Here is a 56,704-nt window from a genome sequence, read left to right as displayed (position 1 = left end):
CAACTTCACGTGGGTGGGCAACCAGCTGATGTTGGAGCGGTTCTCAAACGGCATAAACCAAACCGGTGCCATCCTCTCTCCGGCACCGCCACCGTTGGCGCTTCCCGGGGAAGCATCCTGGGATTCGTCCTTTGGTGCCGCGCGTGATACCGGTCTGGAGGTATTTGACTGGTTCAAGACCGGCGATTGGGAGCATAGCTATGCGCTGATGATCGGTAATGGCGCCGGCCTCGAGCCGTACACCTCGGAAACTGTAGAGGGGCAGCACGATATCTATGCCTACTGGTCTTCGGAGTGGGTATTTGGCGGCCATGGGCCGTTCCAGCAGGGATGGAAAACCTTCGTCTGGAGTCAGACCGGCAAGCGTCAGCTCGACAACACCGATGATGGCGTGGCGAATCCCACGGTCCACGATCGCAACCGTTACGGTATCGGTACCCGCTATCGCCGGGGCGACTGGCGTGTGACCGCGGAGTATATGGCCGGCAAGGGCATGATCTTCCAGGGGCCCGAGAAACCGAACTTCGCTATCGGTGGTGGTTCGGGCCTGGACGGCAAAGCCAATGGTTACTATGCCGATGTCGGCTACTACATCCCGGGCTCCAACTGGGAAGCCGATCTGCGCTATGACGTGTACAACCGGTCCACGGAGAGTGCAGCCATCGCGGCGCAATTCAAGCGCACGACAATCGGTGCGCAGTACCACCTGAACAAGAAGTCGCGGATTATCCTGAACTATGAAATCCGGTCGGCCGAGACCACCGGTTCCGCACCGCTGGGACCCCTGGTAGCTGGATTGGCTCAGATCGGGAACCGCTACGGCATCCAGATCACCACGATCTTCTAGCCGCAAGATTCGCTGCAACGTTCGCGTTGCACGACGCTATCTCGACCCCGGTTCGCCGGGGTCTTTTTTTGCCAGTGAAGACTAGGGGGCCACCGGGAGGACCGGCGCGGGTCTAGCGGGTGCGGAAGACGATGCGGCCCTTGCTCAGGTCGTAGGGGGTGAGCTGCACGGTGACCTTGTCACCGGTGAGAATACGGATGTAGTGCTTGCGCATCTTTCCGGAGATGTGGGCCGTGACTACATGGCCGTTCTCCAGTTCGACGCGAAACAGGGTGTTGGGCAGGGTCTCGACTACGACCCCTTCCATCTCGATATGGTCTTCTTTTGCCACGCTTCTCCTCTTGGATTTCTCTAAATTCCGGCCAAAATACGCTTCCGCGGCCGATTGCGCGCGTATGATGCCGGATGCGTCAGGAGAGGTAAAGCGCCGATTCCCGGGAAATCCGGGGCGATGGTGGTGAAACCCGGTGTGGCGGGGCTCAGGCGCTGTCGCGTTCCGCGACCGCGCTCCACGACACATGCGGGTGGATGCTGTCGGAGCTGAGAACCACGCGCATGCCCAGAAAGCGGGTCAGTTCCAGGTAGCGGGTATAGGCTGGAAGGCTGTCGCGTAGTTCGGAATAGTGGCGGGGGTGGATGGTGAGGATGTTGGGGCGATAGCCGTGTCTGGTTTCGAAAGCGCGGATGAGCCGGTACAGATGGCTGAGCATTGCGCGACTCCTTTTCCCGGGGACCGGGTTTTGGGCGTACCCAAAGTATAGATCACGGTTTGTTACGGATTTGCGTCAAACGAAAAATCCCGCCATTCGCCATGCAAAAGGGCCTGCAAGGGATGGTAGTTGGTCTTGTAGCTCATCTTGGGTGATTCCCCAATCCAGTAGCCGAGATAGAGATAGGGCAGGCCAAGGCGGCGCACCTCGTCAATTTCCCACAGGATCCCGTACACCCCGGGACCCCGGTGCTGTTCGTCCGGGTCGAAAAACGTGTATACCGCCGAGAGCCCGTCGTCGAGCCGATCGGCGATGGCCACGGCGATCAGTCGGTCGGGGTCTTCGCGGGGACGAAATTCAAACACCTGGGTCTCAAAATCACTGCTGAAAAGAAAGTCCCGATATTGCAGTGGATCGCCGACGTCCATGCTGCCGCCACGGTGCCGGGAACTCTGGTAACGGCAGTACAGGTCAAAGTGAGACTCCCGATATCCGCCTTCCACCGTCTGGACAATCAGGTCGGAATTGCGTTTCCGGTTTCGGCGCTGTGCCCGTGACGGGGCAAAGCGATGGACCGGGATGCGTACCGGGACACAGGCGTTGCATCCCTGGCAGTGAGGCCGGTACACGAGGCCGCCGCTGCGGCGAAAGCCCGTCTTCACCAACTCCGTGTACTGCCGGCGGGAAAGGGGGACGTGGGGATCGACGAAGAGCGTGGTGGCGATACGATCGTCCAGGTATCCACACTCGTGGGGCATGGACAGATAGAGATCCGGGATCTTCTGCGAGACCGTCATTGCTTGCCCCTGGTGCGGTCCATGAGTCTCTCATCCAGGGTCCAGGGGCCGATCCGCGTCGGCGACTCCAGGGCCCGGGCCAACAACTCCATGAACCGGGTTCGTCGAATCTCCACCGCGCCCAGGCGAAGAATGTGGTCCGAGCTGACCTGGGCATCGATGAACAGAAATCCCCACGCCTGCGCCTGCCGTGACAGTGCCACGAGCGCGACCTTGGAGGCATCGGTGCGCCGATGAAACATGGATTCGCCGAAAAAGGCCCGGCCCAGTGACAGGCCGTACAGGCCGCCTGCCAGTTCACCGTTTTCCCAGACTTCAACCGAGTGTGCATATCCCTTGCGGTGCAGATCGATATAGGCCTGCTGCATTTCCGTTGTAATCCACGTGCCCTTTGCACCGCGACGCAGCCCGGTTTCGGCACAGGCCGAAATCACGTCTTTGAAAGATGTATCCATGGTGATGGTAAAACGCCCGCGGCGCAGGGTCTTGCGCAGGCTGCGGGAGATGTGAATCCGGTCCGGGAAGAACACGGCCCGCGGATCGGGGGACCACCAGAGAATGGGCTGGTCGTCGCTGTACCAGGGAAAGATGCCGTGGCGATACGCAGTCAACAGGCGCTCGCTGCGCAGGTCCCCGCCGACGGCCAGCAAACCCTCCGGAGAAGCCAGGTCAACCGGCGGGAAGCGGAGCTCGTCGTTATCAAGCGATAAAAGAAACACGCCAGGACTCCGCGTAGCTAGCCACGATAGGGCGAGTGTTCGTTGAGATCATCCATATAATGTTCCATGCCGATGCGTTCCCGGGCGAGATAATCGGAAACGGCCCGCTCGAACTCGGGATGCGCCAGCCAGTGCACGGACCACGTTGGCGTGGGCAGGAAGCCGCGGCTGAGTTTGTGTTCGCCCTGTGCGCCCGCTTCGAAGCGTTGGATGCCTTGTTCGATGCAGTAGGCTATGGGGTCATAATAGCAGGTCTCAAAGTGCAGACTGTGAAACTCCTCACTGGAACCCCAGTAGCGCCCGTACAGGGTATCGCTTCCACGCAGGAACAAGGCACCCGCCACATGCCGATCCTCGTAGCGGGCAAGAATCAACAGCACCTGATCCGGCATGGTGCGGCCAAGTTCGCGAAAGAACTCCAGATTGAGATAGGGCATGGCGCCACGGGAGCGTATTGTGTTCAGGTAGAAACGATGGAATCGCTCCCAATGCGCATCGGTGGCCTCGTTCCCGGAGATCCGTTCCAGCACGATGCCGGCCTCGCGTACATAGCGCCGTTCGCGTTTCACCTTCTTGCGTTTGGCGGCGGAGAAACCGGAAAGGAAATCGTCGAAGTCCCGGTAGTCACGATTGTGCCAGTGAAACTGCATGCCGGTGCGCCGCAACAGGCCCTTGCCTTCCAACAGGCCCGTATCCCTTTCGTTCGTGAACAGCCAGTGCAATGAGGAAGCGCCGGTTTCCTGCGCGACGGTCAATGCGCCGTCCACCAGGGCCGATCCGATCCGCGCATGGTCCTGGTCCGGGGCAACCAGAATCCTGGGCCCCGTCGCTGGTGTGAAAGGCACGGCCACGACCAGTTTCGGGTAGTAGTGAAGTCCCGAGCGCTCATAGGCGTCGGCCCAGGCCCAGTCAAATACGTATTCGCCGTAGGAATGTGTCTTTAGATACATGGGCACCGCGCCCAGCAGTCTGCGGTCGCCGTTGTCGTCGGACAGCAGCACCAGGTGGCGTGGCTCCCAGCCACTGCCGGCTCCGACACATCCGCTGTGTTCCAGGGCGGACAGGAATTCATGGCGCAGGAAAGAATTGCCCCCGGTGCAGGCATTCCACTGTGCGGAATCGACGGAATCCAGGCTGGAGGTGACAGTCAGCTGCATGGTGAACCTTCTCGTCGATGGGTAATACGCGACCAGACGGGTTTATGATAACGGATTCCCGTCAGCACGTTCCCGCAAACTGTTCGCGGAATTGCGCCCGGGATGGGGCGGTCGACGACGGACGTGTTTTGCACGAAAATAGCGTCCGTTTCGCGAAAACAAGCACAAAGGTTTCTTTTCGATGAATTTACATGAGTACCAGTCCAAGTCCCTGCTGGCTACTGCCGGGATTCCGGTGCCGGCGGGGAAGGCGGCCTTTTCCGTGCGCGAGGCCCTGGCCGTGGCCGAGGAGCTGGGTGGCAACGACTGGATCGTGAAGGCGCAGGTGCACGCCGGCGGTCGCGGCAAGGCGGGCGGCGTGCGTCCGGTTCAGGGACGGGCTGAGCTGGAGAAGGCGGCGGACCAGCTTCTGGGGACGAGGCTGGTGACGGCCCAGACCGGTTCCGAGGGGCAACCGGTGGAGCGCATCCTGGTGGAGGCCCCGGTCGCGGTTGATCATGAATACTATGTCGCCTGTCTGGTGGATCGCAGCCGCGCACGGGTGGTGTTCGTCGCCTCGGCCGAGGGCGGAATGGACATCGAGCAGGTGGCGGCCACTGCACCGGAGAAGATCCTGCGTGCCGTGGTTAATCCCGTCACGGGTCTGCAGGCCTATCAGTGCCGCGAGCTAGCCTTTGCCCTGGGTCTGCGCGACAAGCAAGTCGGCGCCCTGACGCGGATCATGTTGGCCATGTACCGCCTGTTCCTCGAACGGGACCTGAGCCTGGTGGAAATCAACCCGCTCGCCCGCACGACCGCAGGTGAACTGCTGGCGCTGGATGCCAAAATCAATGTCGATGACAACGCGCTCTTCCGCCAGAAGCAGATTGAGGAGTGGCGCGACCCGACGCAGGAAGACCCGAAAGAACACAAGGCGCATCAGTTCGGTCTGAACTATGTCGCGCTGGACGGCGAGATCGGTTGCATGGTGAACGGTGCTGGCCTGGCCATGGCGACCATGGATCTGATCCAGTTGCACGGCGGCCGTCCGGCGAACTTTCTCGATGTCGGCGGCGGCACCACCTCGGACAAGGTCGCGGAAGCGCTGAAGATTATTCTTTCCGACGAAAAGGTACGCGCCATCCTGGTCAATATCTTTGGCGGTATCGTGCGCTGCGACCTCATTGCCGACGGGATCATCGCCGCGGTGCGTGAGGTAGGCCTGGCCTTGCCGGTGGTGGTGCGCCTGGAAGGCACGAACGCCGATCGTGGACGCGAATTGCTGGAGAGCAGCGGTTTGGACATCATCACCGCCGCCACGCTTGCCGATGCCGCGGCCAAGGTGGTTGCGGCGAGCAGTGGCGCGGCCGTGGAGGCGGACGCATGAGTATTCTGGTGGACAAGAATACGAAGGTGATTTGCCAGGGTTTCACCGGCAAGCAGGGCAGCTTTCATTCCGAGCAGGCGCTCGCCTATGGAACCAATCTTGTCGGCGGCGTAACCCCGGGTAAGGGCGGACAGACCCACCTGGACCGGCCCGTGTTCGATACGGTTCGCGATGCGGTGGCGGAAACCGGCGCCGACGCCAGCATGATCTATGTGCCGGCGGCCTTTGCTGCCGATTCCATCCTTGAGGCAGCCGATGCGGGAATTCGCGTGATCGTGTGCATCACCGAAGGGATTCCGGTGCTCGACATGCTCAAGGTGAAAGAGGCCCTCAACCGATATGACGCCAGGCTCATCGGACCCAATTGCCCGGGAGTGATCACACCGGGCGCGTGCAAGATCGGCATCATGCCTGGCGCGATCCACCAGCCGGGTCGCATCGGTATCGTTTCCCGTTCCGGCACGCTGACCTACGAGGCAGTTCATCAAACCAGTCAGTCCGGTCTGGGGCAGAGCACCTGTGTCGGTATCGGCGGTGATCCCATTCATGGTATGGGCTTCATCGATTGCCTGCGTGCCTTCGAAGAAGACCCGCAGACCGAAGGTATTATCATGGTCGGTGAGATTGGCGGCGAAGCGGAAGAAGCCGCCGCGGCCTATATCCAGGAGCACGTAAGCAAGCCGGTGGTGGCCTATATTGCCGGTGTGACCGCGCCGCCCGGAAAGCGCATGGGACATGCGGGCGCCGTGATCGCCGGCGGCACCGGAACGGCGGAAGAAAAGTATCGCGCCCTGGAGGCGGCGGGCGTGCACACGGTCCGTTCGCCTGCGGAGATGGGCGAACGACTGCGCGAGGTCCTGGCCTAAATGCCGCAACAGCTGCGCGTAGTCATGGCGCAGATCAATCTGCTGGTGGGCGATGTGCATGGCAATACATCGCTGATCCTGGATGCCGCGCGGCGGGCGCAGGACGAGTTCCGGGCCGACGCAGTCGTCTTCCCCGAGTTGGCGCTTACCGGCTATCCGCCGGAGGATCTGCTGTTGCGTCCGGAGCTGTACGAACGGGTCGTCCGGGCCCTGGAGCGGATTCGCGAGGCAAAACTCGGGATCGACATCGTCGTTGGCTACCCGACGCTGGACGGCGGGCGGCACTACAACGCGGCATCGGTCATCCGCAACGGTTCCGTCATCGCCACGTACTACAAACAGTGCCTGCCCAACTACGCGGTCTTCGATGAAAAGCGCTACTTCACTCCCGGCACCGAATCGATTGTGTTCGACCTGAAAGGAATCCCGACCGGGCTCACCATTTGTGAAGACATCTGGGAGCCCGGCCCGGCCGCAGAAGCGGTCAAACAGGGTGCCCGTTTGCTGTTGAACCTGAACGCATCGCCGTACCACATGACCAAATGGCGGCAGCGGGAAGAGGCTGTGATCCACCGCTCGCGCGAGACCGGTGTGCCCGTGATCTATGTGAACCTGGTCGGCGGGCAGGACGAGCTTGTGTTTGACGGCGACTCGTTTGTGGTCAACGGTGAAGGGGTCGTGACCCAGCGGGCGCCGGCATTCGAAGCGGGCCTCGTTGCCGTGGACTTGCACGACGGCGTGCCAGTAGCCGCGGAGCGTGCTCCCGAACTGGCGGATGATGAAAGCGTGTATCGCGCCATCGTCCTGGGAGTCCGGGACTACGTGGACAAGAACGGCTTTCCGGGTGTGGTGCTGGGCCTGTCCGGTGGCATCGATTCGGCCTTGACGCTGGCGATCGCCGTCGACGCCCTGGGGCCGGAGCGGGTGGAGGCGGTGATGATGCCGTCCGCCTATACGCGCGATATCAGTGTCGAGGATGCCAAAGTCGAGGCGGGAAAACTCGGCGTTCACTACACGGTGATTCCCATCGCGCCTGTGTTCGAGGCCTTTTTGGGCGCGCTGGAGGACAGGTTCCGGGGATTGCCGGTGGATGTTACCGAAGAGAATCTGCAGGCGCGTATCCGGGGCACCTTGCTGATGGCGATCTCCAACAAATCCGGGGCCATGGTGCTGACCACGGGCAACAAGAGCGAGATGGCCGTCGGCTACGCGACCCTGTACGGGGACATGGTCGGTGGCTTCGGTGCGATCAAGGATGTCCCCAAGACCCTGGTCTATCGCCTGGCGCGATACCGAAACGCGATCGGTGAAGTGATCCCGACCCGGGTGCTGACCCGGGCCCCGTCGGCGGAACTGGCCCCTGACCAGGAGGACACGGACAGCCTTCCCCCGTACGAGATCCTGGACCCGATCCTGGAGCGCTACGTCGAGCATGACGCTTCGGTCGAGGACATCGTTGCCGCTGGTTTCGACGAGGCGATCGTGCGGCGGGTGGTGCGCATGGTTGATCGCAATGAGTACAAGCGTCGCCAGGCGGCGCCGGGGGTGCGCGTGACGCCGCGGGCGTTTGGTCGGGACCGCCGCTATCCCATTACCTCAGGGATGGGCAGGGAGGAAAGCAGGTAGAGTTATGTTAAGGTATAAGAAACGGGAGAAAGCCGGAGAGCATCGGCTCCCCCGGACAACAGGACAGGAATCGAGGGCATAAAATGAAAAAGATCGAGGCCATCATCAAACCATTCAAGCTGGACGACGTGCGTGAAGCACTGTCCGAAGCCGGCATCACGGGCCTGACGACTACCGAGGTGAAGGGCTTCGGGCGGCAGAAGGGCCACACCGAGCTCTACCGCGGGGCGGAGTATGTCGTGGATTTTCTCCCCAAGGTCAAGATCGAACTGGTTGTGGACGACAAGATCGTCGATGCCTGTATCGACGCCATCATGAACGCGGCGCGGACGGGAAAGATCGGCGATGGCAAGATCTTCGTCACCAATGTCGAAGATGTGATTCGCATCCGTACCGGCGAGAAAGGCCCGGACGCGATCTAGGCCGGAAATCAGCCCTTGGCGTCGCTGTGCGGTTTCTTTGACGCCGGGAGCATTGCCTGAACCTGCTTCAGGTACTTGCTTTTCGGAAAGTTGAGTTTCAGGACCCGGGCAGAGTCCTCTGCCAGCTTTGGCATCCCCATTTGAAGATAGGCCATGGACTGCAGTCCGAGCGCATCTTCGGCGGCCGGGGTGGCCTGGTAGTGATCGAGCACGTACTTGCAGCGATTCACCGTCGCCACGTACGCCTTGCGTGCATAGTAGTGGCGCGCCACATTGATCTCTGATTTGGCCATCAGGTTGTGCAGGTACGTAATGCGCAGGCTTGCATCGGGGGCATCGCGCATGGATTGCGGATCCCGGTCGGAGTAGTCTTTTTCACCGATCAACGAGTCCAGGCTGCCGTGCTTGATATTGAAACTCACCAATCCCTTGAGATAGTAGGCGTAATCCACGAACGGGTGGGTCGGGTGCAGTCGAATAAACCGCTCGGCGGCAGCAATGGCCAGGGTCGGTTCGCCGGCTCGATAGTAGGCGTAGGCAGACTCCAGCTGTGCTTGCGCCGCATATTTGCCAAATGGATAGCGCGCCTCCAGCTTTTCGAGATAGCCGGCTGCGATTTCGAAATCGTTTTGATGCAGAGAGTTTGTAGCTTCCTGGTACAGCTTTTCGGCCGACCACTTGGCGGTTTCGTCCTTTGGTTTGGTCACGGAGGCACAGCCACCCAGGGTGGTTGCCACGACAATGGTAACGAAAAGAAACAGAGCAGGGCGCATGCCGTTCGCGGGGTCGACGTGGTGAAAATTCGGCGCAAAGCTTACCCTGATTTCGCGGTGCAGTGAAGCCGGATCCGGAAACATGAGCGGAACCCCGTCGGAGCGTATTGATTTCTGTTTTTGTGACCAACCGGAGGTCATGCGGCTGGACCAGTGCCTGGCGCAGGTGCTCCCGCACGTCTCCCGTGCCCGAATCCAGCAATGGATCCGCGAGGGCCGGGTGCGGGTGAACGAGGCTACACCGCGCCCGCGGGATCCCGTGCTTGGGGGAGAGACCGTGGTGGTGGACGTACCACCGGCGGAGTCGGGTGAGTGGCAGGCCCAGGAGATACCACTCGAAATCTGTTTTGAAGACCAGGACCTCCTGGTACTCAACAAGCCTCCGGACATTGTTGTTCACCCCGGGGCGGGCAACCCGGATCAAACCCTGTTGAATGCGCTGTTGCATCATTCGCCCGAGCTCGCTGTCTTGCCCCGCGCGGGGATTGTGCATCGGCTGGACAAGGAGACATCCGGCCTGATGGTGGTCGCGCGCAATGAGGCCGCGCGGCTCGACCTGATCGAGCAGTTGTCGCAACGCAGTCTGAAGCGCGAGTACCTGGCGGTCGTGACCGGCCGCCTGATTTCCGGCGGGACCGTGGAGGAACCCATTGGCAGGAACCCGAGGGACCGAACCCGCATGGCCGTAGTCCCGGGTGGCAAGCCGGCGATTACTCATTATCGTATTGAACGGCGATTCCGCCAGCATACCCTGGTACGAGTGCGGCTTGAGACCGGGCGCACCCACCAGATCCGCGTGCATATGGCCTACGTGGGGTTTGCGGTCTTCGGTGACCCCGTCTATGGCGGGCGCCTTCGAATTCCGCCGGACAGCAGCCTCGATTTCGCGCAGACCCTCAGGGGCTTTCATCGACAGGCCCTGCATGCAACGCGCCTTGGCCTGATTCATCCGCGTACCGGACAGGAGATGGAATGGGAAGCGGGCCCGCCCGATGATATGCGCCAATTGATTGAAGCCCTGGAGGAAGACGCGCGCGCACACCCGAATGCGGACGGAGGAGCGGCGGAATGAAGAGCATGACTCAACCGGAATACATTCTGCCAGACTGGCCCGCGCCGGCGAACGTGCACGCGTACACGACTACCCGGGTCGGGGGTGTGAGTCTTCCGCCGTGGGATCGCTTTAACCTTGCCGATCACGTCGGCGACGATCCCGAACACGTAGCGAGCAATCGCGCGCGCTTGCGCGAAACCCTTTCCTTGCCTGGCGAGCCGGTGTGGTTGCGCCAGGTTCACGGGCGGAACGTGCGCCAGGCTGTCGACGGTCCGGGGGAGGCTGACGCTTCGTACGCGGATCGTCCAGGCGTGGTGTGTGCGGTTCTGACCGCGGATTGTCTTCCCGTGCTGCTGTGCGACCGCGAAGGCGGCGCAGTTGCCGCCGTTCATGCGGGCTGGCGTGGCCTGGTTGCGGGAGTTGTGGAAGCGGCGGTCGCCTGTTTCGCGGCCGGGCCCGATTCGCTGCTGGTCTGGCTGGGACCTGCCATCGGACCGGCCGCATTCGAAGTCGGTCCCGAGGTGCGAAACCGGTTCCTGCAAGCCGACGAGGGTGCGTCCGGGGCCTTCGTGGAGGGGGAAGGGGACCGCTGGTATGCCGATCTCTATGTACTTGCCCGGCGAAGGCTGGCACGTGCCGGGGTGCAGGCGGTCTACGGTGGCGGTCATTGCACGTTTACCGAGCAGGAGCGGTTCTATTCGTTCCGGCGCGATGGGGAGACCGGGCGCATGGCATCACTGATCTGGATCGATGAGACGGGCTCGAATTGAGGTATGATGCCGCAGCCCTGAAACTGCGGATGCACCAATGAATACGCTACTGTTGTGGATTCTCGCCTTCTCCCTGCTCGGAGGTCTTCTGAGCGTAGTGGCGGCGTCCGCATGTCTGGTGGTTTCCGAGACCGTGCGCGAACGCACCTTGCCCGCATTGGTGAGTATCGCCATCGGGGCCTTGTTGGGGGCGGCGTTCCTGGGCCTGATCCCGCACGCAATCGAGACCATCGGGACCCAGAATGCCCACAGGTTTGGCGCGACACTGCTGGGCGGGATTCTGGTTTTCTTCGTTCTGGAAAAACTGGTTTTGTGGCGGCACTGCCACGCCGATGATTGTGAGGCCCATGTTCCGGACATCGGTCACGCGCGCAATGTCGCCGCCGCGAATCTGATTTTGATCGGTGACGCTGTTCATAACACCATGGATGGGGTGCTGATCGCTGCCGCATTCATGACAGACATCCATCTTGGTATCGTCACGGCTCTTGCGGTGACGGCCCATGAGATTCCCCAGGAAGTCGGCGACTTTGCGTTGCTGTTGAACGGTGGATACTCGCGCGCCCGGGCATTCCTGTTTAATGGTTTGTCGTCGGTGACGACCCTGATCGGCGCCCTGGCGGCCTATTACTTCCTTGCGGTCACCACGAGCCTGATCCCGTACGTGCTGGCGATTGCGGCTTCCAGTTTCATCTATATCGCTGTCGCCGACCTGATTCCCGGCCTGCATCACCGGACCGAATTCCGGGTTTCAGTTCAACAGCTATTGCTGATTCTCGTCGGCGGTTACTCACCGGCTGCTGCACTAGTTCCGCGTCCCGGCGCGCCCTCTGTTGCTCGCGAATACGGTTGTTGGCCGAGCCACGAAGGTTGTGGAGCAGAAAGGCCGCAGGGAGAATACCGAGGACCACGAATGTGCCGACCATCGCCAATACATTGGGCCACAGGCCGATGGCCAGCAGTAGGGAAAAGTAGAGCCAGACGATTGCAATGACGAACATGGCGGAATCATAACGGGTCCGGTCCCGGATACACAGGGGACCCAACAAGGTAAGGAGCGGAATCCATGGCAGATTGGTACATGCTTGCGGTGGTCGGAAAGGACCGGCCGGGGATCGTCGCGCGGCTGAGCCGCGCCCTGGCGGATGCGGACTGGAATCTGGGTGAGGCCTCCATGGCCCGGCTCAGTGGCAACTTCACCATCATGATGATGGTGCAGGGAGAATCTGGCGAGACCGGCCTGAAGGCAGTCGTGGAGCCCGTAGCCGAATCCCTGGATCTCCACCTGCATATCGACCGCATCGAATCGGTACCCCATTCCCACCCCGAACCCAATGTCCAGGTTCGCGTCTACAGCGCGGATCGTACGGGCATCGTGGCGGATGTAACCGGGGCGCTCGCGGAAGCGGGATTTCACATTCTTGATCTCGACTCGGATGTGGGCGGGACGGATACGGAGCCCGTCTACATCATGATTCTGGACGGCTTTGTGGAAGGCGGTGCGGAAACCCTGGAGCCGGCGGTTGCGAGCCTCCGCGCCAGCGGAATCACGCTCGGCATGGAATCCACCGACACCTTGCTTGGCTGAGTACCGTGGCTGTATTACAGGTTCTGGTGTACCCGGATGAGCGCCTGTTACAGGTATCCAAACCTGTGGATACCTTTGATGCGACGCTCGCTGACTTCCTTGGAGACCTCGAAGAGACCATGGACGCGGGTCCGCCGAGCGTGGGAATTGCCGCGCCCCAGGTTGCATACTTTCAGCGCATCGTGCTCGTCGATGTCTCATCCATGCTGCAGGCGCGGCCGAAGCTGAAGAGTTCGAATCACGGACGTATGGTACTCATCAATCCGGAAATCGTGGAGCGTTCCGGTGAAGTCATCGGACGGGAAGGGTGCCTGTCGGTACCGGACTACACCGGGAATGTGGCCCGGGCGCAGAGCATTCGGCTGCAGGCTCGTGGACCCGATGGTTCGCAGATCGAGCTGTCGTGCGAGGGATTCGAGGCACGCGCGATACAGCATGAAATCGATCATCTGGACGGAAAGCTGTTTCTGGATCGCGTCATGAGTTCGCGAGAACTGTTCCGCCGCAAGACCTACAAGTAGGTGTAGCCCAGACCCTCAAGACGTTTTTCCTCATCGGGACCATAGGGCACGATGTCGATCCAGGATGGCACGTCCTGGTCACGCATGTGCAACTCTCTCATCTTGGTCCGACAAAGCTTGATGGCAATGATGTGCTCCGCGTTTAGGCGTTTGGCCTTGTCGACAATGTGACGATACTTGCCGTAGTTCTTCTTGTTGAAGATCTCGATCTCTGGTCCATGCAGAACCAGAGCGATGCCGCTCTGGCTCTTGTCGATATCGATCCTGTGTGAAAGGGTTTCCGCGCGCGTAAGCATGGAATCGATTTCCTTCGCGCTGTGCAGGGTAACCCGGAACATGAAATGGTGTCCGTGTTGCGGCGCGGGCCGTTCGGGGCCTGCCGACTCGTCTACGGTTGGAAGTGGTGCGGGTTCGGCGGCCAGGCCGATGGAATCGAATGTCCCTGCGAGCAGGAACAAGACAAGCCCGAAGACGGGAAACCCGGCTTTGTATACGGTTCTCATGGTGCCATTATTTTAACACAGCAGGAGCAACGGCCATGCGCCTAGTCAAAGCGCATGGACAGATCGATCGCGTGCACGTGCTTGGTCAGTTCGCCGACGGAAATGTAGTCCACACCGGTCTCGGCGATTTGGCGGACGTTGTCGAGGGAGACGCCACCAGATGCCTCCAGTTCCGCACGCCCGCCGTTCTGCTTTACCGCCTGCCGCAACTCGGCCACGCTGAAGTTGTCCAGCAACACACGACGTGCCCCGGCATCCAGAGCCTCCTGGAGCTGTTCCAGGTTTTCCACTTCGATCTCGATCAGTGTTCCTTTGGGGCCAATGCCTTGCGCCTGTTCCAGTGCCGCGGTCACTGACCCGGCGGCACGGATGTGATTGTCCTTGATGAGGATGGCGTCGAACAAACCGATGCGATGATTCCGGGCGCCACCGCTACGAACGGCATACTTCTGCGCCTGACGCAGTCCGGGCAGTGTCTTGCGCGTATCCAGAACCGCGGCACCGGTTCCGGCTACGGCAGAACTGTAGCGGTGGGAGATGGTGGCGGTTCCGGAAAGCAGTTGCAGAAAGTTCAGTGCGGCGCGCTCGCCGGTTAGCAGCGCCCGCGCATTTCCCTCGAGCGTGCATAGCACGGTGCCCGCGGCAAGCAGGTCTCCATCGTCGACCTTCCACTCAATGCGGAGCCCGGAGTCCAGTTGGTGAAAGCATTCATCGAACCAGGCGCGGCCGCAAACCACCATGTCCTCGCGCGTGACCACGTGGGCCACCGCATTTTCGGAGGCGGGAATCAGTTCGGCGGTCAGATCTCCCGAACCCACGTCCTCCTCCAGTGCGCGGCGCACATCGTCGGTGACGGTTTGGAGAGGTGCCGGTTTCTGTCCCATGAATTGTGTCCTTCCTGCGCGCGCCGATGTTGCCTGAAACATGAAACCCTGAAGCTTACACCAGGGCTAGTAATCCCATGTATCCGCGTTCAGGCGCTGGATGACGCGCGATGGGCGCTGAAGTACTGGTCATGCAGCCGTTTTACCAGACCCGCAAGAAGAATCAGGCTGAGAAGATTGGGGAGTGCCATGAGGATATTGGTGATGTCGGCGATATTCCAGACCAGCTTCAGTGGAACGGCGGCACCCACTGCGACCAGGATCATATAGACGATTCGGTAGCGTAACACCGCTTTCTCGCCGAACAGGAAATGGGCCGAGCGATCCCCATAGTAGGACCAGGAGATCATGGTCGAAAAGGCAAACAGCATCAGGCCGATGCCGACGACGATGGATCCGGTATGGTCCAGCGTTTTCCCAAAGGCGTATGCGGTCAGCGCCGCGCCCTCAAGCCCTGCGGGTCGGCCGGCGCCCCAGGCGCCGCTGACAACGATCACAAGCCCGGTCATGGAGCAGATCAACAGGGTGTCGATGAAGGGTTCCATCATTGCCACCAGACCCTCGCGCACGGGTTCGTTCGTTCGTGCGGCCGCGTGGGCCATGGGTGAGGAACCGAGGCCTGCCTCGTTCGAAAACAGACCGCGCGCCACGCCCCAGCGCATTGCCTCGCCAACCACCGCGCCGCCCACGGACCAGGGGTTGAGCGCGTAGTTGAAGATCGTGGCAACGGCCGCCGGAATCTCGCTCACATGGTTCCCAAGCACGATCAGCGCGCTTGCGATATAGAGAATGGCCATGAATGGAACCAGTGCGCTGGCGACGCGGGCGATTCGCTTCACGCCACCAATGATGACCAGGCCCACGAGTACGGCCATGCCCGAGCCCACGAGCCAGCCATACTGGGCATTGAACGCCTCCCGGGCCTGCTGCAGGGTCCCGGCATCGGTCTTCAGTAGTGGTGCGAAGACATAACCCAGGCCGTCGACTACGGAATTGGCCTGCACCATATTGCCGATGCCAAATGAGGCGATCAGTGCGAAGCTCGCAAACGCGATCGCGGTGCGCCGCATTTTCAGGCCATGCAGCAGGGTGTACATGGGCCCACCGGCGACGTGGCCGTCCGGATCCACTTCGCGGAACTTCAGGGAAAGGGTGCATTCCGTGAACTTGGTTGCCATGCCCAGAGCCGCGGTCACCCACATCCAGAACAGGGCTCCCGGTCCGCCCAGGGTGATCGCCGTGGCAACACCGGCGATGTTGCCGGTGCCAACGGTTGCCGACAGGGCAGTGGCCAGGGCCTGAAAATGGGAAACCTCGCCCACGTCCTCGGGGCGGCTGTAGCGCCCCTGGATCAGGTGAATCGAGTGGCGGAAACCACGCAGCTGTATGCCGCGCATGCGCCAGGTGAGATACAGACCGGTTCCCAAAAGGGCACCGAGAGTGACGTAGTTGCCCCACAGGAAATCGTCAACCTGCCCAAGGAGGGCGGTCAGGGAATGTATCGCATCGTTCATGCTTCCTCCCGGTTGTGATTCGATGCGTCGCGACGGTCTCTGTCTAGGGTACCGTGTGCAGGACCGTAGTATTGATCATGAAGTGTATCCAGATACTGCCCGCGTAGCCCAGCGCCACGGCCCAGCTCCAGCGCAGATGGGCGAAGAAGGTGTATACGCCACGGGCTTGGCCCATCAGCGCAACGCCCGCGGCAGACCCGATGGAGAGCAGGGAACCGCCCACCCCGGCGGTAAGCGTCACAAGCAGCCACTGGCCTACCGACATGTCCGGGTGCATGGTCAGGACGGCGAACATCACCGGAATATTGTCAACGATGGACGAGAGAATGCCGACGAGGATATTGGCCTCGGTGGCGCCGAGACCGACATACATGAAGTGGGACAGGTGCGCGAGATAGCCGATCAGACCCAGACCGCCGACGGAGAGTACAACCCCGTAGAAGAACATCAGCGTATCCCATTCGGCCCGTTTCATGCTGATGAATATGTCGAACGGCTTCACCGCCGGCTTGACCGGGAAGCGTTCCTGCAGCGCATCGAACTCGGGCCCCATGGCGAACGACATGGTGCGAAGTTCGTCACGACGAATGAAATAGCCGTAGACCTTCAAGAGACCCAGACCCGTCATCATTCCGATAAAGGGAGGCATGTCCAGGTAGTTGTGCATGGTGACGGTCATCGCAATCGTGAACAGGAATAGGCCGACGATCGTCATGCCGCCGCGTTTGATCCGGATTTCTTCCGCTACCGCCTCGGGTTTTCCCGATTGCACGGCGAAGGACATGATCAGTGCCGGGACGAACCAGTTCACGAAGGAGGGGATGAACAGGTCAAAGAACTGCCAGAAATGCACCACGCCTTTCTGCCAGACCATCAGGGTCGTGATATCGCCGAAGGGGCTGAACGCACCGCCGGCGTTGGCACCCACAACAATATTGATACAGGAAAGGGTTACGAAACGTTTGTTGTTACCGCCCACGGCCAGGGCAACGGCTCCCATAAGCAGGGCCGTAGTGAGGTTGTCGGCCACTGGTGAAATCAGGAATGCCATCAATCCGGTCAGCCAGAAGATGGTTCGCAAAGAGAATCCGCTGGACACCAGCCACGCGCGCAGGGCGCGGAAGACGCGCCGCTCTTCCATGGTGTTGATATAGGTCATGGCTGCAAGCAGGAACAGCAGCAGCTCGGCGTATTCCAGGAGGTTATGGCGCAGGGCTTCAGCCGCCTCCGCACTGCGACCTTCCAGGGTGTAGGCAATGGATACCAGCAACCAGATGAAGCCTGCCGCGACGATGACGGTTTTCGATTTTCGAAGATCCAGGAACTCCTCGTTGATAACGAAACCATAGGACACGACAAAGGCAATCAGGGAGAAAATGCCGAAGGGGCTTGCGGTCAGGTCCAGGCGTGAGCCGCCACCCATGACCACATCGGAGGCCATGGCAAGAATGGGTGACAGCAGAAGGACGACGATTGCCGCCTTGATCGCGGCGTGAAGGGATAGCCAGGGGCGCATTTGAGTTCTCATTTATTGTACGTGTTGTCGGGGCGGTGACGTCGCGTCGAATCCCGGTAACGCGTCTGGCCGAATTCAGCTCCCGGGCGGCCGAATCCTAACGCAGGCAAGAGCGCTTCGCTAGCGATCGTAGGCGAGACGCGCGCCCGCGAAAACATGACGCTTGTCGGGCAGGTAAAAATTACGGAAAGTCGCGCGCCGCAGTTTCGCGCCGGTGAACCGGCTTGCGCCGCGCAGGGAGCGATGTTTCCCGTCGAACCACGGCTGGGAATAGCCGTCGTAGGGGAAGGGCTGGAAGCCGGGGTAGGGATAGAAGGCATTCGCGCACCATTCCCATGCCCGACCGCTGCTGGCGAGGAAATCGGGAATCCGCTGGGCGGCGGTTTCCCATTCCACCTCGCACGGCAGGCGGGCATCGGCGTATCGCGCATAGGCTTCGGCCTCGTAGAACGCCAGGCCAGTCACCGAATCCGTGCCCTGTACGGGCTCCGGCCCGGAGGGCGCCATGCAACAGATGTCTTCAGGTCCGGTGCGGCACCAGGAATCCGGAAGCGTGCGTGCCGACTCGGTGCGCCAGTTCCAGCCTTCCACACTCCAGAACCGGCGGTCGGCGTAGCCTCCGTCAAGGATAAAGGCGAGATACTGTGCATTACTGACGGGTGCTGCCGCGATGGCGAATGCATCGACCTTTTGTCGATGTCGCGGTCGTTCGTTGTCGTACGCCAACGCGGAATCGTCACTGCCCAGCCAGATCTCCTGTGCAGAAAGCTCATGTACCCTTGTCGGTTCGCGATCGGGTGAGGGCATGGGAAACCCTTGCGGGTCATTTTGCTCCTTTGCACGCTGCTGAAGTACCTGGGATACGGTTTCTGCATGTTGCTGGTTGTGCTGCGCCAGAAACTGCACCAGGTAGTCATTCTGCAGCAGCGCATGAGCACTCCTTTGCGCCTGCAGCTCGGCGAGAAGATCCAGATGCTCCCTGTATAACCGGGATGCGAAGCACAGCACCTGTTCCGGATCACCGGCCCGGACCCCGCGTCGGGTCTTCGGACTCAGTTCCGGCCGATAAAGCGATTCCAGCGGTTCAGTGATTCGCCTGTCTCCCATCACGGTCTTGCGGATCCAGAATGCCTCCATGAAGGCCGTGTGGCCGAGATGCCACACCAGGGGACTCAGATCCGGGTGATACTGGCGGCTAAGATCGGTCGCAGGGATTCCGGAAACGAGGTCGAGAAGGCGAGACTGGCTGTCTTCCAGTTCTTTCAATGCAGAGCCGGTCATAGCGCTCGCACGACGATTCCCTTGTCACGATCCAGAAGCACCAGGCTGTGTTCCGGTACGGACTCCCATTGGTCCCGATCCGTGAGGGGTTCAGAGGCAACACACAAGGCACCTTCGAGATCGGCGACGCGATCACTGTAATACAGTGATGGACATTCCCCGTTAATGGCATGTCGCGTTGCAACGATGCGCGTGCCGTCAGTGATGATGAAATTGAGAAGCAGCCGTACATCAGCGGCCCACTGCGTTAGCAGATCGAAGAGTTGCATCATTCCCGATTCCAGGGATCGACCGTCAAGCAGTTGCTGGCGCAGCAGTGCGAACAGATATTCGGAGTCCGTGTTTCCGTGAATGGTCCGTTCGCATTCCGTGCAAAGTGCGTGGCGGATATGGTGACGCAGCGTTTCGCCGAACAGATCAATGTATCCGTTGTGCATGAAGAGCAGCGATGCACCGGCAAAGGGCTGGGTGTTGGCATGGGATACGTCGGTTCTACGGGTGGCGCTCCGGACATAGGCCAGCCACAAGCCAGATTCCAGGGCGCGTCCAAGGCCTGCGAGGTTTGGATCGGTCCAGATGGGCATGGGGTTGGTGTAGACCGACGGCGGATCTTCTGGTCCGGTAAACCAGCCGAATCCGAATCCGTCCGCGTTCAATCTCGCCTCCCGCATTTCCCGCGGCGCCCAGGATTGTTCCACCAGGCTGTGGGGCGGTTCGAGCAGGAATCTGTTGAGGGGCACCGAGGGCCCGAGATAGGCGGCGAGGCGGCACATGCTGCGACTATCGCGCAAATATTCCAGGCAGACAAGCAGGGCGGGTATCCGAAAAAACGACCGACAATCGGGAGAACCTGGGGTGTGCGCCGCGGTCCTACAATTGAATTACAGCACTGTGACAAGGGATACCGGGGATGTTCTTTCGTATTGTTTTGCCGTACGAGCGAATATTCGTTTTAATCCTTGCGCAAGAACAAACAGGGAATTGCACCCGAACGGAGAATTCGATGAAGACAGGAGCGAGCGAAGTCGCTGTGAGCCAGCGATTTCGGGTATCAAGATTCGGCGACGATGTTCCAGCCGCAAGTCTCGCCACAGACGTGAGAACGGGTTTGCGTGCAAACCCGAAGCGGATCCCGCCCAAGTACTTCTATGATGAGCGGGGTTCATACCTGTACGACCTCATTTGTGAAGTGCCCGAGTACTACCCCGCGAGAACGGAAACGGCACTGCTCGAGACATCGGCGCGCGCGATTGTCGAGGCGGCCCGCCCGGATACCATTATCGAACTGGGCAGCGGGACTTCGCGCAAGACCGAACATCTGCTGCAGGCCTGTTCCGAACTTGGACACCCCGTGCGGTACCAGCCGCTGGACGTGTGCGAAGAAGTGGTGCGGGAGGCGGGGGCGCGACTTCTGGACAACTTCGCGTGGTTGACCATCGACGGCCTGGTTGGCGATTACGGTCACGGGCTGGAGGTGTTGTCCTATGTCGCGGGCAAGCGTCTATTCGTATTCCTTGGCGGAACTCTGGGGAACCTGACGGACCTGGAGGCGCAAAGTTTTCTGCGGCAGGTGCGGCGGGCCATGGGACCGTCGGATCTGCTCCTGCTCGGCGTCGATCGAGTAAAGAATCACGAGGTTTTGAACGCGGCATACAACGACAAGCAGGGAGTGACCGCCGAGTTCAATCTGAATGTTCTGCAGGTCATCAATCGCGAGCTGGATGCGCGTTTCGACCCGGCGGCGTTTTGTCATCGCGCATGGTTCAATGAGGCCGAGTCCCAGATCGAGATGCATCTGGAGTCGCGGCGTGCACAATCGGTCCGCATCGACGGGCTGGACCTTGAGGTGGAGTTTGAACAGGGCGAGACCATTCGCACGGAGATCAGCCGAAAATTCACGGTGACCGCGCTGGAGCGACTGCTGGGGCTCGCGGGACTGGAAATACGGGAGCACTACGAACCGGACAATCGCTATTTTTCGCTGGTCCTGCTGGGACCCAGCAAAACATCCGCCGGGAAACTGGGCAAAATAAGTAAAGTATAAAATTCAAATATATTGACATTCAGGTCGACTCGGATAGGATGGGGGCTGTCGGTAGTACTGGAGCGGAGCTGTTTTGGTCCGTCGTTCGCTTCCATGAACAAGAATTTCGTCGAACATCTGTCGCCACAATGGGAGCGCAACACCGCGGTATTTTCGGCCCTCGGCGACGCGACCCGTCAGAAGATCCTGCTTCTGTTTGATCCCCACGAGGAGATTTGCGTAACCGACATTGCTGCTGTCTTTCGTCTCAGTCGTCCCGCCATTTCCCACCACCTCAAGGTGCTGCGCAACACGGGACTGCTCGTTTGCGAGAAGCGCGGCAAAGAGGTGTATTATCGGATCAACGAAAACGAGAACTCCGATATCCTGAATGTGGTCCTCAAAATCGCCGAGCGCGAGTCGCCCGCGCCGCACGAGAACAGCGAGGCGGTCTCCGGCTGAACCGGTGCCTACCGGGCACATCAACTTGTTGTCTTTCCATTCGCAGCCCCTCTCGTGACGTCCAAAGACACGCAGGGAGCCAGCATTGCCGGGGCGACGCAACTCGCGCCCCGCATCGAGATCTTCGCCTGGGCGATGTATGACTTCGCCAATTCCGGCTACACGACCATCGTCCTGACGGCAATTTTCAATGCCTACTTTGTCTCGGTAGTGGCCGCCGGTGTCGGCAACCACGGCCTGGCGACTCTGTACTGGACGCTGGCCATGGGTGTTGCCAACGGCATCGTCCTGTTGAGCGCCCCCGTCGTGGGAGCGATTGCGGATTTCGGCGCGCACAAGAAACGTTTTCTGGCCGCGACCACGATTGGCTGTGTCAGTTTTACCGCCTTGCTTGCACTGATTGGGCCGGGGGACGTGGCAAGCGGAATGATCTGTGTCATTCTGGCCACGATCATGTTTTCCGCGGGAGAGAATCTGATCGCCGCCTTCCTGCCGGAGATTGCGCCGCAGGAAGACATGGGTCGAATCTCCGGCTATGGCTGGTCTCTCGGGTACTTCGGCGGTCTGCTGGCCCTGGGTCTTTGCGTTGCCTATGTGCACTGGGCCGAGGGCCATGGCCAGGGGGCCGCACAGTATGTCCCGGTGACCATGCTCATTACTGCCGGCACCTTTGCGCTGGCATCTTTGCCTACCTTTATCTGGCTGCGCGAGCGCGCCGTTGGTCAAACCCTGCCCCGGGGGTATGGCTATATCGGCATCGGCTTTCATCGGGTGGCCTCCACCTGGCATCACGTGCGCCGGTACCGGGACCTGTTCCGGTTTCTGCTTACCGTCACGGTTTTCCATTGTGGAATCTATACGGTCATCGTGCTGGCGGCCGTCTATGCGCGCGAAGTGATGGGCTTCAGTACCCAGGAATCGTTGGTCATGATCATGGTGGTGAATGTCACCTCGGCCGTCGGCGCATTTCTGTTTGGCCGGGTTCAGGACCGGATCGGTTCGATTCGTACACTCATTCTGACCCTGCTGTTGTGGACCAGTGCGCTGGTGCTGGCCTACCTGAGCAGCGATCGTACCGGTTTCTGGGTCAGCGCCAATCTCATCGGCCTGGCGATGGGCTCCAGCCAGTCGGCCAGCCGGGCGCTGGTGGGGCAATTCTCGCCGCCGGACCGCTCGGGCGAATTCTTCGGTATGTGGGGCCTGGCGGTGAAGCTTGCGGCCATTGTCGGACCTGTATCCTACGGCGCAGTCACGGTGCTGTCCCGGGGAAACCATCGCCTGGCGATTCTCGTCACCGCCGCCTATTTCGTCATCGGCGCGGCGATGCTGACAACGGTCAATGAACGACGTGGCCGGGAGGCGGCACGGGAGCCGGCGGGCGATTGACCGAATAGTTGAAGGGAACCGAATAGCGATTTGTCCGTCTACAGAAACTATATAAAAAGACAAACGCAGGAAGATCATGGAAGTCAGCTCTCTCATCACGACCATCCATTGGGTAATCGTGATTCTCGGTTGGGTGGCCGGGGCGATCCTTGCCATCCTGTTTGTGATGTTCATTCGGGACGTAACCCAGACCGAGGACGCGGTTCGGCGCAATTTCCCGGTCATTGGACGCCTGCGCTATTTCATGGAAAGTCTGGGCGTGAACCTGCGCCAGTATCTGTTCGCCAATGATCGCGAGGAGATGCCCTTCAACCGCATGGCGCGGACTTGGGTCTACCGCACCGCCAAGGGTCTGGGTGGAATCATCGGCTTTGGGACCGGGGCAGACATGCGCGAGCCGGGATCCGTAATATTCATCAACTCGCCCTATCCCAAGCTGGAGGATGACTGCACGCCGTCGCCACCCATGGTCATCGGTCCCGGCTGCGACAAGCCATTTACCGCCAGGCGCATCGTCAACATTTCCGGAATGAGTTTCGGCGCGCTTTCCTCGGTGGCGGTGGAGGCCCTGTCGCGTGGCGCTGCCGCCGCGGGCGTGTGGATGAACACGGGTGAGGGTGGGCTGACCAGGTATCATCTCGAAGGGGACTGCGACCGCATCTTCCAGATCGGCACGGCAAAGTACGGGGTGCGCGACGAGAACGGGCGCCTGAGCGAGGCGCGTCTGCGCGAGGTGTCTCAGTATGTGAACGCCTTCGAGATCAAGCTGGCGCAGGGGGCCAAGCCCGGAAAAGGCGGGATCCTGCCGGCGGCCAAGGTGACCGAGGAGATTGCCGAGATTCGGGGCATTCCGGCGCACCATGCATCGCGCAGCCCCAATCGGCATGTGGAGATCGATTCACCGGACCACCTGTTGGACATGATCGCGCGCATACGCGACGTGACGGGACGCCCGGTGGGTTTCAAGACCGTGATTGCCGATGGAAGTTACCCGACCGCGTTGTGCGAGGCTGTCCACCGTCGCGGCGAAGACAGCGCACCAGACTTCATGACCGTGGACGGGGGTGATGGGGGATCGGGTGCTGCGCCGCAGGTCCTGGCGGACCACGTAGGTTTGCCCCTGAGCGAGGCGCTGCCCATCGCCGTCGATGTGCTCATCGCTGCCGGTTTGCGAGACCGGATTCGCGTAATCGCTTCGGGCAAGCTGGTCACTTCGGACCGGGCGGCCTGGGCCCTTTGCGTGGGCGCGGACTTCACCGTCAGCGCCCGTGGTTTCATGTTCGCCCTGGGCTGCATCCAGTCGCTTCAGTGCCACAAGGACACCTGTCCGACCGGGGTCGCCACCCACAATCCGCGCCTGCAGAAGGGCCTGGTACCCATGGACAAGGCCAAGCGAGTCGCAACCTATGCCATCGGCATCAACAATGACCTCGACGTGATCGCCCATTCCTGTGGTTTGACCAATGCACGGGAATTCACCCGCCGCCATGCGCGCATCGTACAAACCGCCGGTCGCAGCAGGCCCCTGATGGAACTCTATCCCTACCCCGAGGTAAGCGGCTGACACTGCCCGTGGCGGTGCATTTTGCTTGAAATCGCGGGGAATCCGCCCCACCTCAGTAGCAATACAAATCTTCCGGAAAAAGGGGCGAACAACCATGCGTATGGACCGACTGACCGCGAAATTCCAGCAGGCACTGGCCGATGCCCAAAGCCTCGCTGCCGGGCGCGACCATCAGTTCATCGAGCCGGTACACGTGATGGCGGCTCTGCTCGATCAGGACGGGGGCAGCACCCGCCATCTGCTCGCCGCCTCTGACATCAACGTCAACAGCCTGCGTTCCCATGTCGGCGAGGCCCTGGATCGCATGCCGGGCGTCGAGGGGGTCGGCGGGGAAATCCATGTTTCCAATAATCTCGGTTCGCTGCTCAATCTGTGCGACAAGTTTGCACAAAAGCGCGGCGACCAGTACATCTCCAGCGAGTTATTCATCCTGGCGGCGTTGGAAGACAAGGGCGAGCTGGGGCGTTTGCTCAAGGAAGCAGGCCTGTCCCGCGGTGCCATCGAGAAGGCCATTGATACGGTGCGAGGGGGGCAGACGGTTCAGGATCCCAATGCCGAGGACACGCGCCAGGCCTTGGAGAAATACACCATCGATCTCACCGAGCGGGCGGAGCAGGGAAAGCTCGACCCGGTGATTGGTCGCGACGACGAGATCCGTCGCGCGATTCAGGTTTTGCAACGTCGCACCAAGAACAATCCCGTGCTCATCGGTGAGCCGGGTGTGGGCAAGACCGCCATCGTGGAAGGTCTGGCACAGCGTATCGTCAATGGCGAGGTTCCGGAGGGTCTTCGAAACCGCCGCGTTCTGTCGCTGGACATGGGCGCACTCATCGCGGGCGCCAAGTTTCGCGGTGAATTCGAGGAGCGGCTGAAGGCGGTCCTGAACGATCTCGCCCGTCAGGAAGGACGCATCATTCTGTTCATCGACGAACTCCATACCATGGTCGGAGCCGGCAAGGCGGAAGGGGCCATGGATGCAGGCAATATGCTCAAGCCGGCCCTGGCGCGCGGCGAGCTCCACTGCATCGGCGCCACAACGTTGGACGAATATCGAAAGTATATTGAGAAGGATGCCGCTTTGGAGCGCCGCTTCCAGAAAGTGCTTGTGGACGAGCCAAGTGTCGAGGACACCATCGCCATCCTGCGTGGGCTGAAGGAAAAATACGAGGTTCATCACGGTGTCGACATCACGGATCCGGCCATTGTGGCCGCCGCAACGCTCTCCCATCGCTATATCACTGACCGTCAGCTGCCGGACAAGGCGATCGATCTCATCGACGAGGCCGCGTCGCGGATTCGCATGGAGATCGATTCCATGCCGGAGGAAATGGACAAACTTGACCGCCGCCTTATCCAGCTGAAGATTGAGCGTGAGGCCCTGAAGAAGGAATCGGACGAGGCGTCGAAGAAACGCCTCGACAACCTGGAGTCTGAAATCGATCGCCTGGGCCAGGAGTACGCCAATCTCGAGGAAGTGTGGAAATCCGAAAAGGCCGCGGTCCAGGGTACCCAGCATATAAAGGAAGAGATCGACCGCGCACGGGTGGAGCTGGAAACGGCTCGTCGCGCCGGTGACCTCGCGCGCATGTCCGAACTCCAGTATGGGCGAATTCCGGAGCTGGAGAAGCAGCTATCCGCGGCCAGCGATGCCGAGGGCAAGGATCTTACGCTGTTGCGCAACTCCGTTACCGAGAACGAGATTGCCGAGGTCGTCTCCCGGTGGACCGGCATTCCGGTATCCAAGATGATGGAAGGCGAGCGGGAGAAACTCCTGCGCATGGAGGATGAGTTGCATGCCCGTGTCGTCGGACAGGACGAGGCGATCAGCGCCGTCGCCAATGCGGTACGTCGTTCGCGGGCAGGACTGTCCGAACCGAATCGTCCCTATGGATCGTTTCTGTTTCTCGGTCCCACCGGTGTCGGCAAGACCGAGCTGACCAAGGCCCTGGCGGCATTCCTGTTCGACAGCGAAGAGGCCATGGTGCGCATCGATATGTCGGAATTCATGGAGCGTCACTCCGTCGCCCGGCTCATCGGCGCGCCGCCCGGCTATGTCGGCTACGAGGAGGGCGGCTATTTGACCGAGGCCGTGCGCCGCAAACCGTACTCGGTTGTGTTGCTCGACGAGGTCGAGAAGGCCCACCCTGACGTGTTCAATGTTCTTTTGCAGGTTCTGGACGACGGTCGCCTGACCGATGGCCAGGGTCGCACCGTGGATTTCCGTAACACCGTCATCGTCATGACTTCCAACCTCGGCTCCTCGGCGATCCAGGAGCTCGGAGGCGGGGAAGCGGGCTACGACCAGATGAAGGCCGCCGTAATGCAGGCAGTCACCGGACACTTCCGACCCGAGTTTGTCAACCGCATCGACGACATCGTAGTGTTCCACCCCTTGCAGAAGGATCAGGTGCGGCAGATCGCGGCGCTTCAGGTACAATCCCTGCGCAAGCGTCTGCGCGCACGCGACATGGATCTGGAACTTTCCGACGCTGCGCTGGACAAACTAGCAGAAGCGGGATTCGATCCGGTGTATGGTGCCCGGCCCCTGAAGCGGGCGATCCAGCAATCGATTGAGAACCCGCTGGCCCAGGAAATCCTTCGTGGCAAGTTCGTCGCCGGGGAAGTCGTGGTGGTAAACGTCAAGGACCAGCCGCATCGGAGCAGTCTGAAGTAGCCTAGTTGTGGACGGAATTTTAACCAGAGGAAATCCATGCCCATAGATCGCCGTTCGTTCAGAATCGGAATGCTGACCAGTGCACTTGTACTGCTCGGTGTATTCATCGGAGTTGCATTTACCATTCGGGCCGACCTTGTCACGCCGGCCAACAGCGATACGCAGGCCACTGCGGCGATGCAGTCACCCGTATCCGACGGACATGCGCCCAACTTCCCGGCAGTCGTCAAGCGCGTTATGCCCGCGGTCGTGAATATATCCACCACCCGTGTCGTGACCGGGGGCTCGCAGATATCTCCCCTGATGCAGGATCCGTTCTTCCGCCACTTCTTTGGCGATCAATTCCCCCAGGGACAGCAAAAACATCGTGAAAGCGCGTTGGGCTCCGGCGTCATCGTGGATTCGAACGGTTACATCATCACCAACAATCACGTGGTTGCGAAGGCCGATGAGATCAAGGTTCTGCTGGGCGACGGCCGCAAGTTCAAAGGCAAGGTCGTTGGTACCGATCCCAAGACCGACATCGCCGTAGTGAAGATCAAGGCCGACAATCTTCCCACGGTACCGTGGGGCGATTCGGACAAGATCGAGGTTGGCGGCTATGTGCTGGCCATCGGCAACCCGTTCGGACTCAATCAGACCGTGACCATGGGCATCATCAGTGCCAAGGGACGCGCGAATGTCGGAATCGCCGACTACGAGGACTTCATCCAGACTGACGCCGCCATCAATCCGGGTAACTCCGGTGGCGCCCTGGTCAATGCACGCGGCCAGCTCATCGGCATCAACACCGCAATTTTTTCCCGGTCCGGCGGATACATGGGTATCGGCTTCGCTGTGCCGAGCGACATGGCGCGCAGCGTCATGGACAGCCTGATCAAGAATGGAAAGGTCATTCGTGGTTGGCTGGGTGTATCCATTCAGGGAGTTACCCCGGAACTTGCGAAACAGTTCGGCGTGCCCAAGGCTGAGGGGGCCCTGGTCAGCGAGGTCATGGACGGTACGCCGGCGGCGAAGGCGGGAGTAAAGAGCGGGGACGTCATCGTCAAGTTTGATGGCAAGGATATCGACAACCCCACGACTCTTCGCAATGTCGTTGCTGCCACGAAAGTCGGGAAGACGGTGAAGATCAGGGTCATTCGCAATCACAAGACGCGAACGCTCAATGCCAGGATCGTGGAGCAGCCGAAGAATCTGGCCAAGGGTCCACAGGACGAATCCACCGGCGGTGGTGGCGAGGGGACCGCTCTGGCGGGCGTGGAGATCCGCAGCCTGACTCCGCAGATCGCCAACCAGCTAGGGATACCGTCTACGACCGCGGGTGTGGTCGTGACGCAGGTGGACGTAGGTACACCGGCCGAAGAAGCTGGCCTGCACGCGGGCGACGTCATCCTGGAAATCAACCAGGCGCGGGTTACGTCCGTCGAAGAATTCAAGCGACAGGCGCGCAGGCTCGGCAAGCACGGTTCTGCCGTTCTGCTGATCAACCGGCGCGGCAGTCAGCTGTTCCTTTCCATATCGCCCTGACGACCCAGTAGCCGGAGCCTCCTGCGCGGGGCTCCGGTTTCGGAGCCCGTTTCATGCGCTCTCCGTATTCGCCGTCGCAGCTATTCCTGTTCGTCGTTGTTCTGATCGGCTTGCTCGTGGTTGTACAGGTTGGCGCAATTACCATTGCGTTCGACAAGTTGGGCCTGTCGTCGAATTCCGCGTTCCTTCTGCTGTTCGCTTCCCTGTTCGGCAGCGCCATCAATTTGCCCCTTTTCCTGATTGATTCCCATGGAGCGCACCCGGAAACGGTGCCCAAGCTACCGTGGGGCATGCTTCGCCCGCCACGCCGCACATACGAAGGCAAGACCCTGGTTGCGGTCAATGTCGGTGGGGCCATCATTCCGCTGGTCTTTTCCATTTATCTCCTGGTCGTGAGTGATGTCGGCGTACTCGAGGCGCTCGCGGGTATTGCCGTGGTCACGGCGGTAAGCCGTTTCGCCAGCCGACCGATCAGCGGCTTCGGGATCGGCATGCCGATCTTTATCGCACCACTGACCGCGGCCCTGGTGGCGTTGTTGATCAATGCCGGCGAAAGCGCGCCTCTGGCCTATATCTCGGGAACCCTTGGCGTGCTCATCGGAGCCGATATCCTTCGCCTGGGCGACATCCGGCGTCTCGGAACCCCATTTGCTTCGGTGGGCGGGGCGGGAACGTTTGACGGAATCTTCATAACGGGTATCCTCGCCGTATTGCTGGCCTAGGAGGCCCGGAGCCACGCTATCCTTCAACCCGGTTCCGGTCGATGCCGCAGCCGAACGGAGCCCGGTTCAAGTACGATGATCAAGCTGCTGCAAGAGTTCTACCGTCGGCATTTTTCCGATCCCCAGGCCTTGTTGCTTGCCCTGCTGATCATTGGCGGGTTCGCCGTGGTCATCGTGACCGGAGCCATGTTGCTGCCGGTGTTCGCAGCCATCGTTGTGGCCTACCTGCTTGATGACGTGGTCGATATTCTGGAGCGCTATCACATATCGCGTTCGCGCTCGGTATGGCTGGTGTTCCTTGTCTTTCTCGCCGCGCTGTTGTTCATCATCTTTGGCCTGATCCCGCTGCTGTCAATTCAGATCAGCCATCTCGTGGGCGAACTGCCGAACATGCTGTCGCGCGGACAGGACGCCCTTGCCGCCCTGCCACAGAAATATTCGTTTATCTCCGAGGAACAGCTGGTTGATATCATGACGGCTGTTCGCAGACAGATTGGTGCATTCGGACAGAGCGCCCTGTCATTCTCGGTAGCCCGGATTCCCGGGGTCATTACCAGCATCGTTTACCTTATCCTGATGCCCCTGTTGGTGCTTTTCTTTCTCAAGGACAAGGCGCGGATTCTTGATTGGCTGCGACAGTATCTGCCGGACGACCGTCGGCTCATGCACGGGGTCTGGGTGGAGATGGATCGGCAGATAGGCAACTATGTGCGCGGCAAGTTCTGGGAAGTCCTGATCGTGGGTGTGGCCACGGCGGCAGTCTTCGTGGTCATGGGGATGAACTACGCCATCCTCCTGGGTGTACTCGTCGGCCTGTCGGTGCTGATTCCGTACATCGGTGCGGTGGTGGTCACCATCCCGGTTGTGATCATCGCCTACTTTCAATGGGACTGGACGGCACCGTTTTTCTATCTAATCCTTGCCTATTCAATCGTTCAGGCCCTGGACGGGGTGGTTCTGGTTCCCTTGCTTTTTTCCGAAGTGGTGAACCTGCATCCCATCGCGATTATCGTCGCGGTGCTCTTCTTCGGCGGACTTTGGGGATTCTGGGGTGTGTTCTTCTCGATTCCGCTGGCGAGTTTCGTGCAGGTGTTGCTCACTTCCTGGCCCCGGGTTGATGATTCCCAACACCCGGCCGAGGAAGGGACCTAGCCCTTACTCCGCTGTTTCAGGCACCACCCGTCGATCGCCTTGCGCGCCTCTTCCGGGCGTTCCGTCATCAGCCAGTGGTTGGCGTTGATACTCTGGATCTCAACTCCCGGGATGCGCCGGATCACGGCGAGATTGCGTTCCGGATCGCTTACGGTCGCACCGGCGGACAGCAGCACCAGCACGGGGATATCGATGTGTTCCAGTGATGGCAATTTGCGTGTGACCTCGATCATGTCCTGGATGTAGTTAGCGACCGGGAGGTAGGCCATGTCGATACTCGGTTTGGTATAAAGATCGGCGATGTCGGTCCCGGAGTCCCCCGCGAGTATCTTCCGCGTGTGCTCATCCAGTTCCCGCAGATCGCGTGGCGGAAAGGAACGCCGACGAAGACCCAGGGCATTCAGCAAACGGATGCCATAGACGATCAGTTGCAGGAACCAGCGCAGATTTCGCGCAAGGCGGAGCTTGCCGCTGAGATTCTGCGGTATCACCGGGTCGATCAGGATCATCGCCCGCACGCGTTCCGGAAACGTGTCGCGGAAATAGAGTGCGACGTGCGCGCCCAGGCTGTGTCCGATGATCACGACGCGGTCAAACTCTTCAGCGTCGAGGATCGCCCTCAGGTCTTCGCACCAGGATTCGATTCGAATGCCCCGGCGGGACATGGAACTGCCGTGGCCGCGCAGATCCATGCGCAACAGGTTCCACGACTCCTTCAGTGAGCTATGGCTGACGAATTCGGACCAGCGCGTAAGATTGCTCGCTGCCCCATGAATCATCACCAGCACATCACGCGCGCCGGAGTTGCGCCACAGCCGGTACCCAAGCGGGTCTTTGCCGGGACGCTCGAGGGTGCGTGTGATCTCCACGGGATGCAAGGAAGAGGAGTGGAGGGATGAGGCTTCCGTCAGTCGCGGAAGTTCTCAAACTGCAAGGGGATGCCGAGGTTCGCGCCCTTGAGCATGGTGATGACCTCCTGCAGGTCATCCCGTTTCTTGCCTGTCACCCGAACCTGTTCCCCCTGGATGGAGGCCTGCACCTTCAGTTTGGAATCCTTGACCAGCTTGGTGATCTTCTTGCCGAGGTCCTTGTCGATACCCTGGCGCAGGGCGACCTTTTGCGTCGCCCGTTTGCCGCTTATCTGGGGCTCGCCCGCATCCAGAGCCGTGAGGTCGATTCCCCGCTTCGAAACCTTGCCGTAGAGGATGTCGAGCATCTGTTGCAGCTGGAACTCGGAGGCTGCGTCCAGGTTCAGGGAATCGTCATTTTCGACGAACTTCGCTTCGGAGCCCTTGAAGTCGTATCGGTTCCCCACCTCACGGTTGGCCTGGTCCAGGGCATTGGTCAATTCATGTCGGTCGATGCGCGAGACCACGTCAAAAGAGGGCATAGCGGGGTGCTCCGTGAGTTATGGTTATCGGGTGTATCGGGCGGGCGCTAAACATAAACCGCCCCGACAGCGGAGGTCAAACCCGCCGGCCGCGGCAAACAGGGGGAGGGAAGGCGATGGCCTGCCTGCGACTCAGATGTGCAGAAACTCGACCAGGATCGTCTTTGCCAGATAGCCGACGAAGCCCAGTCCCAGGGAGAAGAACAGGACGAAGTACCCGAAGCGGCCGGCCCCGGACTCCTTGCCCAGGCGGTAGATGATGAAAATCATGTACAGAATCAGGCCGCCGATCCCAAGGTGCAGGGACCAGGAGTCGAAGGTTTCCATATCCACGGAAAAACTCGCTGTCGCAGAAGAATTAGCAATTAATAATATACTAACTCATCGCCTGGAGCCACAGACCCGGGTGCGGCCGCGCACCATCGGGCCTGCCCGCGGAAAGTGCGGGCCTAGTTGAATTTCTTGGGATCGGTTTGGAACGGGAGGACGGAAACACCTTCTTCCAGCAGTTCCCGGGCTTCCTCGGCCGTGGCCGTTCCGCGGATATCCCGCGCCTCGGCCTCACCGTAGTGAATCCGGCGGGCCTCCTCGGGAAACCGGTCGCCCACGTCCTCAAACTGTTCGGTGACCAGACGCTGAAGGCGCTCCAGCGCCGTCTCCGCGGACACTTCCGCGGGTTTGCTGTGGCGTTGCGTGCGAATGCGGCTGGCCGTGGGGAGCTTGCTGATTTCGCTGGAACCGCAGTGAGGGCAGCTCAGGAGACCATCGGCCTTCTGCGAGCCAAAGTCGGCCGCCTGCCCGAACCAGCCTTCAAATCGGTGCCCCTCGGCGCAAACCAGATCGTAAATCACCATACCCCGGCTCCGTAAATAGCCTTAACACACTATATATCCATCGCCTGTGCGCAGTTTTCAAGCCGATGGCTCCAGGCGGCGATCGAGTTCTCTCAGCAGGCCCAACAGGGTTCCGGCATCGGCGCCCCAGGGTGCAAGTTGCACTTCGGCCATAGGCGCAATGCCGCTGGATGTGGGCAGGGGCCCAGAGTCGCGGCACAGCTGACGCATTCGCGGCAGCAGAATCCACTGCAGCCACTGGTGGAATTCCAGGCGATCGTGGGCGAAGGGCAGGGTACTTGCGAGATCCTCGTCGGCCGGCGCTTCGTCCTCCCAGAGTTGCAGGCGGCGAAGCTCCTGCTCCATTTGCCGGAGCAGTTCAATAATTTCTTCGGTGTTGCGATCCATGGCTTTAATGATTGTGGTCGAATAGTGTCGAAATCAATCCGGTTTTCCCGGTCCCCCATTATCGCCGTGGCAAGCCTGGGGTAGAATGGGCATTCCTCTGACAGTCTGTCACTGCGAGATTTCATGACGCGTATCCACAGCAAGACCACCGCCGAATCGGGAAAGACCGCCGTAGCGACCACTCCCGCTGTTCATCCCTCGTTCGAATTCATTCGAGCGGTTCCGATTGATTCCCTCAGGCTGACGGTGGAGGAATATCGTCACCGCAAGACAGGTGCCCGGTATTTTCATCTTGCAAGCAGCAATCCGGAAAATGTCTTTCTGGTCGCCCTGCGCACCGTCCCCATGGATTCTACCGGTGTCGCCCACATCCTGGAGCATACCGCCCTGTGTGGCAGTGAACACTATCCGGTGCGCGATCCCTTTTTCATGATGATTCGGCGTTCGCTGAATACCTTCATGAATGCATTTACAAGCAGCGACTGGACCGCGTATCCGTTCTCGAGCCAGAACTCCAAAGACTTTAACAACCTGATGGATGTATATCTGGACGCAGTCTTCTTTTCGCGTCTGCACGAACTGGATTTCGCCCAAGAGGGTCATCGCCTCGAGTTTGAGACCCCGGACGATCCGAATACCGATCTGGTTTACAAGGGCGTCGTCTTCAACGAGATGAAGGGCTCCATGAGTTCGCCCGTGAACACGCTGTGGCATACCCTGAGCCATCATCTCTATCCCACGACCACCTATCACTACAACAGTGGCGGCGAGCCTGCGGACATTCCGACCCTCAGCTATGAGGAGCTGAAGGCGTTCTATGCCACGCATTATCATCCGTCGAATGCGGTGTTCATGACATATGGCAACATCCCCGCGGTGGAACATCAGGCGCGCTTCGAGGAGAAAGCCCTGGCCCGTTTCGACCGTCTCGATAGTCATATCGAAGTCGGGGACGAACGGCGTTATACACAGCCGGTCGTGGTTGAGGATCGCTACGCACTGGACGAACCGCAGGGGCAGGAAGACAAGACCCATATCGTCGTCGGCTGGCTACTGGGGAAGAGTGCGGACGCGCGCAAGCTCATGGAGGCCCATCTGCTGTCGAGTGTCCTGCTGGACAATGGTGCGTCACCCCTGCGCCACGCGCTTGAAACCACGGACCTGGGCGCGGCCCCGTCGCCCCTGTCTGGATTGGAGGACTCGAATCGCGAGATGGCGTTCGTCTGCGGCCTCGAGGGCAGTCGGGTGGAAAATGCCCAGGCGGTGGAGGAACTGGTGCTGGATGTGCTGGGCCAGGTGGCGGAGCAAGGGGTTCCGCAGGATCGGGTGGAAGCCGTATTGCACCAGTTGGAACTCGGCCAGCGTGAAATCCGCGGAGATCATTATCCCTATGGGTTGCAGCTGATTCTGGAAGGCTTGTCGCCCGTGGTCCATGGTGGAGATCCGGTGGCGCTGTTGAATCTCGATCCTGTGCTCGAGGACCTGCGCCAGGCGATTCAGGACCCGGAATTCATCAAGGGTCTGGCAAGGGAACTGTTGCTGGAGAATCCGCACCGGGTTCGCCTGACCCTGCGACCGGATAGCGGATTGGCCGCCGAGCGCGATCGGGCGGAGCGGGATCGGCTGGCAGCGATCAAGGACAATCTTGATGCAAAGGAAAAACAGCACATCGTGGAGCAGGCCGCGGCTCTGGCCGCGCGGCAGGAGCAGGAAGACGATCCGGAAGTTCTCCCGAAGGTCACATTGGACGATGTGCCCAAGGACTTTCCGATTCCTGAAGGGGAGAGGTCGGAAATCGGCGGTGCCCCCGCGACATTCTATACCCAGGGAACCAATGGTCTGGTCTATGAACAGGTTGTGATTGATCTGCCGCAACTGGACGATGATCTCGTCCCCCTGTTGCCGCACTTCACTCACTGTCTGACCGAACTCGGAAGCGGCGGCCGTGACTATATGGAAACCCAGGCGCATATGGATGCGGTTACGGGAGGCGTGCATGCTTCGGCCAGTGTTCGTGGCGCGATCGACGACGTCCAGCGAACACGCAGTACCTTTGTCCTGTCCGGCAAGGCCCTGGCGCGAAATCATGAAGGGCTCAGTGAGTTCATGCACGAGACCCTGGAGACCGTGCGTTGGGATGAGCTGGATCGTATGCGCGAAATCCTGGCGCAGGATCGTGCTCATGCGGAGCAGAGTGTCACCGGCAACGGCCATGGCCTGGCCATGGGTGCCGCAGCCAGCAGGATGAGCCCGGCCGCCGCACTGAACCATCGCTGGCGCGGTTTGGCTGGTATCCAGGCACTGAAGTCCCTGGACGACCGACTTTCCGACCGCGGCGCACTGGAAAAACTTGCCGGCGATTTTCAGCGCATCCATGAAATTCTCTTGCGGGCGGGTCGACAATTCCTGATCGTGGGCGAGGAAGAGCGTCGATCCGATTTCGCCGCCGGGCTCGGCGCCCACTGGCGCGCCGCCAGTGGCGGACTGCAGGCGTTCTCCCCTGCACCGATACGCGAAACCGTCCGGGAAATGTGGGTCACCAGCACCCAGGTGAATTTCTGCGCCAAGGCCTACCCGACCGTGCCCATCGAGCACGAGGATGCCGCCCCGTTGGCGGTGCTGGGCGGTTTCCTGCGCAATGGTTTTCTGCACCGCGTTATTCGCGAACAGGGGGGTGCCTATGGTGGCGGCGCCGGACACGACCCGGACAATGCCGTGTTTCGATTCTTCTCCTATCGCGACCCACGTCTCGCGGAAACCCTGGCGGATTTCGACCGATCCCTGGACTGGCTTCAGAGCAACGGTCACGACGGACGCCAGCTGGAAGAGGCCATACTCGGCGTGATCGGTTCCATTGACAAACCGGGATCGCCGGCGGGCGAGGCGAAAAAGGCCTTTCATAGTAGCCTGCACGGGCGCACGTCGGACCAGCGGCGCCGCTTCCGCAGCCGCATTCTGGGCGTGAGCCTCGATGATCTTCGCAGGGTAGGGGCTCAGTATCTTCGTCCCGAGGTCGCCAGTGTCGCCGTAGTCACCAGCGGCGCCGCTTCCGATCAGGCCACGGACCTCGGCCTCGAGACACTGAAGCTCTGACGCACTACACCGCGTGCGTTGATCCGGATCAAGGAGTGCGAACGCCCGGCTTTCCTACACTGCAGGCAGGGACAGTATCGCGACGACAGGACTACGGTATCGATCGCAATGACAACAGGGGGCGGCAATGGCCATACCACGCAGACCCAATGTCGATGACTGGTACGAGGATGAAAGCGGGCGCAGCTTTCGTGTAATCGCTGTGGATGAGGATGATGGAACCATCGAAGTGCAGTATTTCGATGGAGATGTGGAGGAATTCGATCGCGATTCCTGGTACCAGATGAGTCTGGAACCGATTGAAGAGCCGGAGGACTGGACCGGCCCCTTCGATGACCTAGAGGCCGATGATGTGGCCGATAACTATCGTACCGAGTCGCCCACGGAATGGGAGGAAAGCGCACCGGAAGAGCCCGACTACGATGAGGATTGACCAGTCGCTCGCAAAGTCTTGCTGTCATACCCTTGACACATCGCTGCGAAACCATGGCAGGACTGATTGTCCGGAGGGCGTATGTTGAGGAAGCATGAGAGAAAGGGAGCGCGATCGCCATGGGTTCCGGCATTGTTGTTTTTCGCGCTGACTTCCATTGCCGCCTGCTCGACAGTGGAGGTCGGTACACCGTTCGACCTGAAGCGCTTTGAAACCGGCGTGCAGCGTGGCGTGACGACCAGGGAAATGGTCCGGGCCTGGCTTGGCGCGCCCGGCGGAACCGGCGTGGGCGTGGACCCGGACGGCACGCGCTATACGAAGTGGACCTATTACTATGGTCGCGGTGACATGTCCGGCGGCGAGGCACCCCAGATCCGTTATCTGGAGGTCCAGTTCGATGCCAGGGGAAAGGTTCGCGCCTACAACTGGTCGCGCTAGGCGTCCGGTGAATAGCCGAGGTTGGGTGCGAGCCAGCGTTCTGCCTCAGACAGCGTCAGGCCCTTTCGTTGCGCATAGTCCTCTACCTGGTCACGATTGATCTTGCCGACGGCGAAATAGCGTGACTCGGGATGGGCGAAATAGACTCCACTTACGGCGGCGGTCGGCACCATGGCATAACTCTCCGTGAGGGAGATACCGGCATTTTGTTCCACGTCCAGCAGTTTCCACAGAAGCTCCTTCTCCGTGTGATCCGGGCACGCGGGGTAACCAGGCGCCGGGCGGATGCCGCGGTAGCGCTCGCGGATCAGACCCTCGTTGTCCAGTTCTTCGTCCGCAGCATAGCCCCAGAATTCCTTGCGCACCCGTTCGTGCAGCCGTTCGGCGAAGGCCTCGGCGAGACGGTCCGCCAGGGCCTTTAACAGGATCGCGCTGTAGTCGTCGTGATCGGCCTCGAAGGCGGCGACGCGGGCATCGATGCCGATGCCGGCGGTCACAGCGAACAGACCCACGTAGTCATGCACGCCGCTGTCTTCCGGCGCGACAAAGTCCGCAAGGCAGTAGTTCGGTTTGCCCTCGGGTTTTACCAGTTGCTGCCGCAGGAAGTGCAGGGTGGTCAGCTCCTTGCTGCGCGATTCGTCCGCATAGATCCGGACGTCGTCGTCACCTTGTCGATTCGCCGGGAACAGGCCGATGACCGCGCGCCCCCGCAGCCATTTTTCATCGATGATGCGCTGTAGCATGGAGCGGGCATCGTCCAGCAACTTGCGCGCTTCGGTGCCCTTGTCCGGGTCATCGAGAATCTTTGGATAGCTTCCCTTGAGCTCCCAGGCATGGAAGAAGGGGGTCCAGTCGATGTAGTCCACCAGTTCCGCAAGATCGTAGTCGTCCAACACATGCACGCCGGGATGTTCGGGCGCCGGTGCCTGGTAGCCGGACCAGTCTATGGGGGCCCGGTTGGCGCGCGCCTGGGCCAGAGTCAGCCATTCGGTCCTGGCCACACGCCCGGCATGGGCCTCGCGCACCTTTTCGTAGTCTTCGCGAACCCCGGCCACGAAGTCGGCCTTGAGATCGGCGCTGACGAGATTTTGCGCCACGCCCACGGCGCGTGAGGCATCCTTGACCCAGACCACGGCCTGTTCGTAGTTGGGTTCGATCTTCACCGCCGTGTGGGCGCGCGAGGTGGTGGCACCGCCGATGAGCAGCGGCACCGTCAGGCCCTGGCGCTGCAACTCCTTTGCCACGTGGGCCATCTCTTCCAGCGAAGGCGTGATCAGGCCGCTCAGGCCGATGATGTCCACATCTTTCTCCAGTGCCGCATCAATGATGGTCTGTGACGCCACCATGACGCCGAGATCGATGACCTCGAAGTTGTTGCATTGCAGTACCACGCCAACGATGTTCTTGCCGATGTCATGCACATCGCCTTTGACCGTGGCCAACAGGATGCGGGCATTGGGGCGCGCGCCAGACTCCTTCTCCGCCTCGATGAAGGGAATGAGATGGGCAACCGCCTTTTTCATCACGCGCGCCGATTTCACGACCTGGGGGAGGAACATCTTGCCCGACCCGAACAGGTCGCCGACCACGTTCATGCCTTCCATCAATGGACCCTCGATCACCTGGATCGGGTGGGTGCTGGCCTGGCGGGCCTCTTCCGTGTCCTCAACCACGTAGGTGTCGACGCCCTTGACCAGCGCGTGCTCCAGCCGTTTGGCCACCGGCCACTCACGCCAGGCGAGGTCCTCCTTCTTCTCCACACCGGATTCGCCCTTGAAGCGATCGGCGATCTCCAGCAGGCGCTCGGTGGCGTCGTCGCGGCGATTGAGCACCACGTCTTCCACGCGCTCACGCAGCTCCGGATCCAGTTCGTCATACACGGCCAGCTGGCTGGCGTTGACGATGCCCATGTCCATGCCGGCGCGGATTGCATGGTAGAGAAATACCGCGTGGATGGCCTCGCGTACGGGGTTGTTGCCGCGGAAGGAGAACGAGACATTGCTCACGCCGCCGCTGACGCGCGCGTGGGGCAGGTGCTCCTTGATCCAGCGGGTGGCCTCGATGTAGTCCACGCCGTAGTTGTTGTGTTCCTCGATGCCGGTGGCGACAGCGAAGATGTTCGGATCAAAGATGATGTCTTCTGCAGGGAAGCCCGCCTGTTCCGTCAAAATGCGGTAGGTGCGCTCGCAAATCGAGGTCTTGCGTTCCAGCGTGTCGGCCTGTCCCTGTTCGTCGAAGGCCATGACGATTACGGCGGCACCATAGCGTCTCGCAAGACGCGCGTGACGCACGAACTCCTCTTCGCCTTCCTTGAGACTGATGGAGTTGATCACACCCTTTCCGGCCAGACACTTGAGCCCGGTCTCGATGATGCTCCACTTCGACGAGTCAAGCATGACCGGCACCCGGGCGATATCCGGTTCACCGGCAATGAGGTTCAGGAAATCGTGCATGGCGGCCTCGCCATCGAGCATGGCCTCGTCCATATTCACATCGACGATCTGGGCGCCTCCCTCGACCTGCTCGCGCGCGACCGACAGCGCCTCTTCGTAGTTGTCCTCGAGGATCAGACGCTTGAACCGGGCGGAACCGGTCACATTGGTGCGTTCACCCACGTTCACGAACAGGGAATCCGCGCCGATGTTGCACGGATCCTGGCCGGAAAGGCGCAGGGTGTAGTCCCGTGCCGGTACCGTGCGCGGAGGCTGGCCGTGTACCTGGGCGGCCATGGCGCGAATGTGGTCCGGTGTCGTGCCACAGCAACCGCCAACGATGTTGAGGAAACCGCTGCGTGCCCACTCGCCGATCTGCGAGCCCATGTCACTCGCGCCGAGATCGAATTCGCCGAAGGCATTGGGAAGTCCGGCGTTCGAATAGGCGCTGACCCAGGTTTCGCAGATTCCCGAGAGCTCCTCCAGGTAGGGGCGCATCTTGTCCGGGCCGAAGGCGCAGTTGAGACCGATGGAAATCGGCTCCGCATGGCGGATGGCGTTGTAGAAGGCCTCCACGCTCTGGCCGGCTAGGTTGCGCCCGGCCTCATCCGTAATGGTGCCCGAGATCATGATGGGGACCTCGGTGCCGAGCTCGTCGAACAATCCCCGTACGGCGAACACCGCCGCCTTGGCATTGAGCGTATCGAAAATGGTTTCGATGAGCAGGGTGTCGACACCGCCATCGATCAGGCCGCGCGCGGCCTCGCGGTAGGCGGCGACCAGTTCGTCGAAGGTGATGTTGCGGTATCCGGGCCGGTCCACGTCCACCACCACCGAGGCGGAACGGTTGCATGGACCCAGGGCGCCGGCGACGAAGCGGGGGCGGTCGGGCGTGGCGAACTTGTCTGCCGCTTGGCGCGCCAGCCGCGCCGCCGCCACGTTGATCTCGTAGACCAGCTCCTGCATGCCGTAGTCGGCCAGGGATACCGCCTGGGCATTGAAGGTATTGGTCTCGATGATGTCGGCACCGGCCTCGAGGTACTGCTCGTGGATCCCGCGAATGATCTCCGGCTGCGTCAGCACCAGCAGGTCGTTGTTGCCCTTGAGGTCGCTCGGCCAGTCGCGGAAACGCTCGCCGCGATAGCCCGCCTCGTCCAGCTTGTGACGCTGGATCATGGTGCCCATGGCGCCGTCGAGAATCAGGATACGTTCACGGAGCAGCGCTTCGAGTTTTTCTTTTGTATCGCGAGACATGGCGGACGAACGATGGTTTCCCCGGGAAAAGTCGGCGAAGTGTACCGGATTCATCCGGTTTTTGCGCGGCCCGCGCCGGGGATATCGGCGGGCGGGTGCGGATGGCCCGATGGAGTCCGGGGTTATAGAGAAGAGTCAGTAGACCGCTTCGGTGCGGTAGCCGTTCTTTCGCAGCAGTGCCAGGAGTCCGTCCGGTCCGGCCAGGTGCAGGGCGCCGACTGCAATGAAGGCATTGCCTTCCTTGAGGCGCGGTTGCATGCGCTTGAGCATGCGCAGATTGCGTTGCACCAGCAGGCGGTTCATCAGCTTGCTGTAGGTGGATCCGGTGCGGGACTCCATGCGCTTGCTGATGCTGTAGAGCTGGGTCAGGTCCCGGTTGAGATAGGCGCGCATCAATTCGGGCATGTCGTTCCTTGCCTGTGCCTGTGTGCGCATGGCCTCGGTCAACAGGGAGACCTGGTCTTCGGTGGACATGTCGTTGAAGACGGCAATCTGCTCGTCCATGCTTTCCAGTCCGAAGGTGGGCTTGAGCTGCATCGTCGCGCGGACCTGGAGCAGCATGTCGAGGAACAGCCCCTGGCTGGCGTGGGGGCTGCCGAGGCTCAGGATGACCGCCCAGGGTTTCTTGTAGTTGAGGTCGTCGGTGGCCACGCCCATGTCGGAGAGGGTCGTGCGGACGCGTTTGTACAGATCGTCGCCGATGAGGTTCTCGAGCTTTTCATCTTCCGGCAGGTACATGGATTCTGCCATGTGCACGAAGCCGGGTCCGCTGAAGATCAGCTCCATGGAGTAGGACGACGAGGAGTCGAAGACCCGTGTCAGCGGGGGAGCCAATCGCGTCACGCGGGGATCGCTGGAATGAATGGTCCCGAACAGCCAGCTGGGCTTGTAGCCGTGGCCGGAAATCTTCCATAGAAGGCCGTGCTCATGGCTGGCAGCAGCAGCCGGGGCACCGGCCACGAGGGTTGCCAGGGCCACTAACGCGATTAGAACGCGTTTTGTGTTGAATCGTGGCATGATTGTCCCAATTCTAGACCAAAGCGGGGCGCGTGCGTTGGTGGAATTTCCACGTCCCCCAAGATAGCGGGTTTCCGATGGCAGAGCGAACAAAAAGCAAGGAGTTAGCCGGGTCATGACCACAGCCAGCAAGAATACGTTCATCCGCAAGACGAATATCTTTCTCCTGTTTTTCGCGACCCTGCTGCTCGGCGGTTGCGGAATCAACAACATCCCTACCTATGATGAGAATGTGAAGGCAGCCTGGAGCCAGGTATTGAACCAGTATCAGCGCCGGACCGATCTGGTACCCAATCTGGTCAATACCGTGAAGGGCTACGCCGCGCACGAGAAGAGCACGTTGACCGCCGTCGTCAACGCGCGGGCCAAGGTGTCGCAAATGCAGGTACCCAAGGACATCCTGACCAATCCGGAAGCCCTGCGTCAGTTCGAACAGAACCAGAACAACCTGACGGCAGCCCTGTCGCGGCTGATGGTGGTGGTGGAACGGTATCCGCAGCTCAAGGCCAACCAGAACTTTCTCGCCCTGCAGTCCCAACTGGAGGGAACCGAGAACCGGATCTCGGTGGCGCGCCGCGATTACATCAACGCGGTCCGTGTCTACAACACCGAATTGCGCACCATCCCCGGCCGTTGGTGGAAGGCCTGGTTGTATCCGGACGCACAGGTGAAGGCCAACTTCACGGTCTCCGAGGAGAAAACGAAGGTACCGCAGGTGAAGTTCTGATCGCGATGTCTTCTTTGCTGCGTATTGGTTTCGTTGTGGTTCTGCTGGCGGCTGTGGTGGCCATGCCCGCCCGCGCCGAACCCGAATTTCCCGCGCTCACTGGCCGCGTCGTCGACCAGGCCAGCCTGCTTTCGCCCGCCGCCGAGCAACAACTGACTTCCCAGCTGGCTGCCGAAGAGCAGTCCACCGGCAACCAGGTCGTGGTTGTTACCCTGAAGTCTCTGGGCGGCTACGATATCCGGGATTACGGATATCAGCTGGGACGGCACTGGGGGATTGGCCAGAAGGGCAAGGACAACGGCGTGCTGCTTGTCGTGGCGCCGAAGGAACGCAAGGTTTCCATTGAAGTCGGTTACGGCCTGGAAGGGACCCTGACCGACGCCCTGAGCGACACCATCATCCGTACCGCCATCCTTCCCAGGTTCCGAGCCGGTGACATGCAAGGCGGAATTGTCGCCGGCGTGACATCCATACTGGGGGTCCTGGGAGGAAGCGCGAATGCCGTTGACGCGGCGCCGGTGCCGGTTCACCAGCACTTCCGTAGCTCGCACTATCTCCCGTTTATCATCATCATGGTGGTGATCCTCGGTAGCTTCGTATCGGTCTTCAGTCGCGCTGCAGCTGCGGCCGTGATGTGGCCTCTGGCCGTAGGGCTTGCCTGGCTTGTTTTTGGCTCGATCCTGGTTGCCATGGTCCTGGCTACGGTTGTAACCCTGTTCGTGCTCTTCGCTCGCGGTGGACGGGGAGGACCCTGGGTTGGCGGAGGGTACTACGGAGGCGGGGGCATTGGCGGCGGCGGATTTTCGGGAGGAGGAGGCTTCTCCGGTGGTGGTGGGTCTTTTGGTGGCGGTGGCTCCTCGGGGAGTTGGTAGCATGGCCTTTCTTAGTCAGGAGCAAAAGGATTCGATTCGTGATGCCATCCGCGAGGCGGAGAGCAGGACCAGCGGCGAGTTCGTTGCAGTGCTTGCCCAGGAGAGCGATGGATATCGCTTCATCCCGGTATTGTGGGCGGCCCTCGTGGCGCTCGTGACGCCGGCTGTGGTTCTGGTGCTGTCCAAATTCTCCGCCTTCTGGATCGAGCCCGGTCTGGCCGATGTGTACCTCATTCAGATACTGGTATTTCTTGTTGGTATTGCCGTGTTCGGCCTGTCTCCGCTGAAGATGGCGCTTATTCCGGCCCGCGTGAAGCACATGCGGGCGAGTCGGCTTGCTCACGAACAGTTCCACCGTCAGGGGCTGGCGAACACGGAAGGGAGCACGGGCGTTTTGCTGTTCGTGTCCGTGGCCGAACACTATGTCGAGATCATTGCCGATCGTGGCATCCATCAGCAAGTGGAAGAGGGCGCCTGGGACGCCATCGTGGCCGACTTTGTTCGCCGGGTTGCAGTCGGCCAGGTCACCGAAGGCTTCCTGGCGGCTATCGATGGCTGCGGATCACTGCTGCAACAACACTTTCCCCGCGAAGGTGGGGATGTGGACGAGTTGCCCAATCACCTGATCGAAATCTAGTTGTGGCTCAGTTGAAGTCCGGCAGGCCGCCGGCGAGCCGCCAGCGCTTCGTGGAATCGTCGTAGATCCATTTTTGCCGGTCTGTGACGCGACGCTGCACCATCTGATCGAGCCATACGTATTCAATGACCGCCGTTACGTCGACGGTGTGATAATCAGGCGATGCCTTCTCTCCGATAACGTCGTACTCCGTGACCTTCACGAGCCTGAGTCGGTCCAGGCTGTTCTCTTCCAGCGCCTGGCCGGGGTCCTCAAGGAAACCGGCGGCCGCCTTGAAATTGTTCCAGCGAATGGCATTGCGGTAGAGCGAGGTCGTCGTCTGGAATTGATCCATGCGTTTGCCCCTCTTCAAGGAGGCGCAGGAGGGCAGGACAAGGCTTGCGGCGAGCACGAGAAGAATCAGAGGGGTGGAGCGCGCGAATTGCTTCATGACGTTTTCGTTTCCCGCTGGCCAGAAACCAGACCTGTTCATATCAGAAAGCACGCGGCGGGACAATTGTCGCGCCCGATAATTGCCGGTACCATCCGTGGATGTCCGGCAACACTCTCGGCAAACTCTTTACGGTCACTTCTTTCGGCGAATCCCACGGCCCCGCCCTGGGTTGCATCGTCGACGGTTGTCCGCCGGGGATGGAGCTTTCCGCGGCCGATCTGCAACATGATCTGGATCGGCGCAAGCCCGGGAAGTCGCGTCACACGACCCAGCGCCGCGAGGCCGACGAGGTGGAGATCCTGTCCGGCGTGTTCGAGGGGCGAACCACCGGCACCCCGATCGGCCTGCTGATTCGCAATACCGACCAACGCTCCAAGGACTACAGCAAGATCATGGATCGTTTCCGGCCGGGGCATGCCGACTATACCTATCAGCAAAAATATGGCGTGCGCGACTACCGTGGTGGCGGGCGTTCGTCCGCGCGCGAAACTGCCATGCGTGTTGCCGCCGGCGCGATCGCCAAAAAATATCTGAGCGAGCGCTACGGTGTGACCGTTCGCGGCTACCTGAAACAGCTTGGACCCATCTCCCTGGATCTGAAGGACTGGGCTGCCGTGGAATCCAATGCCTTCTTCTGCCCGGATCCCGCTCGTGTGGACGAGCTCGAGCAATACATGGATGCCTTGCGCAAGGAGGGCAACTCCATCGGTGCGCGCGTAAACGTGGTCGCCAGTGGCGTACCCGTGGGCTGGGGCGAGCCGGTATTCGACCGTCTGGATGCGGACATCGCCAAGGCCCTGATGAGTATCAATGCCGTCAAGGGCGTGGAGATGGGGGCCGGTTTTGCCAGCGTGGAGCAGAAAGGCACGGAACACCGCGATGAAATCACACCGGACGGTTTCATCGGCAACAATGCCGGCGGCGTGCTCGGCGGGATCTCGAGCGGTCAGGAGATTGTGGCCAGTATCGCGCTTAAACCCACATCCAGTATTCGTCTGGCGGGAGACACCGTGGACCGGGTTGGGAAACCGGTCGAAGTGGTGACGACCGGTCGGCACGATCCCTGTGTTGGAATTCGTGCGACACCCATCGCCGAGGCCATGCTTGCCCTGGTGCTTGTGGATCACGCGCTGCGGAACCGGGCGCAGAATCTGGACGTGCACAGCTCAACCCCGGCAATTCCGGCGGCCCGCAGCGAATAGGCCGCGTTCGGGAACGGTTCGATCCCGATATGCCCTACTGGCGGCTCTCCGGTTTTTATTTCTTCTATTTCGCGACCCTCGGCGCGCTGGTCCCGTACTGGAGTCTCTATCTCCGGTCGGTAGGCTTCAGTGCGCTACAGATCGGCGAACTTATGGCGCTGTTGATGGTGTCGCGAATTGTAGCGCCCTATCTGTGGGGCTGGATCGCCGATCACCAGGGCCAGCGCATGGTGGTCGTGCGCACCGCGGCCCTGCTTTCCGTTGTCAGCTTTGCCGGGGTATTCGTCTCCGCCACGTTCTGGTGGCTGGCGGTCGTGATGTTGCTGTTCAGTTTCTTCTGGAATGCGACCCTGCCGCAGGTCGAGGCCGCGACACTGAGTCATTTTGGCGGAGAGGGTGGTCGTTATGCGCGTGTCCGCCTTTGGGGTTCGGTCGGTTTCATTGTTTCCGTGCTGGTTCTGGGTTCGGTACTGGATCACGTCCCGGCCTGGTGGCTGCTCCCGGCCTTGCTGGTCCTGCTTTCAGGAATCTGGGTGGCAAGTCTTCTGGTGCCGCAGCGGGAGGTCCCGGGGCAGACGGAACATGCGGGCCCCTTGTTGAAGATCTTCCTGCGTCCACAGGTGGCGGCCTTTCTGTTCAGTGCATTCCTCATGCAGGCCAGCCATGGCCCTTATTACACCTTCTATACGATTTACCTCGGAGGACACGGCTACAGCAAGACCGTCATTGGTGCGCTCTGGGCCCTGGGTGTGGTGTGTGAAATCGCGATTTTTCTCGTGCTGCACCGTGCCCGCATGCGCATCGGAATGCGCGAGATGCTGCTGGCGAGTTTCGCTCTTGCCGCGGTTCGATGGGCGCTGATCGGTTTCTTTCCGGATTACCTTGCCATTCTGATTCTGGCGCAAGTACTTCATGCCGCCACGTTTGGCGCGTATCACGCCACGGCTGTGGAGATGGTCCATCGGTTCTTTCGTGGGGCGCACCAGACCCGCGGACAGGCCATCTACGGAAGCGTCAGTTTCGGTCTGGGTGGTGCGGTTGGCAGTCTTTATGCGGGAGTGGGCTGGAGCAGCAGCGGTCCCCTGAGCACCTATCTTGCGGCATCGCTGCTCGCGCTGCTCGCCCTCGGTGTAGCCTGGCGCTGGATCAGGCCCGCCACTTCATACGGCGTCGCCGATATCGATTGATATCGATGATTTCCGCCGAGGCGTACTCAGGGGTCTGCGGGTTTCGTACCGAGGTGTCCTCATCCCGCGGCTGGAAGAATTCCTTGACTGCGATACAGACATCCTCGACATAGTTGTATTTGTCCACGTCCATTCCGCTTTTGGCAGCAAGCAGCCCGGTGCGAATCTCGGCCAGGGCGGCCTCTGTCTGATCCCGGTGCACTTCGTCATCGAGACTCCTGCAGGCGTTGCGCTTGTAGATGTCACGCAAGAGTTGTTTGCTCAATTCATCGTGCAGGGCGCAACCGTCGAACAGGTCGCGCGGCGAGCTCGCGCCGTGATTGATCGGGAACTGGTGAGATCCCAATCGCTCTTCGAGAAATTCGGCCAGTGATCTGAAACTCAGTTCTCGCATTGAATGATGTCCAGCATGGCTTGTCCTGCGTTGGACAGAGTACGCGAGCGGTGGATGACAACCCCCAACTCGCGCTGTATCGCTATATTCCTAATTTGGACCACGCTCAGGCTGTCGTCAATCAGGGTCCGGGGCAGGGCACTCCAGCCCAGACCGACGGACGCCAGCATCTTCAATACCTCCAGATAATTCGTGGACATGCCAATCTGGATGCCTTCGCGCACGGGTTCCAGGGCAGACAGGACGATTTCGCGCGTGTAGGTGCCCGGGCCGGGCAGGATCGCGGGGTAATTCAGCAGGGTCAGCGCCGTGACGCCGGATTCGGTGGCCAGGGGGTGGCTCCGGCCGACGACAATGTCGATCGGATCGGGCCACACCGGAATCAGCTGCAGCTGGGCGCTCGCGTGGCTGGGCAGGGTGACCACCGCCAGTTCCAGTTCGCCCTGTTCCACGGCCTGGCATCCGCTTTCCGAATCCAGAAAGCGGATGTCCAGGCGCGCGTCCGGATAGGTGTCGTGAAACTGTTTCAGGGCCGGGGGCAGGCGGTGCAGGCCGATGTGGTGGCTGGCGGCCATCCGCAGGGTGCCTCGGACGGCCCCGGACAGGCGCGAGATGGCCCGCCGGGCGTCCTCGATCTCCGCCAGAATGCCGTGGGCACGTTCCTGCAGCGCCCGCCCGGCCTCCGTGAGCTGTACCCGGCGGCCGATGCGGTCGAACAGGGGGGTGCCCAATTCCGATTCCAGGGCCGCAACGCGCTTGCTGATGGCAGGCTGGGTCAGGAAAACCCGTTCCGCTGCGGCGGAGAAGGAGCCCGTTTCGGCCACCGCGAGAAAGGTCTGGAGGGCGGATATATCCATAACTACGAAGAATATAAAAAATGAAAAATATGAATTGGAGTAATTTATATCCCGCCCCCATAATTCATGCAAGTCGAAGCGGGAGCCAGGACAAATGAGCCGGAGAACCTTGTACGACAAGCTTTGGGATGCCCATGTGGTGCGCCAGGACGATGGCGGCACTTGCCTCCTGTATATCGATCGGCACCTCGTGCACGAGGTAACCAGCCCCCAGGCCTTCGAGGGTCTGCGGATCGCGGGTCGGACCCCGTGGCGCGTGGGGACCAATCTCGCGGTACCCGATCACAATGTTCCCACGACCGATCGCAGCCACGGGATCGCCGATCCGGTGTCCCGTCTGCAGGTGCAGACCCTGGACGAAAACTGTCACCAGTTCGGGATCGTGGAGTTCGAGATGAACGATCCCCGCCAGGGCATCGTGCACGTCATCGGTCCGGAACAGGGCGCCACCTTGCCCGGCATGACCGTGGTGTGCGGGGATTCCCATACGTCCACCCATGGCGCCTTCGGCGCCCTGGCCTTTGGTATCGGTACCTCCGAGGTCGAGCATGTATTAGCGACCCAATGCCTTATCCAGAAGAAATCCAAGACCATGCTGGTCAGCGTCGACGGCCAGGCGGGCAAGGGGGTGACGGCCAAGGATATCGTGCTCGCCATCATCGCCGAGATCGGCACTGCCGGCGGCACCGGTTATGCCATTGAGTTTGGCGGCGAGGCGATTCGGGCCCTTTCCATGGAAGGCCGCATGACCGTCTGTAATATGGCCATCGAGGCGGGCGCCCGGGCCGGATTCGTCGCCGTGGACGACAAGACCATCGACTACGCCAAAGGCCGACCCTATGCGCCGTCGGGCGAGATGTGGGAGAGGGCGGTGGCCGCCTGGCGGGAATTGCACACGGACGCCGACGCCCAGTTCGACCGGGTCGTGCATATCGATGCCTCGGCGATCGCTCCTTTTGTCACCTGGGGCACCTCGCCCGAAATGGGCGTGCCGGTAACGGAGCGGGTCCCGGACCCGGAGAATGAGGCAAGCGAGGTGAAGCGTGCGGGCATGCAGCGTGCTTTGGAATACATGGGCCTCGAGGCCAACACGCCAATCACCGAGATTGCCGTGGACAAGGTCTTCATCGGTTCGTGCACGAACTCGCGTATCGAGGACCTACGCGCCGCCGCCGAGGTGGTAAAGGACCACAAGGTCGCCGCCAATGTGAAGCTCGCCATGGTGGTACCGGGCTCGGGCCTGGTAAAGGCGCAGGCGGAACAGGAGGGCCTGGACCGGGTCTTCACCGACGCCGGCTTCGAGTGGCGCGAGCCCGGCTGTTCCATGTGCCTTGCCATGAACGCCGATCGCCTGGAGCCCGGGGAACGCTGCGCGTCCACGTCCAATCGCAATTTCGAAGGACGTCAGGGGCAGGGTGGCAGAACACATTTGGTCAGTCCCGCGATGGCCGCGGCAGCGGCGGTTGCCGGACATTTTGTAGACGTGAGAGAGGTCTGACCATGGATGCCTTCAAGCGAATCAGGGGAATCGTGGCGCCGTTGGACCGCGCCAATGTCGATACCGACCAGATCATCCCGAAGCAGTACCTGAAGTCCATCAAGCGCACCGGCTTTGGGCCGAATCTTTTCGATGACTGGCGCTACCTGGATCCCGGTGAGCCCGGCATGGACCACAGCCAGCGACGGGTGAATCCGGATTTTGTCCTGAACCAGGCGCGTTTCCAGGAGGCGCAGATCCTGTTGGCGCGCGAGAACTTCGGCTGCGGATCCTCCCGCGAACATGCGCCCTGGGCGTTGCTCGACTACGGTTTCCGCGTCATTATCGCGCCCAGTTTTGCGGATATATTCTTTAATAACTGTTTCAAGAACGGCATCCTGCCCATCGCTCTCGACGGTGGGACCGTAGACGAACTGTTCCGCGAAACGGAGGCGACGCCGGGCTACGAGCTCGACGTGGACCTGGAGGCCCAGCGGATCACGAAGCCGGATGGGACGCAGATTCCGTTCGAGGTCGACGGGTTTCGTCGCCATTGCCTGTTGAACGGCCTGGACGACATCGGGTTGACCCTGCAGCACATGGATGAAATTCGGGAATACGAGGAGCGACGCCGGGGCGAGGCTCCGTGGCTTTTCGCCAACAAGGGGTAAGAGAAACAAATGAGCAAGAACATTGCTGTATTGCCCGGCGACGGGATCGGGCCCGAAATTATCGCCGAGGCGATCAAGGTCCTGGAATGCCTGAAGGCCGATCACGGTCTGGATGCCGAGCTTGTGGAGGCGCCGGTGGGCGGCGCTGCCTACGATCTGTGCGGCAAGGTTCTGCCGGACGAAACCATGGATCTCGCGCGTTCAGCCGATGCCGTGCTCCTGGGAGCGGTAGGCGGGCCGAAATACGACCAGATTGAAACGGCGCAACGGCCGGAGAAGGCCCTGCTGGGTCTGCGGTCGGGGTTGAGCCTGTTTTCGAATCTGCGGCCGGCAATCCTCTATCCGCAACTGGCCGGGGCCTCGACCCTGAAACCGGAACTGGTGGCCGGGCTGGACATCATGATCGTGCGCGAATTGACCGGCGGCATCTACTTTGGCCAGCCCCGGGGTATCCGCACCCGCGACGACGGTGAGCGGGAGGGCTTCAACACCCTGGTTTACAGCGAATCGGAAATCCGCCGCATCGCCCGTTCCGCGTTCGATATTGCACGGCGGCGCAACAAGCGCGTCTGTTCCGTGGACAAGGCCAACGTGCTGGAGGCAACGGTACTCTGGCGGGAGGTCGTCAGCCAGATGGGCAAGGACTATTCGGATGTCGAGTTGTCCCATATGTACGTGGACAATGCCGCCATGCAGCTGGTGAAGGAACCGAAGCAGTTCGATGTGATTGTGACTACGAATATGTTCGGTGACATCCTGTCCGATGCGGCGGCCATGCTGACCGGGTCAATCGGAATGTTGCCGTCTGCGTCGCTGGACGCGGCAGGCAAGGGCATGTACGAGCCCATCCACGGTTCGGCACCCGATATCGCCGGGCAGGGCAAGGCCAATCCTTTGGCCACCATCCTGTCGGTGGCGATGATGCTTCGTTACACGCTGGAGATGCCGGATCTTGCAGACCGGGTGGAATCGGCGGTTTCCAGGGCGCTGGATCAGGGCCTCCGCACCCCGGACATCTGGTCGGGCGAGGGACAGGAGGTCGGAACACAGGCCATGGGGGATGCCGTGGTCGCGGCTCTGGCATAGGTCAATTGAAAGTGAATCTTTTCGGGGAAGGAACATGAAGCGGGTAGGTCTGGTTGGTTGGCGCGGGATGGTCGGTTCCGTACTCATGCAGCGGATGCGGGAGGAGCGGGATTTCGATGTCATCGAACCGGTATTTTTCTCCACATCCCAGGCGGGTCAGCCGGGTCCGGATGTGGGCAAGGTCGTGCCTGCTTTGCAGGACGCGACGAGCGTGGATGCCCTCAAGGAAATGGATGTCGTGATTTCCTGTCAGGGCGGCAGCTACACCAAGGAGATTTATCCCAAGCTGCGGTCCGCGGGCTGGGATGGGTACTGGATCGACGCGGCATCTACCCTGCGCATGGATTCCGAAAGCATCATCGTTCTCGATCCCGTGAACCTCGACGTCATTGAGCGGGGCCTGAACGACGGCGTAAAGACATATGTGGGCGGGAATTGCACCGTGAGTCTCATGCTCATGGCCATCGGCGGATTGTTTGAGCAGGACCTCATCGATTGGATTACCCCGATGACTTACCAGGCCGCGTCCGGCGCTGGCGCGCGCAACATGCGCGAACTGTTGAAGCAGATGGGTTCGATTCATGACGCGGCGGGCAGCTTGCTGGACGACCCGGCAAGCGCGATTCTGGAGATCGACAAGGCGGTTTCGGAGCACATTCGCAGCGACGAATATCCTGATGAGCAGTTCGGGGTTCCGCTCGCGGGCAGCCTGATTCCCTGGATCGACGTGGCACTGGAAAGCGGGCAGAGCAAGGAGGAATGGAAGGCCCAGGTGGAGACTAACAAGATTCTGGGTCGGAGTGACTATCCGGTTCCGATCGACGGGATCTGTGTGCGGGTGGGGGCGATGCGATGCCACAGTCAGGCCCTGACTATCAAGTTGAAGAAGGATGTTCCATTGCCCGAGATCGAGCAGATGCTTGCAGCCGCCAACGATTGGGTGAAGGTGGTACCGAACGACCGAGATCTCAGCATGCGTGAACTGACGCCGGCAAAAGTGACCGGCACCCTGTCCGTACCGGTGGGCCGCTTGCGCAAGCTCACTATGGGTGGAGAGTATCTGGCGGCCTTCACGGTTGGGGATCAGCTCCTGTGGGGTGCGGCGGAACCCCTTCGCCGCATGCTGCGTATCCTTCCCGGGGTGTAGAAATCTGGCGGGTCGGCGCTGGGATTACTATAAAGTATCCAGGGGAGGTGCCCGGCCTGGCAGGATGGCGCCTCTAAGTCCTTCATTTCGACGGAAATCTGTCCCGGGGGCCCAGGCGGCCGTTCCATGTCAAAACCGTATTTATCAGCTATAGTTAGTTGCGAATTGTGAGAAATCGCAATACTATACTTGCGTAACTCTGTGTCTTTTAAGCTATTATCAAGCCGGCGCCGGGATAAGAATAGTGGGAAGCGGAGCAAAGAATGATCCTAGTTTCTAGGGGGGTGCGACGAGCAGGTCTGATTTGTGCGACAGCAGTTCTTACGCTGCTGCCGGCGATCAGTTATGGCCTGGGCCTTGGACCGATCAAGGTAACCTCGGCGTTGAACGAGCCGCTCGACGCGACCATTGAATTCACCTCCATTACTGACAAGGAACTGCAGACGTTGGAAGTCGGTCTGGCTCCTGTCGGTGCGTTTCAGGCGGTGGGTATTGAGCGCAGCCAGGAGCTGAATGACATCCAGTTTCTCGTGGAGCATCATCCGGACGGTCGCCCCTTCCTTCGTGTCACCACCCGCTCCCCGTTCCCCGAACCCTATCTGCATCTTCTCGTTCAGGCCGAGTGGGCCGGCGGCAGACTGCGGCGTGAATACACCGCGTTGATCGACCCCCCGTTCCTGAACGCATCCAAGCCCAGCGGGATCGAAGCGCCCAAGGTAAGCGAACCGCCTGTTGCGAAACTTGAACCGGAGACCGCGCCCACCCCGGCGCCGAAGCCGCAGGCGGCGCCGCCGGCCGAACCGCCCGCCGTCGAAACCAGGGCGGAAGCCACGCCGGAAATCAAAGTAGAGCCGGTTCCGAAATCAGAAATGCAGGCGAGCACGGCGCCGACGGAATCGACACCGCCCCCGGTGGCAACGACGGAGTCCACGTCGACTGGTCAAACAGGATCTGTGACAACCATGTCCATCGGAGCGACTCCGGGAACGGAAGACTTGTCGCAGGAGGGAGCAGGTGAAACGCCTCAGCCGATCGGAATGTTGAAGGGCGAAGTCTTCGGTCCCCAGGCGCTTCCAGTCGATGCCCCCGACTGGGCCAACACGAATCGCTATCACGTGAAACGTGGTGACACCGCGTGGAAGATCGCGCAGCGGATCCGGCGCGACCGCAATCTGAGTCTGGAGCAGGTCGTGCTGGCATTGTACGACGCCAATCCAAAGGCCTTCTTCGGCAAGAATGTGAATAACCTGAAAGCAGGAAAGATTCTGCGCATTCCGGATAAGGTTGCGGTGACCAGGGTCTCGCGTGCGGCAGCGCACCACGATTTTGTTGCCCAGTACGATGTCTGGCAGGAGTACAAGCTGAAGCTGGCCCGTTCCAAGGAACCGGTGACGGTGGCGACTGCTGACAACAAGGCCACGACTACGGCTGCCTCCTCAGCTGCGAAGACGCCTGCGCCGCAGACAAGCAAGCCCAAGCATGCCGGCAAGCCCGCCCCGAAGGGCGCTCATGCTGCAAAGCCGGCTGCCAATGCGAGCAAGGCGAAGGCGGGCGCCAAGGCCAAGCCCAATGGCATCCAGTTGCCGCCGACGCGCGAAGCACGCAAGGCGGAATTGTTGCGCATTGTTCGCTCCAACCTGGATCAGAAGGCAACATCCGCAGGCAAGTCAGCCGAAAGCGAGAACAAGGCAGCCCAAGAACAGAAGCTCGATCAATCCGTAACGCGGTTGAATGGTGCCGCGGCCAAACCCAAGGGCGCAGCGGATGCCAAGGAAGCGGGCAAACCCATGGCGAAGCCGAAACCGGATGCCCGTCCTGTAGAAATTCCGAATACGCAGCTTGCGCAGACCGAAACCAAGTCCGAGGCCAAACCCAAGGCGGGAACTGAGCAAAAGGCGGCACCGGCCAAGCCGAAGGCGCATAAACCACTTAGAGTCCAACGACGGCCAAGTCTGCCGCGTCACGCGCCGCCAGCCCAGCCCAAGGAAGACGAGGGCTTGCTGGCAACCGCCCAGGGCATGCTCAGCAGCATCCTTGGGGATCAGTTCATGCTTATGCTCGTGGGTGGCGTGGTCGTGCTTGCCCTGGGAGTGGGCACGATCTACGTCCGCCGCCGGCGCCGCTCCCTGACCGAGTTCGAGGAAAGCATTCTCACATCGGGCGATGTCGCCACCAGTGAATTCTCGACCGACAGCGAAGACCATGTCAGCAGCAGTTCCGCGACGGATACCTCGTTCCTGAGTGACTTCAGCCAGGGTGGCCTGGGGAATATCTCTACCGATGAAGTGGATCCGGTTGCCGAAGCCGACGTCTACCTCGCCTATGGACGCGATGAGCAGGCAGAGGAGATTCTCAAGGACGCCGTGGTCAAGAATCCCAACCGGAACGAGCTGAAGGAAAAGCTGCTTGAGATCTATGCAAATCGCAGTGACGTCAGTGCATTCGAAACCCTGGCGGAAGAGCTGTATGCCTCTCTACAGGGACAGGGCGGGCCACTATGGGATCGCGTGGTCGATATGGGGCGCAAACTCGCTCCGGACAATCCCATGTTCTCCGGCGGCGGCGCGCCGGCCGCGCCGGCTCCCGCTCCGGCTGAAAATGAAACCCTCGCACTGGGCGGCGGGTCCGCGGCGGTTGACACAGGATTCGGTGAACCCGAAGCCGAGCCAGCAGCTGATCTCGATACGAGCGGCCTGAATTTCGATATGGGAGGCTCCGAGGAATCGAATACATCGCTGGAAATGGATATGGACCTCGGTGGCGCGGAGGCGGAGGCTGAACCGGAAGAAGACATGCCTTCTGTATCTGAGACCCCTTCGAATGCCCTGGATTTCAACTTTGATATGGATACGGGAAGCACGTCCGAGCCTGAGCCCGAGCCTGAGGCACAAGCGGGCGAGGGAGTGGAGGCAGTCGATACCGGCGGCCTTGAGTTTACCGGTCTCGGAGATCTCGGAACTGATCTGTCCGAGGACAGCGAAGAGGTCAGCGGCGAAACCGATCTGGAAGGTCTGGATCTCAGTGCAAGCGATTCCGACAGCCTCAGTCTGGGTACGGATGAGTCCGAGAGTCTCGACATGGGGATCAGTGGTGATTCCGAGGCCCTGGAAGAAGAGGGTGGCCTGAGCGACTCGGAGAGTCTCGACTTTGAGGCGCTGCGCCAGAACACGGCCGACAACAATCGATCGGGCCTGAGCCTGAATATTGATACTGAAGTGGGTTCACCTGATGACGAGTCGGGAGAGGTTGCTGTCGAGGACGACGTCAGTTTCAACAGTTCCGACCTGTCATTCGAATCGGCCGCCGCAGAACCGGAGCCGGAATCTGAACCGGCCGTATCCGCCGCTCCCGGAATCTCCGCCGAAGTCGATGAACCCTCAGTTACCGTCGGCGGGAGTCAGGAACAGTGGGACGAGGCAGCAACCAAGCTCGACCTCGCAAAGGCATACATCGATATGGGCGATGCCGACGGTGCGCGAAGCATCCTGGAAGAAGTGGCGGTGGAAGGAAACGAAGAGCAGCAGCAGCAGGCAGCCGAGCTTGCAGCCCAGATCGCCTGATCGAGACCGATCGCCAGGAAAAGCGCGCCCGTGGCGCGCTTTTTTATTTCACCCCCGGGAAGGCCTCCGCCGCTCCAGGATATCGAAAGAGAGCGCGTAGGGATTGGCCTCATCCGCCTCCCTTGGTTTAGACTGAATGAGCTGCCATTCACTCTCATCGAAATCCGGGAAGTAGGTGTCGCCCTCGACCGAGGCCTGGACCCGCGTGAGATACAGGCGATCGGCGCGTGGCAGCATCTGCCGATAGACTTCGGCACCGCCGATGAAAAAGACCTCCGGATCATCCCTTGCGCAGGCTATCGCGTCGTCCAGCGTATGCACGACCGTACAGCCCGGCGCGGAGAAGCCGGGTTTCCGGGTCAGAATGATATTGTTCCGCTCGGGCAATGGTCGGCCGATGTCCTCGTAGTTCTTTCTACCCATCACGATGGTATGTCCGGTCGTAACCTGACGAAAGTATTTCAGGTCGGCCGGCAGTCGCCAGGGCAGGGTGCCTTCGCGGCCGATCACTCCATTCGCACTCACCGCAGCAATGAGCGAGATCCTGGGGATCCGGTTCCGGGAAGGATTCATGGACAAAGTGCCGCACGAGGACCGGGCTAGACAGCCACCTGGGCCTTGATATGAGGATGAGGATTGTAGTTTATGAGCGTGAAGTCCTCGAATACGAAGTCAAAAAGGGATGTTCGATCAGGATTGATCAACAGGGTCGGCAGGGGGCGCGGCTCCCGC

Annotated in this window: 54 protein-coding genes; 31 read left to right on the top strand and 23 right to left on the bottom strand. The window is 60.7% G+C overall.

The genetic code is table 11. The features are described 5' to 3' along the window. Positions 1-847: hypothetical protein (locus tag P8X48_03100; GenBank protein ID MEJ2106304.1), on the top strand; the 847-nt coding region annotated here is incomplete at its 5' end. 112 nt (positions 848-959) lie between these two features. Here P8X48_03100 and infA read toward each other — a convergent pair. From infA to P8X48_03075, 5 genes are all read right to left on the bottom strand, one after another. Further along, positions 960-1,178 (bottom strand): translation initiation factor IF-1, encoded by a 219-nt coding sequence (infA, locus tag P8X48_03095; protein ID MEJ2106303.1) that lies wholly within the window; start codon positions 1,176-1,178, stop codon positions 960-962. Between the two features lie 148 nt (positions 1,179-1,326). Then, entirely contained in the window at positions 1,327-1,557 is a 231-nt protein-coding gene (locus P8X48_03090; protein ID MEJ2106302.1) for a hypothetical protein, read from the bottom strand. A gap of 62 nt (positions 1,558-1,619) precedes the next feature. Next, entirely contained in the window at positions 1,620-2,354 is a 735-nt protein-coding gene (locus P8X48_03085; GenBank protein ID MEJ2106301.1) for an arginyltransferase, read from the bottom strand. After that, a complete protein-coding gene (aat, locus tag P8X48_03080; GenBank protein ID MEJ2106300.1) occupies positions 2,351-3,073 on the bottom strand; it encodes a leucyl/phenylalanyl-tRNA--protein transferase in 723 nt (240 codons plus the stop codon). The genes P8X48_03085 and aat overlap by 4 nt, the downstream gene beginning before the upstream one ends. A gap of 17 nt (positions 3,074-3,090) precedes the next feature. After that, on the bottom strand, positions 3,091-4,230 hold the full coding sequence (locus P8X48_03075; protein ID MEJ2106299.1) for a GNAT family N-acetyltransferase: 1,140 nt from the start codon (positions 4,228-4,230) through the stop codon (positions 3,091-3,093). A 181-nt stretch (positions 4,231-4,411) separates the two neighbouring features. Here P8X48_03075 and sucC point away from each other — a divergent pair, with 181 nt between their 5' ends. From sucC to P8X48_03055, 4 genes are all read left to right on the top strand, one after another. Beyond that, a complete protein-coding gene (gene sucC, locus P8X48_03070) occupies positions 4,412-5,596 on the top strand; it encodes an ADP-forming succinate--CoA ligase subunit beta (GenBank protein MEJ2106298.1) in 1,185 nt (394 codons plus the stop codon). Continuing rightward, the gene (gene sucD, locus P8X48_03065) at positions 5,593-6,462 is read left to right on the top strand and encodes a succinate--CoA ligase subunit alpha (protein ID MEJ2106297.1); all 870 of its coding nucleotides are present in this window, start codon (positions 5,593-5,595) and stop codon (positions 6,460-6,462) included. Before sucC ends, sucD begins: the two co-directional genes overlap by 4 nt. Beyond that, positions 6,463-8,088 carry an NAD+ synthase gene (locus P8X48_03060; GenBank protein ID MEJ2106296.1) on the top strand — a complete coding sequence of 542 codons (1,626 nt, stop codon included), beginning with the start codon at positions 6,463-6,465 and terminating at the stop codon, positions 8,086-8,088. An 83-nt stretch (positions 8,089-8,171) separates the two neighbouring features. Next, positions 8,172-8,510 carry a P-II family nitrogen regulator gene (locus P8X48_03055; protein MEJ2106295.1) on the top strand — a complete coding sequence of 113 codons (339 nt, stop codon included), beginning with the start codon at positions 8,172-8,174 and terminating at the stop codon, positions 8,508-8,510. Positions 8,511-8,518: 8 nt separating this feature from the next. Here P8X48_03055 and P8X48_03050 read toward each other — a convergent pair whose 3' ends face one another. Continuing rightward, a complete protein-coding gene (locus tag P8X48_03050) occupies positions 8,519-9,283 on the bottom strand; it encodes an outer membrane protein assembly factor BamD (GenBank protein MEJ2106294.1) in 765 nt (254 codons plus the stop codon). Positions 9,284-9,365: 82 nt separating this feature from the next. Here P8X48_03050 and rluD point away from each other — a divergent pair, with 82 nt between their 5' ends. From rluD to def, 5 genes are all read left to right on the top strand, one after another. Next, positions 9,366-10,355: a 23S rRNA pseudouridine(1911/1915/1917) synthase RluD gene (rluD, locus tag P8X48_03045; protein ID MEJ2106293.1), complete on the top strand. Its 990-nt coding sequence runs from the start codon at positions 9,366-9,368 to the stop codon at positions 10,353-10,355. Continuing rightward, positions 10,352-11,107, top strand: a complete 756-nt coding sequence (pgeF, locus tag P8X48_03040) for a peptidoglycan editing factor PgeF (GenBank protein MEJ2106292.1) — start codon at positions 10,352-10,354, stop codon at positions 11,105-11,107. Before rluD ends, pgeF begins: the two co-directional genes overlap by 4 nt. Before the next feature lie 37 nt (positions 11,108-11,144). Further along, on the top strand, positions 11,145-12,101 hold the full coding sequence (locus P8X48_03035) for a ZIP family metal transporter (protein MEJ2106291.1): 957 nt from the start codon (positions 11,145-11,147) through the stop codon (positions 12,099-12,101). A 72-nt stretch (positions 12,102-12,173) separates the two neighbouring features. Beyond that, positions 12,174-12,695, top strand: a complete 522-nt coding sequence (locus P8X48_03030) for an ACT domain-containing protein (GenBank protein MEJ2106290.1) — start codon at positions 12,174-12,176, stop codon at positions 12,693-12,695. 5 nt (positions 12,696-12,700) lie between these two features. After that, on the top strand, positions 12,701-13,216 hold the full coding sequence (gene def / locus P8X48_03025; GenBank protein ID MEJ2106289.1) for a peptide deformylase: 516 nt from the start codon (positions 12,701-12,703) through the stop codon (positions 13,214-13,216). Here the strand turns inward: def and P8X48_03020 are convergent. The 6 genes from P8X48_03020 to egtC form a co-directional block, all read right to left on the bottom strand. Continuing rightward, positions 13,207-13,719: a hypothetical protein gene (locus tag P8X48_03020; protein MEJ2106288.1), complete on the bottom strand. Its 513-nt coding sequence runs from the start codon at positions 13,717-13,719 to the stop codon at positions 13,207-13,209. The two genes, def and P8X48_03020, sit on opposite strands and share 10 nt — an antisense overlap. Before the next feature lie 41 nt (positions 13,720-13,760). After that, positions 13,761-14,603 carry a carboxylating nicotinate-nucleotide diphosphorylase gene (nadC, locus tag P8X48_03015; protein MEJ2106287.1) on the bottom strand — a complete coding sequence of 281 codons (843 nt, stop codon included), beginning with the start codon at positions 14,601-14,603 and terminating at the stop codon, positions 13,761-13,763. 89 nt (positions 14,604-14,692) lie between these two features. Further along, positions 14,693-16,117 carry a sodium:alanine symporter family protein gene (locus P8X48_03010; protein MEJ2106286.1) on the bottom strand — a complete coding sequence of 475 codons (1,425 nt, stop codon included), beginning with the start codon at positions 16,115-16,117 and terminating at the stop codon, positions 14,693-14,695. 43 nt (positions 16,118-16,160) lie between these two features. Then, positions 16,161-17,633, bottom strand: a complete 1,473-nt coding sequence (nhaD, locus tag P8X48_03005) for a sodium:proton antiporter NhaD (GenBank protein ID MEJ2106285.1) — start codon at positions 17,631-17,633, stop codon at positions 16,161-16,163. A gap of 120 nt (positions 17,634-17,753) precedes the next feature. Then, complete coding sequence (locus P8X48_03000) at positions 17,754-18,914, bottom strand: SUMF1/EgtB/PvdO family nonheme iron enzyme (protein ID MEJ2106284.1); 1,161 nt, start codon at positions 18,912-18,914, stop codon at positions 17,754-17,756. Further along, complete coding sequence (gene egtC, locus P8X48_02995; protein ID MEJ2106283.1) at positions 18,911-19,687, bottom strand: ergothioneine biosynthesis protein EgtC; 777 nt, start codon at positions 19,685-19,687, stop codon at positions 18,911-18,913. The genes P8X48_03000 and egtC overlap by 4 nt, the downstream gene beginning before the upstream one ends. Before the next feature lie 230 nt (positions 19,688-19,917). Between egtC and egtD the strand changes: the two genes are divergently transcribed. From egtD to P8X48_02955, 8 genes are all read left to right on the top strand, one after another. Continuing rightward, positions 19,918-20,958: an L-histidine N(alpha)-methyltransferase gene (egtD, locus tag P8X48_02990; GenBank protein ID MEJ2106282.1), complete on the top strand. Its 1,041-nt coding sequence runs from the start codon at positions 19,918-19,920 to the stop codon at positions 20,956-20,958. 93 nt (positions 20,959-21,051) lie between these two features. Beyond that, positions 21,052-21,399, top strand: a complete 348-nt coding sequence (locus P8X48_02985; protein MEJ2106281.1) for a metalloregulator ArsR/SmtB family transcription factor — start codon at positions 21,052-21,054, stop codon at positions 21,397-21,399. A 54-nt stretch (positions 21,400-21,453) separates the two neighbouring features. Beyond that, positions 21,454-22,785: an MFS transporter gene (locus P8X48_02980; GenBank protein MEJ2106280.1), complete on the top strand. Its 1,332-nt coding sequence runs from the start codon at positions 21,454-21,456 to the stop codon at positions 22,783-22,785. Between the two features lie 76 nt (positions 22,786-22,861). Continuing rightward, positions 22,862-24,349, top strand: a complete 1,488-nt coding sequence (locus P8X48_02975; protein MEJ2106279.1) for an FMN-binding glutamate synthase family protein — start codon at positions 22,862-22,864, stop codon at positions 24,347-24,349. 94 nt (positions 24,350-24,443) lie between these two features. After that, positions 24,444-27,023 (top strand): ATP-dependent chaperone ClpB, encoded by a 2,580-nt coding sequence (gene clpB / locus P8X48_02970; GenBank protein ID MEJ2106278.1) that lies wholly within the window; start codon positions 24,444-24,446, stop codon positions 27,021-27,023. Between the two features lie 36 nt (positions 27,024-27,059). Then, positions 27,060-28,550, top strand: a complete 1,491-nt coding sequence (locus tag P8X48_02965; protein MEJ2106277.1) for a DegQ family serine endoprotease — start codon at positions 27,060-27,062, stop codon at positions 28,548-28,550. A 53-nt stretch (positions 28,551-28,603) separates the two neighbouring features. Next, the gene (locus P8X48_02960) at positions 28,604-29,272 is read left to right on the top strand and encodes a DUF1614 domain-containing protein (GenBank protein ID MEJ2106276.1); all 669 of its coding nucleotides are present in this window, start codon (positions 28,604-28,606) and stop codon (positions 29,270-29,272) included. Positions 29,273-29,347: 75 nt separating this feature from the next. Continuing rightward, positions 29,348-30,424 carry an AI-2E family transporter gene (locus P8X48_02955; protein ID MEJ2106275.1) on the top strand — a complete coding sequence of 359 codons (1,077 nt, stop codon included), beginning with the start codon at positions 29,348-29,350 and terminating at the stop codon, positions 30,422-30,424. Here P8X48_02955 and P8X48_02950 read toward each other — a convergent pair. From P8X48_02950 to P8X48_02930, 5 genes are all read right to left on the bottom strand, one after another. Continuing rightward, positions 30,421-31,293: an alpha/beta hydrolase gene (locus tag P8X48_02950; GenBank protein ID MEJ2106274.1), complete on the bottom strand. Its 873-nt coding sequence runs from the start codon at positions 31,291-31,293 to the stop codon at positions 30,421-30,423. The genes P8X48_02955 and P8X48_02950 overlap by 4 nt on opposite strands. Before the next feature lie 38 nt (positions 31,294-31,331). Further along, positions 31,332-31,814, bottom strand: coding sequence for a YajQ family cyclic di-GMP-binding protein (locus tag P8X48_02945; protein ID MEJ2106273.1), 483 nt, complete (start codon positions 31,812-31,814; stop codon positions 31,332-31,334). A gap of 132 nt (positions 31,815-31,946) precedes the next feature. Beyond that, positions 31,947-32,141, bottom strand: a complete 195-nt coding sequence (locus P8X48_02940; protein ID MEJ2106272.1) for a DUF2788 domain-containing protein — start codon at positions 32,139-32,141, stop codon at positions 31,947-31,949. Between the two features lie 122 nt (positions 32,142-32,263). Further along, positions 32,264-32,668 (bottom strand): DUF1178 family protein, encoded by a 405-nt coding sequence (locus P8X48_02935; GenBank protein MEJ2106271.1) that lies wholly within the window; start codon positions 32,666-32,668, stop codon positions 32,264-32,266. 57 nt (positions 32,669-32,725) lie between these two features. Beyond that, the gene (locus P8X48_02930) at positions 32,726-33,055 is read right to left on the bottom strand and encodes a YqcC family protein (GenBank protein ID MEJ2106270.1); all 330 of its coding nucleotides are present in this window, start codon (positions 33,053-33,055) and stop codon (positions 32,726-32,728) included. A gap of 123 nt (positions 33,056-33,178) precedes the next feature. Between P8X48_02930 and P8X48_02925 the strand changes: the two genes are divergently transcribed. The 3 genes from P8X48_02925 (at position 33,179) to P8X48_02915 (ending at position 37,019) form a co-directional block, all read left to right on the top strand. Then, positions 33,179-36,148 carry an insulinase family protein gene (locus P8X48_02925; GenBank protein ID MEJ2106269.1) on the top strand — a complete coding sequence of 990 codons (2,970 nt, stop codon included), beginning with the start codon at positions 33,179-33,181 and terminating at the stop codon, positions 36,146-36,148. Between the two features lie 127 nt (positions 36,149-36,275). Further along, positions 36,276-36,581: a hypothetical protein gene (locus tag P8X48_02920; GenBank protein MEJ2106268.1), complete on the top strand. Its 306-nt coding sequence runs from the start codon at positions 36,276-36,278 to the stop codon at positions 36,579-36,581. Positions 36,582-36,662: 81 nt separating this feature from the next. Beyond that, positions 36,663-37,019: a hypothetical protein gene (locus tag P8X48_02915; protein ID MEJ2106267.1), complete on the top strand. Its 357-nt coding sequence runs from the start codon at positions 36,663-36,665 to the stop codon at positions 37,017-37,019. Here P8X48_02915 and metH read toward each other — a convergent pair. Beyond that, complete coding sequence (metH, locus tag P8X48_02910) at positions 37,016-40,759, bottom strand: methionine synthase (protein MEJ2106266.1); 3,744 nt, start codon at positions 40,757-40,759, stop codon at positions 37,016-37,018. The two genes, P8X48_02915 and metH, sit on opposite strands and share 4 nt — an antisense overlap. 81 nt (positions 40,760-40,840) lie before the next feature. Continuing rightward, complete coding sequence (locus tag P8X48_02905) at positions 40,841-41,722, bottom strand: TraB/GumN family protein (GenBank protein MEJ2106265.1); 882 nt, start codon at positions 41,720-41,722, stop codon at positions 40,841-40,843. Between the two features lie 115 nt (positions 41,723-41,837). Here P8X48_02905 and P8X48_02900 point away from each other — a divergent pair, with 115 nt between their 5' ends. Genes P8X48_02900 through P8X48_02890 form a run of 3 tightly spaced genes read left to right on the top strand, consistent with a single transcriptional unit; the run spans position 41,838 to position 43,958 of the window. After that, positions 41,838-42,449: a LemA family protein gene (locus P8X48_02900; protein ID MEJ2106264.1), complete on the top strand. Its 612-nt coding sequence runs from the start codon at positions 41,838-41,840 to the stop codon at positions 42,447-42,449. Positions 42,450-42,454: 5 nt separating this feature from the next. Next, positions 42,455-43,321 (top strand): TPM domain-containing protein, encoded by an 867-nt coding sequence (locus P8X48_02895; protein ID MEJ2106263.1) that lies wholly within the window; start codon positions 42,455-42,457, stop codon positions 43,319-43,321. 1 nt (position 43,322) lies between these two features. After that, positions 43,323-43,958 (top strand): TPM domain-containing protein, encoded by a 636-nt coding sequence (locus P8X48_02890; GenBank protein ID MEJ2106262.1) that lies wholly within the window; start codon positions 43,323-43,325, stop codon positions 43,956-43,958. 7 nt (positions 43,959-43,965) lie between these two features. Here the strand turns inward: P8X48_02890 and P8X48_02885 are convergent, their stop codons facing one another. Continuing rightward, positions 43,966-44,388: a hypothetical protein gene (locus P8X48_02885; GenBank protein ID MEJ2106261.1), complete on the bottom strand. Its 423-nt coding sequence runs from the start codon at positions 44,386-44,388 to the stop codon at positions 43,966-43,968. A 101-nt stretch (positions 44,389-44,489) separates the two neighbouring features. Here P8X48_02885 and aroC point away from each other — a divergent pair, with 101 nt between their 5' ends. Both aroC and P8X48_02875 read left to right on the top strand, forming a co-directional pair. Continuing rightward, positions 44,490-45,593 carry a chorismate synthase gene (gene aroC, locus P8X48_02880; protein MEJ2106260.1) on the top strand — a complete coding sequence of 368 codons (1,104 nt, stop codon included), beginning with the start codon at positions 44,490-44,492 and terminating at the stop codon, positions 45,591-45,593. Positions 45,594-45,622: 29 nt separating this feature from the next. Beyond that, entirely contained in the window at positions 45,623-46,780 is a 1,158-nt protein-coding gene (locus P8X48_02875; GenBank protein ID MEJ2106259.1) for an MFS transporter, read from the top strand. Here the strand turns inward: P8X48_02875 and P8X48_02870 are convergent. Together P8X48_02870 and P8X48_02865 are read right to left on the bottom strand one after the other, a co-directional pair. Further along, positions 46,740-47,174, bottom strand: a complete 435-nt coding sequence (locus P8X48_02870) for a hypothetical protein (protein MEJ2106258.1) — start codon at positions 47,172-47,174, stop codon at positions 46,740-46,742. The genes P8X48_02875 and P8X48_02870 overlap by 41 nt on opposite strands. Next, a complete protein-coding gene (locus P8X48_02865) occupies positions 47,162-48,031 on the bottom strand; it encodes a LysR family transcriptional regulator (GenBank protein MEJ2106257.1) in 870 nt (289 codons plus the stop codon). The genes P8X48_02870 and P8X48_02865 overlap by 13 nt, the downstream gene beginning before the upstream one ends. A gap of 94 nt (positions 48,032-48,125) precedes the next feature. Here P8X48_02865 and leuC point away from each other — a divergent pair, with 94 nt between their 5' ends. The 5 genes from leuC to P8X48_02840 all read left to right on the top strand — a co-directional run bounded on the left by leuC (position 48,126) and on the right by P8X48_02840 (position 55,972). Continuing rightward, on the top strand, positions 48,126-49,529 hold the full coding sequence (gene leuC / locus P8X48_02860) for a 3-isopropylmalate dehydratase large subunit (GenBank protein MEJ2106256.1): 1,404 nt from the start codon (positions 48,126-48,128) through the stop codon (positions 49,527-49,529). A 2-nt stretch (positions 49,530-49,531) separates the two neighbouring features. Further along, positions 49,532-50,179: a 3-isopropylmalate dehydratase small subunit gene (leuD, locus tag P8X48_02855; protein MEJ2106255.1), complete on the top strand. Its 648-nt coding sequence runs from the start codon at positions 49,532-49,534 to the stop codon at positions 50,177-50,179. A gap of 9 nt (positions 50,180-50,188) precedes the next feature. After that, entirely contained in the window at positions 50,189-51,265 is a 1,077-nt protein-coding gene (gene leuB / locus P8X48_02850; protein MEJ2106254.1) for a 3-isopropylmalate dehydrogenase, read from the top strand. Between the two features lie 34 nt (positions 51,266-51,299). Continuing rightward, a complete protein-coding gene (gene asd / locus P8X48_02845; GenBank protein MEJ2106253.1) occupies positions 51,300-52,412 on the top strand; it encodes an aspartate-semialdehyde dehydrogenase in 1,113 nt (370 codons plus the stop codon). A 263-nt stretch (positions 52,413-52,675) separates the two neighbouring features. Then, complete coding sequence (locus tag P8X48_02840) at positions 52,676-55,972, top strand: FimV/HubP family polar landmark protein (GenBank protein ID MEJ2106252.1); 3,297 nt, start codon at positions 52,676-52,678, stop codon at positions 55,970-55,972. Between the two features lie 48 nt (positions 55,973-56,020). On the opposite strand, the gene folA is transcribed toward P8X48_02840, so the two are convergent. Continuing rightward, positions 56,021-56,545 carry a type 3 dihydrofolate reductase gene (gene folA / locus P8X48_02835; protein ID MEJ2106251.1) on the bottom strand — a complete coding sequence of 175 codons (525 nt, stop codon included), beginning with the start codon at positions 56,543-56,545 and terminating at the stop codon, positions 56,021-56,023. Positions 56,546-56,704 lie beyond the last annotated feature (159 nt).

Source organism: Acidiferrobacteraceae bacterium (genome assembly GCA_037388825.1).
In the GTDB taxonomy this organism is placed as follows: Bacteria; Pseudomonadota; Gammaproteobacteria; order Acidiferrobacterales; family JAJDNE01; genus JARRJV01.
This window is presented reverse-complemented; position numbering and strand designations above follow the sequence as displayed.

Bases quoted from the DNA above. Each gene is read 5' to 3' on its own strand.
- P8X48_03085 (MEJ2106301.1), bottom strand. From the start codon at position 2,354: ATGACGGTCTCGCAGAAGATCCCGGATCTCTATCTGTCCATGCCCCAC.
- P8X48_03055 (MEJ2106295.1), top strand. From the start codon at position 8,172: ATGAAAAAGATCGAGGCCATCATCAAACCATTCAAGCTGGACGACGTG.
- P8X48_02895 (MEJ2106263.1), top strand. From the start codon at position 42,455: ATGTCTTCTTTGCTGCGTATTGGTTTCGTTGTGGTTCTGCTGGCGGCT.
- clpB (MEJ2106278.1), top strand. From the start codon at position 24,444: ATGCGTATGGACCGACTGACCGCGAAATTCCAGCAGGCACTGGCCGAT.
- P8X48_02945 (MEJ2106273.1), bottom strand. From the start codon at position 31,814: ATGCCCTCTTTTGACGTGGTCTCGCGCATCGACCGACATGAATTGACC.
- P8X48_03020 (MEJ2106288.1), bottom strand. From the start codon at position 13,719: ATGAGAACCGTATACAAAGCCGGGTTTCCCGTCTTCGGGCTTGTCTTG.
- P8X48_02840 (MEJ2106252.1), top strand. From the start codon at position 52,676: ATGATCCTAGTTTCTAGGGGGGTGCGACGAGCAGGTCTGATTTGTGCG.
- P8X48_02890 (MEJ2106262.1), top strand. From the start codon at position 43,323: ATGGCCTTTCTTAGTCAGGAGCAAAAGGATTCGATTCGTGATGCCATC.
- leuD (MEJ2106255.1), top strand. From the start codon at position 49,532: ATGGATGCCTTCAAGCGAATCAGGGGAATCGTGGCGCCGTTGGACCGC.
- P8X48_02885 (MEJ2106261.1), bottom strand. From the start codon at position 44,388: ATGAAGCAATTCGCGCGCTCCACCCCTCTGATTCTTCTCGTGCTCGCC.
- sucD (MEJ2106297.1), top strand. From the start codon at position 5,593: ATGAGTATTCTGGTGGACAAGAATACGAAGGTGATTTGCCAGGGTTTC.
- P8X48_02960 (MEJ2106276.1), top strand. From the start codon at position 28,604: ATGCGCTCTCCGTATTCGCCGTCGCAGCTATTCCTGTTCGTCGTTGTT.
- P8X48_03000 (MEJ2106284.1), bottom strand. From the start codon at position 18,914: ATGACCGGCTCTGCATTGAAAGAACTGGAAGACAGCCAGTCTCGCCTT.
- P8X48_02865 (MEJ2106257.1), bottom strand. From the start codon at position 48,031: ATGGATATATCCGCCCTCCAGACCTTTCTCGCGGTGGCCGAAACGGGC.
- aroC (MEJ2106260.1), top strand. From the start codon at position 44,490: ATGTCCGGCAACACTCTCGGCAAACTCTTTACGGTCACTTCTTTCGGC.
- P8X48_02870 (MEJ2106258.1), bottom strand. From the start codon at position 47,174: ATGCGAGAACTGAGTTTCAGATCACTGGCCGAATTTCTCGAAGAGCGA.
- P8X48_02905 (MEJ2106265.1), bottom strand. From the start codon at position 41,722: ATGCCACGATTCAACACAAAACGCGTTCTAATCGCGTTAGTGGCCCTG.
- P8X48_02940 (MEJ2106272.1), bottom strand. From the start codon at position 32,141: ATGGAAACCTTCGACTCCTGGTCCCTGCACCTTGGGATCGGCGGCCTG.
- P8X48_02915 (MEJ2106267.1), top strand. From the start codon at position 36,663: ATGTTGAGGAAGCATGAGAGAAAGGGAGCGCGATCGCCATGGGTTCCG.
- P8X48_02900 (MEJ2106264.1), top strand. From the start codon at position 41,838: ATGACCACAGCCAGCAAGAATACGTTCATCCGCAAGACGAATATCTTT.
- P8X48_02925 (MEJ2106269.1), top strand. From the start codon at position 33,179: ATGACGCGTATCCACAGCAAGACCACCGCCGAATCGGGAAAGACCGCC.
- metH (MEJ2106266.1), bottom strand. From the start codon at position 40,759: ATGAATCCGGTACACTTCGCCGACTTTTCCCGGGGAAACCATCGTTCG.
- egtC (MEJ2106283.1), bottom strand. From the start codon at position 19,687: ATGTGCCGCCTCGCCGCCTATCTCGGGCCCTCGGTGCCCCTCAACAGA.
- P8X48_03030 (MEJ2106290.1), top strand. From the start codon at position 12,174: ATGGCAGATTGGTACATGCTTGCGGTGGTCGGAAAGGACCGGCCGGGG.
- rluD (MEJ2106293.1), top strand. From the start codon at position 9,366: ATGAGCGGAACCCCGTCGGAGCGTATTGATTTCTGTTTTTGTGACCAA.
- P8X48_02985 (MEJ2106281.1), top strand. From the start codon at position 21,052: ATGAACAAGAATTTCGTCGAACATCTGTCGCCACAATGGGAGCGCAAC.
- folA (MEJ2106251.1), bottom strand. From the start codon at position 56,545: ATGAATCCTTCCCGGAACCGGATCCCCAGGATCTCGCTCATTGCTGCG.
- sucC (MEJ2106298.1), top strand. From the start codon at position 4,412: ATGAATTTACATGAGTACCAGTCCAAGTCCCTGCTGGCTACTGCCGGG.
- asd (MEJ2106253.1), top strand. From the start codon at position 51,300: ATGAAGCGGGTAGGTCTGGTTGGTTGGCGCGGGATGGTCGGTTCCGTA.
- P8X48_03060 (MEJ2106296.1), top strand. From the start codon at position 6,463: ATGCCGCAACAGCTGCGCGTAGTCATGGCGCAGATCAATCTGCTGGTG.
- P8X48_02930 (MEJ2106270.1), bottom strand. From the start codon at position 33,055: ATGGATCGCAACACCGAAGAAATTATTGAACTGCTCCGGCAAATGGAG.
- leuB (MEJ2106254.1), top strand. From the start codon at position 50,189: ATGAGCAAGAACATTGCTGTATTGCCCGGCGACGGGATCGGGCCCGAA.
- nadC (MEJ2106287.1), bottom strand. From the start codon at position 14,603: ATGGGACAGAAACCGGCACCTCTCCAAACCGTCACCGACGATGTGCGC.
- P8X48_02935 (MEJ2106271.1), bottom strand. From the start codon at position 32,668: ATGGTGATTTACGATCTGGTTTGCGCCGAGGGGCACCGATTTGAAGGC.
- P8X48_02965 (MEJ2106277.1), top strand. From the start codon at position 27,060: ATGCCCATAGATCGCCGTTCGTTCAGAATCGGAATGCTGACCAGTGCA.
- P8X48_03090 (MEJ2106302.1), bottom strand. From the start codon at position 1,557: ATGCTCAGCCATCTGTACCGGCTCATCCGCGCTTTCGAAACCAGACAC.
- P8X48_03035 (MEJ2106291.1), top strand. From the start codon at position 11,145: ATGAATACGCTACTGTTGTGGATTCTCGCCTTCTCCCTGCTCGGAGGT.
- leuC (MEJ2106256.1), top strand. From the start codon at position 48,126: ATGAGCCGGAGAACCTTGTACGACAAGCTTTGGGATGCCCATGTGGTG.
- P8X48_02920 (MEJ2106268.1), top strand. From the start codon at position 36,276: ATGGCCATACCACGCAGACCCAATGTCGATGACTGGTACGAGGATGAA.
- P8X48_02955 (MEJ2106275.1), top strand. From the start codon at position 29,348: ATGATCAAGCTGCTGCAAGAGTTCTACCGTCGGCATTTTTCCGATCCC.
- P8X48_02975 (MEJ2106279.1), top strand. From the start codon at position 22,862: ATGGAAGTCAGCTCTCTCATCACGACCATCCATTGGGTAATCGTGATT.
- nhaD (MEJ2106285.1), bottom strand. From the start codon at position 17,633: ATGCGCCCCTGGCTATCCCTTCACGCCGCGATCAAGGCGGCAATCGTC.
- P8X48_03010 (MEJ2106286.1), bottom strand. From the start codon at position 16,117: ATGAACGATGCGATACATTCCCTGACCGCCCTCCTTGGGCAGGTTGAC.
- pgeF (MEJ2106292.1), top strand. From the start codon at position 10,352: ATGAAGAGCATGACTCAACCGGAATACATTCTGCCAGACTGGCCCGCG.
- P8X48_02875 (MEJ2106259.1), top strand. From the start codon at position 45,623: ATGCCCTACTGGCGGCTCTCCGGTTTTTATTTCTTCTATTTCGCGACC.
- P8X48_03050 (MEJ2106294.1), bottom strand. From the start codon at position 9,283: ATGCGCCCTGCTCTGTTTCTTTTCGTTACCATTGTCGTGGCAACCACC.
- P8X48_03075 (MEJ2106299.1), bottom strand. From the start codon at position 4,230: ATGCAGCTGACTGTCACCTCCAGCCTGGATTCCGTCGATTCCGCACAG.
- egtD (MEJ2106282.1), top strand. From the start codon at position 19,918: ATGAAGACAGGAGCGAGCGAAGTCGCTGTGAGCCAGCGATTTCGGGTA.